This is a genomic window from Aldersonia sp. NBC_00410 (genome assembly GCF_026342035.1).
Classification (GTDB): Bacteria; Actinomycetota; Actinomycetes; order Mycobacteriales; family Mycobacteriaceae; genus Aldersonia.
The window spans coordinates 1-54,131 of record NZ_JAPENM010000018.1 but is presented as its reverse complement, the minus strand read 5'-3'; the positions used below and the strand labels follow the sequence as shown (position 1 = coordinate 54,131).

64 protein-coding genes are annotated in these 54,131 nt (G+C 65.9%); 12 read left to right on the top strand and 52 right to left on the bottom strand.

What is annotated here, in order from left to right:
* From OG921_RS26440 to OG921_RS26430, 3 genes are all read right to left on the bottom strand, one after another.
* Window positions 1-242, bottom strand: a 242-nt coding sequence (locus tag OG921_RS26440; protein WP_266115534.1) for a hypothetical protein, incomplete at its 3' end; no start/stop codon positions are given.
* A gap of 168 nt (window positions 243-410) precedes the next feature.
* Entirely contained in the window at window positions 411-641 is a 231-nt protein-coding gene (locus tag OG921_RS26435) for a hypothetical protein (protein ID WP_266115533.1), read from the bottom strand.
* Between the two features lie 257 nt (window positions 642-898).
* Window positions 899-1,429 carry an Rv3235 family protein gene (locus tag OG921_RS26430; RefSeq protein WP_266115532.1) on the bottom strand — a complete coding sequence of 177 codons (531 nt, stop codon included), beginning with the start codon at window positions 1,427-1,429 and terminating at the stop codon, window positions 899-901.
* A gap of 222 nt (window positions 1,430-1,651) precedes the next feature.
* On the opposite strand from OG921_RS26430, the gene OG921_RS26425 reads away from it, so the two are divergent.
* Both OG921_RS26425 and OG921_RS26420 read left to right on the top strand, forming a co-directional pair.
* Window positions 1,652-1,855, top strand: coding sequence for a hypothetical protein (locus OG921_RS26425; protein ID WP_266115531.1), 204 nt, complete (start codon window positions 1,652-1,654; stop codon window positions 1,853-1,855).
* A 40-nt stretch (window positions 1,856-1,895) separates the two neighbouring features.
* Window positions 1,896-2,543, top strand: a complete 648-nt coding sequence (locus OG921_RS26420) for a hypothetical protein (protein ID WP_266115530.1) — start codon at window positions 1,896-1,898, stop codon at window positions 2,541-2,543.
* 9 nt (window positions 2,544-2,552) lie between these two features.
* On the opposite strand, the gene OG921_RS26415 is transcribed toward OG921_RS26420, so the two are convergent.
* Window positions 2,553-2,720: a hypothetical protein gene (locus OG921_RS26415; protein WP_266115529.1), complete on the bottom strand. Its 168-nt coding sequence runs from the start codon at window positions 2,718-2,720 to the stop codon at window positions 2,553-2,555.
* A gap of 74 nt (window positions 2,721-2,794) precedes the next feature.
* Window positions 2,795-4,912, bottom strand: coding sequence for an ADP-ribosyltransferase (locus OG921_RS26410; protein WP_266115528.1), 2,118 nt, complete (start codon window positions 4,910-4,912; stop codon window positions 2,795-2,797).
* Between the two features lie 271 nt (window positions 4,913-5,183).
* Here OG921_RS26410 and OG921_RS26405 point away from each other — a divergent pair, with 271 nt between their 5' ends.
* The 3 genes from OG921_RS26405 to OG921_RS26395 all read left to right on the top strand — a co-directional run bounded on the left by OG921_RS26405 (window position 5,184) and on the right by OG921_RS26395 (window position 8,393).
* Entirely contained in the window at window positions 5,184-6,239 is a 1,056-nt protein-coding gene (locus tag OG921_RS26405) for an ADP-ribosylglycohydrolase family protein (RefSeq protein WP_266115527.1), read from the top strand.
* A gap of 571 nt (window positions 6,240-6,810) precedes the next feature.
* Window positions 6,811-7,794, top strand: coding sequence for a ParA family protein (locus OG921_RS26400; protein ID WP_266115526.1), 984 nt, complete (start codon window positions 6,811-6,813; stop codon window positions 7,792-7,794).
* Entirely contained in the window at window positions 7,791-8,393 is a 603-nt protein-coding gene (locus tag OG921_RS26395; RefSeq protein ID WP_266115525.1) for a hypothetical protein, read from the top strand. The genes OG921_RS26400 and OG921_RS26395 overlap by 4 nt, the downstream gene beginning before the upstream one ends.
* 506 nt (window positions 8,394-8,899) lie before the next feature.
* Here OG921_RS26395 and OG921_RS26390 read toward each other — a convergent pair.
* A complete protein-coding gene (locus OG921_RS26390; protein WP_266115524.1) occupies window positions 8,900-9,127 on the bottom strand; it encodes a hypothetical protein in 228 nt (75 codons plus the stop codon).
* A gap of 277 nt (window positions 9,128-9,404) precedes the next feature.
* Here OG921_RS26390 and OG921_RS26385 point away from each other — a divergent pair, with 277 nt between their 5' ends.
* Complete coding sequence (locus tag OG921_RS26385) at window positions 9,405-9,743, top strand: hypothetical protein (RefSeq protein WP_266115523.1); 339 nt, start codon at window positions 9,405-9,407, stop codon at window positions 9,741-9,743.
* A gap of 381 nt (window positions 9,744-10,124) precedes the next feature.
* A complete protein-coding gene (locus tag OG921_RS26380; RefSeq protein WP_266115522.1) occupies window positions 10,125-10,562 on the top strand; it encodes a hypothetical protein in 438 nt (145 codons plus the stop codon).
* A 283-nt stretch (window positions 10,563-10,845) separates the two neighbouring features.
* Here the strand turns inward: OG921_RS26380 and OG921_RS26375 are convergent, their stop codons facing one another.
* Window positions 10,846-12,138: a hypothetical protein gene (locus OG921_RS26375; RefSeq protein WP_266115521.1), complete on the bottom strand. Its 1,293-nt coding sequence runs from the start codon at window positions 12,136-12,138 to the stop codon at window positions 10,846-10,848.
* Window positions 12,139-12,502: 364 nt separating this feature from the next.
* Here OG921_RS26375 and OG921_RS26370 point away from each other — a divergent pair, with 364 nt between their 5' ends.
* Window positions 12,503-13,015, top strand: coding sequence for a DUF2510 domain-containing protein (locus OG921_RS26370; protein WP_266115520.1), 513 nt, complete (start codon window positions 12,503-12,505; stop codon window positions 13,013-13,015).
* A 119-nt stretch (window positions 13,016-13,134) separates the two neighbouring features.
* Here OG921_RS26370 and dnaB read toward each other — a convergent pair whose 3' ends face one another.
* From dnaB to OG921_RS26250, 24 genes are all read right to left on the bottom strand, one after another.
* Window positions 13,135-14,517, bottom strand: coding sequence for a replicative DNA helicase (gene dnaB, locus OG921_RS26365; RefSeq protein WP_266115519.1), 1,383 nt, complete (start codon window positions 14,515-14,517; stop codon window positions 13,135-13,137).
* Window positions 14,514-14,807: a hypothetical protein gene (locus OG921_RS26360; RefSeq protein WP_266115518.1), complete on the bottom strand. Its 294-nt coding sequence runs from the start codon at window positions 14,805-14,807 to the stop codon at window positions 14,514-14,516. The genes dnaB and OG921_RS26360 overlap by 4 nt, the downstream gene beginning before the upstream one ends.
* A 12-nt stretch (window positions 14,808-14,819) precedes the next feature.
* Complete coding sequence (gene nrdH, locus OG921_RS26355) at window positions 14,820-15,050, bottom strand: glutaredoxin-like protein NrdH (RefSeq protein ID WP_266115517.1); 231 nt, start codon at window positions 15,048-15,050, stop codon at window positions 14,820-14,822.
* Complete coding sequence (locus tag OG921_RS26350; protein ID WP_266115516.1) at window positions 15,047-16,699, bottom strand: replication protein; 1,653 nt, start codon at window positions 16,697-16,699, stop codon at window positions 15,047-15,049. The genes nrdH and OG921_RS26350 overlap by 4 nt, the downstream gene beginning before the upstream one ends.
* 763 nt (window positions 16,700-17,462) lie before the next feature.
* Complete coding sequence (locus tag OG921_RS26345; RefSeq protein ID WP_266115515.1) at window positions 17,463-17,891, bottom strand: hypothetical protein; 429 nt, start codon at window positions 17,889-17,891, stop codon at window positions 17,463-17,465.
* A gap of 476 nt (window positions 17,892-18,367) precedes the next feature.
* On the bottom strand, window positions 18,368-19,318 hold the full coding sequence (locus OG921_RS26340; protein ID WP_266115514.1) for a DUF5131 family protein: 951 nt from the start codon (window positions 19,316-19,318) through the stop codon (window positions 18,368-18,370).
* A 105-nt stretch (window positions 19,319-19,423) separates the two neighbouring features.
* Window positions 19,424-21,190 carry a DEAD/DEAH box helicase gene (locus OG921_RS26335; RefSeq protein WP_266115513.1) on the bottom strand — a complete coding sequence of 589 codons (1,767 nt, stop codon included), beginning with the start codon at window positions 21,188-21,190 and terminating at the stop codon, window positions 19,424-19,426.
* Complete coding sequence (locus OG921_RS26330) at window positions 21,187-21,708, bottom strand: hypothetical protein (RefSeq protein ID WP_266115512.1); 522 nt, start codon at window positions 21,706-21,708, stop codon at window positions 21,187-21,189. Before OG921_RS26330 ends, OG921_RS26335 begins: the two co-directional genes overlap by 4 nt.
* 21 nt (window positions 21,709-21,729) lie before the next feature.
* A complete protein-coding gene (locus OG921_RS26325; protein WP_266115511.1) occupies window positions 21,730-22,071 on the bottom strand; it encodes a hypothetical protein in 342 nt (113 codons plus the stop codon).
* Window positions 22,068-22,340 (bottom strand): hypothetical protein, encoded by a 273-nt coding sequence (locus tag OG921_RS26320; protein ID WP_266115510.1) that lies wholly within the window; start codon window positions 22,338-22,340, stop codon window positions 22,068-22,070. Before OG921_RS26320 ends, OG921_RS26325 begins: the two co-directional genes overlap by 4 nt.
* Complete coding sequence (locus OG921_RS26315) at window positions 22,337-22,615, bottom strand: hypothetical protein (protein ID WP_266115509.1); 279 nt, start codon at window positions 22,613-22,615, stop codon at window positions 22,337-22,339. The genes OG921_RS26320 and OG921_RS26315 overlap by 4 nt, the downstream gene beginning before the upstream one ends.
* 366 nt (window positions 22,616-22,981) lie before the next feature.
* Window positions 22,982-23,266 (bottom strand): DUF3850 domain-containing protein, encoded by a 285-nt coding sequence (locus tag OG921_RS26310; RefSeq protein ID WP_266115508.1) that lies wholly within the window; start codon window positions 23,264-23,266, stop codon window positions 22,982-22,984.
* Window positions 23,263-23,607 carry a MazG nucleotide pyrophosphohydrolase domain-containing protein gene (locus OG921_RS26305; RefSeq protein WP_266115507.1) on the bottom strand — a complete coding sequence of 115 codons (345 nt, stop codon included), beginning with the start codon at window positions 23,605-23,607 and terminating at the stop codon, window positions 23,263-23,265. The genes OG921_RS26310 and OG921_RS26305 overlap by 4 nt, the downstream gene beginning before the upstream one ends.
* Complete coding sequence (locus OG921_RS26300; protein WP_266115506.1) at window positions 23,604-23,972, bottom strand: hypothetical protein; 369 nt, start codon at window positions 23,970-23,972, stop codon at window positions 23,604-23,606. The genes OG921_RS26305 and OG921_RS26300 overlap by 4 nt, the downstream gene beginning before the upstream one ends.
* 40 nt (window positions 23,973-24,012) lie before the next feature.
* On the bottom strand, window positions 24,013-24,348 hold the full coding sequence (locus OG921_RS26295) for a helicase associated domain-containing protein (protein WP_266115505.1): 336 nt from the start codon (window positions 24,346-24,348) through the stop codon (window positions 24,013-24,015).
* Window positions 24,349-24,350: 2 nt separating this feature from the next.
* A complete protein-coding gene (locus OG921_RS26290) occupies window positions 24,351-27,308 on the bottom strand; it encodes a DEAD/DEAH box helicase (RefSeq protein WP_266115504.1) in 2,958 nt (985 codons plus the stop codon).
* A complete protein-coding gene (locus tag OG921_RS26285; RefSeq protein WP_266115503.1) occupies window positions 27,293-27,613 on the bottom strand; it encodes a hypothetical protein in 321 nt (106 codons plus the stop codon). The genes OG921_RS26290 and OG921_RS26285 overlap by 16 nt, the downstream gene beginning before the upstream one ends.
* Complete coding sequence (locus OG921_RS26280) at window positions 27,601-28,569, bottom strand: hypothetical protein (RefSeq protein WP_266115502.1); 969 nt, start codon at window positions 28,567-28,569, stop codon at window positions 27,601-27,603. The genes OG921_RS26285 and OG921_RS26280 overlap by 13 nt, the downstream gene beginning before the upstream one ends.
* Window positions 28,570-28,646: 77 nt before the next feature.
* The gene (locus tag OG921_RS26275) at window positions 28,647-28,898 is read right to left on the bottom strand and encodes a hypothetical protein (RefSeq protein ID WP_266115501.1); all 252 of its coding nucleotides are present in this window, start codon (window positions 28,896-28,898) and stop codon (window positions 28,647-28,649) included.
* On the bottom strand, window positions 28,895-29,023 hold the full coding sequence (locus OG921_RS26270; protein WP_266115500.1) for a hypothetical protein: 129 nt from the start codon (window positions 29,021-29,023) through the stop codon (window positions 28,895-28,897). The genes OG921_RS26275 and OG921_RS26270 overlap by 4 nt, the downstream gene beginning before the upstream one ends.
* Window positions 29,020-29,409: a WhiB family transcriptional regulator gene (locus OG921_RS26265; RefSeq protein ID WP_323182881.1), complete on the bottom strand. Its 390-nt coding sequence runs from the start codon at window positions 29,407-29,409 to the stop codon at window positions 29,020-29,022. The genes OG921_RS26270 and OG921_RS26265 overlap by 4 nt, the downstream gene beginning before the upstream one ends.
* Window positions 29,406-29,864, bottom strand: a complete 459-nt coding sequence (locus OG921_RS26260) for a hypothetical protein (protein ID WP_266115499.1) — start codon at window positions 29,862-29,864, stop codon at window positions 29,406-29,408. Before OG921_RS26260 ends, OG921_RS26265 begins: the two co-directional genes overlap by 4 nt.
* 192 nt (window positions 29,865-30,056) lie before the next feature.
* The gene (locus OG921_RS26255) at window positions 30,057-30,422 is read right to left on the bottom strand and encodes a hypothetical protein (RefSeq protein WP_266115498.1); all 366 of its coding nucleotides are present in this window, start codon (window positions 30,420-30,422) and stop codon (window positions 30,057-30,059) included.
* A gap of 8 nt (window positions 30,423-30,430) precedes the next feature.
* Window positions 30,431-30,787, bottom strand: a complete 357-nt coding sequence (locus OG921_RS26250) for a hypothetical protein (protein WP_266115497.1) — start codon at window positions 30,785-30,787, stop codon at window positions 30,431-30,433.
* 197 nt (window positions 30,788-30,984) lie between these two features.
* On the opposite strand from OG921_RS26250, the gene OG921_RS26245 reads away from it, so the two are divergent.
* Window positions 30,985-31,323: a GntR family transcriptional regulator gene (locus tag OG921_RS26245; RefSeq protein ID WP_266115496.1), complete on the top strand. Its 339-nt coding sequence runs from the start codon at window positions 30,985-30,987 to the stop codon at window positions 31,321-31,323.
* A 262-nt stretch (window positions 31,324-31,585) separates the two neighbouring features.
* Here OG921_RS26245 and OG921_RS26240 read toward each other — a convergent pair whose 3' ends face one another.
* The 5 genes from OG921_RS26240 to OG921_RS26220 form a co-directional block, all read right to left on the bottom strand.
* Window positions 31,586-32,359 carry a helix-turn-helix domain-containing protein gene (locus OG921_RS26240; protein ID WP_266115495.1) on the bottom strand — a complete coding sequence of 258 codons (774 nt, stop codon included), beginning with the start codon at window positions 32,357-32,359 and terminating at the stop codon, window positions 31,586-31,588.
* 48 nt (window positions 32,360-32,407) lie between these two features.
* Complete coding sequence (locus OG921_RS26235) at window positions 32,408-32,683, bottom strand: hypothetical protein (RefSeq protein WP_266115494.1); 276 nt, start codon at window positions 32,681-32,683, stop codon at window positions 32,408-32,410.
* Window positions 32,684-32,942: 259 nt separating this feature from the next.
* Window positions 32,943-33,950 (bottom strand): GAF domain-containing protein, encoded by a 1,008-nt coding sequence (locus OG921_RS26230; RefSeq protein ID WP_266115493.1) that lies wholly within the window; start codon window positions 33,948-33,950, stop codon window positions 32,943-32,945.
* Between the two features lie 12 nt (window positions 33,951-33,962).
* Window positions 33,963-34,763 (bottom strand): SDR family oxidoreductase, encoded by an 801-nt coding sequence (locus OG921_RS26225; RefSeq protein WP_266115492.1) that lies wholly within the window; start codon window positions 34,761-34,763, stop codon window positions 33,963-33,965.
* Window positions 34,764-35,133: 370 nt separating this feature from the next.
* Entirely contained in the window at window positions 35,134-35,313 is a 180-nt protein-coding gene (locus OG921_RS26220) for a hypothetical protein (protein ID WP_266115491.1), read from the bottom strand.
* A gap of 309 nt (window positions 35,314-35,622) precedes the next feature.
* Here OG921_RS26220 and OG921_RS26215 point away from each other — a divergent pair, with 309 nt between their 5' ends.
* Window positions 35,623-35,889: a hypothetical protein gene (locus tag OG921_RS26215; protein WP_266115490.1), complete on the top strand. Its 267-nt coding sequence runs from the start codon at window positions 35,623-35,625 to the stop codon at window positions 35,887-35,889.
* A 359-nt stretch (window positions 35,890-36,248) separates the two neighbouring features.
* On the opposite strand, the gene OG921_RS26210 is transcribed toward OG921_RS26215, so the two are convergent.
* From OG921_RS26210 to OG921_RS26170, 9 genes are all read right to left on the bottom strand, one after another.
* Window positions 36,249-36,530: a hypothetical protein gene (locus OG921_RS26210; protein ID WP_266115489.1), complete on the bottom strand. Its 282-nt coding sequence runs from the start codon at window positions 36,528-36,530 to the stop codon at window positions 36,249-36,251.
* Complete coding sequence (locus tag OG921_RS26205) at window positions 36,530-37,435, bottom strand: SDR family oxidoreductase (protein WP_266115488.1); 906 nt, start codon at window positions 37,433-37,435, stop codon at window positions 36,530-36,532. The genes OG921_RS26210 and OG921_RS26205 overlap by 1 nt, the downstream gene beginning before the upstream one ends.
* Window positions 37,436-37,766: 331 nt before the next feature.
* Window positions 37,767-38,987 carry an MFS transporter gene (locus tag OG921_RS26200; RefSeq protein WP_266115487.1) on the bottom strand — a complete coding sequence of 407 codons (1,221 nt, stop codon included), beginning with the start codon at window positions 38,985-38,987 and terminating at the stop codon, window positions 37,767-37,769.
* Between the two features lie 72 nt (window positions 38,988-39,059).
* Entirely contained in the window at window positions 39,060-39,641 is a 582-nt protein-coding gene (locus tag OG921_RS26195; RefSeq protein ID WP_266115486.1) for an AAA family ATPase, read from the bottom strand.
* A complete protein-coding gene (locus OG921_RS26190) occupies window positions 39,638-41,035 on the bottom strand; it encodes an MBL fold metallo-hydrolase (protein WP_266115485.1) in 1,398 nt (465 codons plus the stop codon). The genes OG921_RS26195 and OG921_RS26190 overlap by 4 nt, the downstream gene beginning before the upstream one ends.
* Window positions 41,032-42,531, bottom strand: coding sequence for a hypothetical protein (locus OG921_RS26185; RefSeq protein ID WP_323182880.1), 1,500 nt, complete (start codon window positions 42,529-42,531; stop codon window positions 41,032-41,034). The genes OG921_RS26190 and OG921_RS26185 overlap by 4 nt, the downstream gene beginning before the upstream one ends.
* Before the next feature lie 189 nt (window positions 42,532-42,720).
* Window positions 42,721-42,861: a hypothetical protein gene (locus tag OG921_RS26180; RefSeq protein WP_266115484.1), complete on the bottom strand. Its 141-nt coding sequence runs from the start codon at window positions 42,859-42,861 to the stop codon at window positions 42,721-42,723.
* Between the two features lie 499 nt (window positions 42,862-43,360).
* On the bottom strand, window positions 43,361-43,771 hold the full coding sequence (locus OG921_RS26175; protein ID WP_266115483.1) for a DUF6166 domain-containing protein: 411 nt from the start codon (window positions 43,769-43,771) through the stop codon (window positions 43,361-43,363).
* Window positions 43,768-44,436, bottom strand: a complete 669-nt coding sequence (locus tag OG921_RS26170; protein WP_266115482.1) for a hypothetical protein — start codon at window positions 44,434-44,436, stop codon at window positions 43,768-43,770. Before OG921_RS26170 ends, OG921_RS26175 begins: the two co-directional genes overlap by 4 nt.
* A gap of 686 nt (window positions 44,437-45,122) precedes the next feature.
* Between OG921_RS26170 and OG921_RS26165 the strand changes: the two genes are divergently transcribed.
* Window positions 45,123-45,497: a hypothetical protein gene (locus OG921_RS26165; RefSeq protein ID WP_266115481.1), complete on the top strand. Its 375-nt coding sequence runs from the start codon at window positions 45,123-45,125 to the stop codon at window positions 45,495-45,497.
* Between the two features lie 144 nt (window positions 45,498-45,641).
* Here OG921_RS26165 and OG921_RS26160 read toward each other — a convergent pair whose 3' ends face one another.
* The 7 genes from OG921_RS26160 to OG921_RS26130 form a co-directional block, all read right to left on the bottom strand.
* Entirely contained in the window at window positions 45,642-45,896 is a 255-nt protein-coding gene (locus tag OG921_RS26160; protein ID WP_266115480.1) for a hypothetical protein, read from the bottom strand.
* A gap of 25 nt (window positions 45,897-45,921) precedes the next feature.
* Window positions 45,922-46,662: a hypothetical protein gene (locus OG921_RS26155; RefSeq protein WP_266115479.1), complete on the bottom strand. Its 741-nt coding sequence runs from the start codon at window positions 46,660-46,662 to the stop codon at window positions 45,922-45,924.
* A gap of 250 nt (window positions 46,663-46,912) precedes the next feature.
* Window positions 46,913-47,884, bottom strand: a complete 972-nt coding sequence (locus OG921_RS26150) for a C39 family peptidase (RefSeq protein WP_266115478.1) — start codon at window positions 47,882-47,884, stop codon at window positions 46,913-46,915.
* A 61-nt stretch (window positions 47,885-47,945) separates the two neighbouring features.
* Window positions 47,946-48,635, bottom strand: a complete 690-nt coding sequence (locus tag OG921_RS26145) for a hypothetical protein (RefSeq protein ID WP_266115477.1) — start codon at window positions 48,633-48,635, stop codon at window positions 47,946-47,948.
* A gap of 37 nt (window positions 48,636-48,672) precedes the next feature.
* Window positions 48,673-50,550 carry a dynamin family protein gene (locus OG921_RS26140; RefSeq protein ID WP_266115476.1) on the bottom strand — a complete coding sequence of 626 codons (1,878 nt, stop codon included), beginning with the start codon at window positions 50,548-50,550 and terminating at the stop codon, window positions 48,673-48,675.
* A 99-nt stretch (window positions 50,551-50,649) separates the two neighbouring features.
* On the bottom strand, window positions 50,650-51,939 hold the full coding sequence (locus OG921_RS26135) for a hypothetical protein (protein ID WP_266115475.1): 1,290 nt from the start codon (window positions 51,937-51,939) through the stop codon (window positions 50,650-50,652).
* A 56-nt stretch (window positions 51,940-51,995) separates the two neighbouring features.
* Window positions 51,996-53,288: a hypothetical protein gene (locus tag OG921_RS26130; RefSeq protein WP_266115474.1), complete on the bottom strand. Its 1,293-nt coding sequence runs from the start codon at window positions 53,286-53,288 to the stop codon at window positions 51,996-51,998.
* Window positions 53,289-53,654: 366 nt separating this feature from the next.
* On the opposite strand from OG921_RS26130, the gene grpE reads away from it, so the two are divergent.
* On the top strand, window positions 53,655-54,083 hold the full coding sequence (grpE, locus tag OG921_RS26125; RefSeq protein ID WP_266115473.1) for a nucleotide exchange factor GrpE: 429 nt from the start codon (window positions 53,655-53,657) through the stop codon (window positions 54,081-54,083).
* The last annotated feature ends 48 nt before the right edge of the window (window positions 54,084-54,131 follow it).

Below are 54,131 nucleotides of genomic sequence, written 5' to 3'. Positions count from 1 at the left end.
GGGGCGAGCCCCCACCGCCAACCGACACGGCGGGCAAGCCCGCCGCGAAACGCATTGCCCTGCGCCATCTTCCGGTGCCCGCTACGCGGGCGAATGAGCGAAGCGAAATCGCTGCTCGCGCAGCGCTTTCCGAATCGGACCGTTCCGGCTCCGCCGGAACTCAACGGCACCACCTGCGGGTTCACTCCCCCACCCAACACACACCCGCTACGCGGGCGGCGGGTACGGGGTCCGGTTTCCATGTAATCCACAGTACGGCAACCCGTTTCAACGGTCAACGCCGACACGCCCACCAACACACTCCATTGTCCCACAACGCATTACCTCCACCCACCCCACCGTTCCCCAACCGTAACCCACCACACCCCCGGCTACGCCGGCTCCGAGCCGGCCACCAACGCCGGGCACGTTCACAACAACCCCCGCCGAACCAGATCCCGCCGCAACTCCGCCAACGCAGCCTCCACCTCGAGCAACTCCACCCCACGCGAACGCGCCACCTCCCGAGCCAGGAACAACAACTCGAAACCAGACAAGCCCCCGATCAGCCCGCCGTCGAGCCGGGTGAAAACCACAGAACCCCGGATCACCGCAGCTGGACGCCCGAACCGGTACAGCACGAACCCGGCATCGTCATTCACCGGCTCATTCCCCCACCGCAGCACCCCGCCACAGATGCAGGTTTCCGCGCACCAGCACCGGCACCGGATCCAAACACCCCACATGCCTATGAACACCGGCCAGCGGGCCGGAATGACCTTCATTCAGCCGCACGATCTCCACTGACCGATCCGCATCGACTCGCAACCCCTCCACCGGAAATCACCACCTCACCAGAGACGAAAACGCGAGCAAACACCCCGTCCCACGCCACCCCTGCGCACCCGCATTCGCACGCTCACGCGATTTGCAGGGCATCGAACACCAGCCCTGTCTTACCCGTTCCGATACGCCCCGCGACCGCGAACACCCGGCCACCGCCCGCACCGCGCGCGTAATGCCCAAACACCTCCGCAGCCGGAGCAATGACAGCGGGGCGCGACAAGGCGGACCGGATCGCGAAACTATCCACCGGACGCACGTGCACACGCTGCAACCGCGCCGTACCGAGCGACCGCCCCGGAGGGTTCACACTCGCCGCGAGCACTGCCTCGATCAACGATCGCCCGAGAACCGCCCGCAACTGCTGCGGCGGTCGGCGCCGGTCGAGCACTTCGAGCACAAGCCGCAGCGACTGCTCCGCGAACAACCGAACCGCTCGCAACTCGGCCGGATCGAGCTGCGGCTCGGGCAACGGATTCCGCGACTCGACGTCTCGCTGCTGCGACGGCGGCGGCGGCGGGACAGCCTCACCGGTCCGGATAACCGGCGGCTCCGAAAGCGGCGCGCGGCGAAGAAAGCCACCCGAAAACATCGGCGAATCGGCCATAAGAACCACCTCCGGAAAACAGTGGGAGTCGCAGTCCCACAAATGAATTGAATACTTCGAGCCTATCGGCACACACCGACAGATAGCAGCCTCGAACCCACCTAAACACCGCCGACCCAACCGGTGCCGGGGCACTGGTTGGGTGGAAGCCATGACGACGAGAACCGCCCCGCCCCTAAACTTTGCTTCTATCAATAGAGCTAGGTGTCGTGGGAGGTTGTCATGACTGTTGCCAGCATCGGGACGAGGAGTTGCACGGGAGACGCAGGGGGTTACCGGATTGCCGAGATAGTTGCCGCGGCCTGGTTCGACGCCGCGCGAGGTAGCGGTGATATCGACGTCGGAGTTGGCGCCCTTGGCGCGGCAACCCTGATCCGTGTGGACGCGGCGCAAGGCGGCGCGATCGCCGATCACTGGAGGCTCTGATCGCCGTCTCCGGGCCGGCGGCCGCCGCAGGGCGTGCGGGGTGAACACGCCCTCGCGACCGGTGGCCGGCCCTCGCCCTCCCGTGCCGGCAGCGTTGCACAGCGCGCGCAGCCATTCCGGTTTGGTCGTTCCCTACATCACCGCCTGGCACGCGGGCCGACCCATGTGGGGACACGTAGCAGAGCAGGCCCAAGCGCGTGCCATCACCGATGGGCTCTGCCAGGTGTGCGGCCTCGAGCTCGACGACACGCGGATCGTCCTGACGGTCCGCCCGCAGGACATCGCGGCCGCCGTCGCACCCGAGCCCGGTTTGCACCCCGCATGCCTGCGCTACGCCGTTGCGGCGTGCCCGATGCTGTCAGGAACGCGACCGCTCTACCGGCCCGTCGGCCATGGCCCGGGCCCCTGCGACCAGCCGGATTGCGATTGCGCGCTGTGGGCGCCGGCCGACAGCGTGGGGCGCGCCGAACAGCCCGCAGAAGCCTGGTACGAGCTCTGGATATCCCCCGCCGATTACCGTCCCACCGCCTACTCGACGAACGGCAGGCAGCAGATCGGGATCTCTCTGCGCGACGTTCGACCGCGCCGCATGCGCAAGATCCGCGCATCCGAACCCGGCGCATCACACGCCGAGCTGGAGCCGGTCATCGACCTCACCATTGCCACGACAGCACTCTTCTCGAAATAGACGCCTGCTTCAGGGAGTTTCGCCGCGCTGGATCGCATAAGCCGCCGACCGGATGGTGGCGATGTCGCCGAGGTCGAGATCAGCGATCCGCCCGTAGTAGTCGGCCACCGCATCCGGTGTCATGCCCGAGTCGAGGTTGTTCCTGATGTCGTCGAGCTGTTCTCGGGTGAGCTTCATGTGCCGGCACTTCCTTCGTCGATGGTGTTACCACAGGGACGTGACGTCGTACCTGGTCACGGCGTGCTCATCGTTTACGCCGCTGAACTCATCGGCGAGCCTTCGGCCTCGGCGACGAGGTCCTCGGCCACCAGATACACGGTGGGGATGCCGCCGACGCCATGGTGGTCGACTTTCACGCATCGCAGGTCGGTGCCCGGCGGGAGCACGACCTCGTTCTCGCCGGAAAAATGCGAGATCGACTTGACTGGGAGTCCTTGCCTGGTCCGCACGACCATCATGTACGGCGGGTGCCCGGCGAAAGCGCTTGCGGTGCCCGGGTTGGTACTGCAGCTGGTGACCTTGCCGATTTGCACTCGAGACCCAACGGTGAACGCAGCGGAGATGTACTCCGACGTGGTTCCTTTCCAGCCGCTCGGCACGCGCGTGCCCCGCATCAGCGTCATCGGTGTCATGTTCGGATTGTGCTCACCGAACTTGTCGAACGCCGATTCGAGGCCACCTACCACGGTCTTGATATGCGAGGAAGGGTTCGGATTGCGGCCGGTGATCGCGGCGTTGATCTGCTGGTATGTGCCGCCCGTGTAGGTGGTCAGGGCGTTGCGCTCGCTGGCGGTGAGCACGTTCTTGACGAACGCGGTGTTGGAGCCGGTGAGGTCGGTGATGTTCGAGGTCTTCAGTTGGCCGGCGCTGTTGGTGAACCCCCATGCCTTCAGGTTGCCGCCGCGCTGAGCGATGACCGCGTAGTCCCCGGCGGTCTCGTTGCCGAACGCGCGGACGCCGCTGCGCGTCAGGCTCGCGTACTTCTCGGGGCCGAGGCTGCCCGGCGGGATGTCGTGGTCGAAATGCGGGATCACTCCCCCACCGCGCGTCGGTGTCCCGAGTGCACGACGGTGGGCGGCTGCGTATGCGGCGCTGGCTTCGATCTTCGAAGCACCGGTGGCGAGGGCTTCGGTACGGGCCTTCTCCCCCGCAGCCATGGCGGCCTTCTCGCGCAATGCCTTCTTGTGCCGCTTGGTTCCTTCGTAGACGTCCACGCGCATCGGTCCTGCGCCGGCCGAGTCGGCGATCTTGGTGCGCGCCGCTTCGATACCGTCGTCGAGGAGATTCTGTTGCGTGGACGGTGTCGGCGCGACCCCCTCGGCTGCTTTGCCGGCGAGCTCGAGCGCTAGTCCACTCTTGATGCTGTGGGCATGTCGCTGCAGGTCGCTCGCGCCGGCCGGCAACGTCTCCAGGCCCGTGACGATCGGGATCCGGTTGGCCTTGTCCAGGGCATGGCTCTTGCTGTGCGCCTGTGCCACTGGGAAGTAGGCGTCCCCGTTGCGCTGCAGGATGAGAAAGTCGCCGCTGCCGCGCCGGTAGATCGCGGTACCGCCATCGAGTAGCCGGCCTTGCACGTCGTTGATGCCCGATCCGGTCTCCATCGGAATCGTGCCGGAGTGATAGACCGCTTTGTCGCGGGCGACGCTCGACAGCGACAGCGGAGGCCCCTCGTTCAAGGCCGCCACCGCTTCCCCGCCGTGGGTCCTGTTGAGCGAGCGCCCAATCGCGGCGATCTCGTCCTCGGTCAGGTTGGCGTAGTACGCGTCCCGCTCGTCGTCGGTCGCGAGGTCGACGCGCATTCCGTACTTCGCCGCCGCGAGATCGTCCTGGGCGTCGCGCTGGTGTCGCTGCGCGTCGAGATAGGCCTGCTTCGCGTCGTCGAGGAGCTGCTGCTGCTCGACAACCGCTGCGGAGCTTCCAGTGCCGTCTGCGACGGCGTTTTTCGCCTTACGCAGCCGTACCCGCTGCCTGTTGACCGCCTTACGGGCCCCGTCGGCTTCCAGGTCCACCGACTCGACGTGCTCATGGGCCGCGTCGAGTGCGGCCTGCGCCGGGGTTATCTGCGGCCCAGCGAGCTTTTCCCGTTCCGTTTTCGCCTGGGCGATGATCAGCTTGGCCGAGGGAGGATTCGCGTGCGTGCTGGGCATCGGGGTATCGCCGAGGACGGACTGGTCGATCTCGAGGGCCTGCATCAGCTCGGGCAGCATGCTCGGCGGCAGCGATAGCACCGCAGCGGCCGTGTCCACCATGCCCAGCTCGCGCAGATGGTCGACGACCTTCCTGCGCGCATTGCGGCCATAGCGGCGATTCGCGTTCGCCTTGGCCGCGGCCTTGTACGAATCGCAGGAGGGGCACCTACGGCCGCCCACATGTATTGACCGGCACATAGATTCGGGACGTTAGGGCGGTACGTCCACAGACTCCCACTGCAACCGCCGGTCATCGCTACCGCTGGTCAGCGTATGTCTGTAAAACCTCGCGTCGAGGCGAGGCTCCATCACCTCCGTTGGTGTCATGACGTAGTGATATTATTATGTCATGCGGTGACGTGGTGCAGTCGACGGCCCAGGCGCGACGACTTGGCTCGCCTCGGCCGCCGGCTCACCCGCACCCGCCGATGCCCAACCCGGAGGTACCCCGATGACCACACTCCTGGCGCGGTACACGAACGCGCTGACCGGGCTTGCCGCCGGCGACGCGTGGGGCTACCAGGTCGAATTCACCACCTACGACCGCATGAAAGAGCGCCCGGTTCCCCCTCCCCCGGCTCTCTGGCGAATCTCGGACGACACCCAGATGACGATCGCGCTTCACCGTGCCCTCTCCGAATGCGCCGATTTCTCTGACGTCGACGAGACGACGGCGATCATCACGAAACATTTCCTGAACTGGGCGATCGACCCCGACAACAACCGCGCTCCGGGGCGCACCTGCATGACCTCACTGCGCCACCTCCGGGAGGGCGCACACTGGTCCGACCCCGATGGCGCACTCGAATCTGCCGGCTGCGGCGCTGTCATGCGCCTCACCCCAGCAGCCTTCACCTCGGACCGGCATTGGTTGGGCCTGACGGCATTACAAGCACTCATCACGCACAAACACCCCCGTGCTGTGGCCTCGTCACTGCTGGTGGCGGACGCGCTGCGCAACGCTGATAGGCGGCCGGGGCGGTTTCTCGACCATGCCCTCGACGCCGTGGTCGACATCTACGAAGCGACCAGCTGCTGGCTTACCGACCCGTATCTCGCAGAGATCCTCTCCCCCATCACGACCGATCCGACGGGTTATCTGATCGACGGTCTCGATGACGGCATCCTCGACGCACTCCTGCGCGCCGACGACGCTCGGACCGAGCTGCGCATCCTTTCCACAGCCGAATACGGCGACCCTTGCGAAGGAATCGGCGAAGGTTGGGAATGTGCGACCGCGACTGCACTCGCCTTCATGGTCGCCGATATGACGACCTCACCGACGGGGGAGAGGGCACCATTATCCCCTAGGGGCGGGTTGGCCTGGGCGGCAACTAGCAATGGAGATTCCGACTCGATCGCAGCGATCGCAGGCGCCCTTGTCGGTGCCGCCAGTGTCGATCCCCACTTCTGGCGAAAGGCCAGCGTTGCCCCGCGTTTCGAGTCCCGATACGAAGCCGAGCTCGCAGCGTGCTCTGGGAACGCGGTTGTCTCGCTATTCGGATAGACACTTTCAGGCGCTCAATGTGCCTTCTACCAGTTGTTTCGCACCGAATATCGCGTTCATCTTCGCACGTTTTATCGCGTTGTAATACGCCTATGAACTCGCGCCATACATCGGACGATTCTCCGCACGTTGCATCGTGGTCTACATCGTGTTTGTCTCCGCATTGCATCGTGCGTATTCCTTCGCGAGACAGAGTGCGTGACGATGCACTCGCCATACCGCACGTGATCGTGCGTGACCATCACGGTATGCATACGTACAGTGATCACCACTCCTCTCCGCGTATTACTGTGACCTATCATGTGCGTTGATTCAGGCGCAGACACACGCTGCTGAACACGCGTAATCCCTTGCGTTGGATTGCTCGGGTAATCCCGCGCTCATATCCGCAGCGATCATTGCTGTGATTCACGCGTAGCGACACGCCGGGGACGACGTGCACGGCCACGCACCGTGGCTTGCGGTACGGTTCCGCGTGAAAGGACGCGTCGCCGCACGCGTCCCACATCGTCAGCACCGTCGCACCGCTGGGGGAGTTGCTCCAGCGGATTCCGGAAAGGCCCTGAGACTCATGCCATTGGAGAACTCGCTGGCCGTCGCCAACCGAAAGGGAGGGGTCGGCAAGTCCAGTCTTGTCGCCCAGCTCGCAGGAATGTTCGCACTCGCCGGGTATCGCGTTCTCGTCGTAGAGGCCGATCCCCAGAACACCCTCTCCTTCGACTTCGGCGTGCTACCACCCGAGACGAATGAGTTCCTGCTGGCGTTGATGACGGGCTCAGCCCCACCGGTCCTGAAAGATGTTCGCCCAGGCCTCGACCTGATTCAGGCGGGCCTGGATCTCGGCGACATCACCGGCGTGGTACTCACGCGAAGCAAGCGTGGGGGAGGCGGCCTCGCCGACATGCTGACAGCGTCGCTGACTCCCCTCGCCGGGGACTACGACATCATCTTGTTCGACACTCCACCGGGCGACGTCCCTATCATCGACGCAGTTCTGCAGTGCGTTTCGATGGTCTTGATCACAACGAAGACCGACGCGGCCAGCATCAAGGGCCTCGACAAGATCGCCGAAAGATTCGCCCTCGCAAAGCAAGACAACGGATATCTCCGGCTCCTCGGAGTGGTCTTGTTCGGTGCCGGTAGAGCGTCCAAGAAGATCAGCCGCACCACCCGCAACACCATCGAGGCCGCCATTCCCAATACCATCGCGCCGGTCTTCGAAACGCAGATCCGCCACGCGGAGGGAGCTGCGAAAGACGCCCGCGAGCACGGACTCCTCGTTCACGAACTCGAAGATGCCGCCGCCGACTCCGCGAAGAGACGGTTCAAGTTCCTCGCCGAACGTCGAAAGACCAGGAAGGCCCAGCCAGTCGGCGAAACGGAGAACGCTGTCGACGACGACCGAGACTTCAGCTCCCGCAATGCACAAGGGCTCGCAGATGACTACGAAGGGCTCGCGAAGGAGATCCTCAATCGCTGGGCAGCTTTGATCGCGGAACGTGAGGCCGAAGAACACACAGCTCTGACTCCGGAAAGCGAGGATGCTCCCGCATGACATCGGCACGTAAAAGCCTGGCCGAACAATTCGCACCGGCAGAGACCGGCCGGCAGGGCCGCGGCAGCGGCCTCGGTGGCCTTCTCGGTAACCGGCCGCCGCGGCCGACGACGCCGGCGGTGGAGCGACACAACGATGTCCCGGTCGCCGATTCTGCCCCGCAAGCGCCGGCTGACCGCCCGGGGGAGGGGAGTGGCCAGGCCGCTCCCGTCGAGCAGCACAAGGTGGTTGCGCTTTCCCCGCAGCACACCGAGCTGCAATCCGTACCCGCGTATGTCACCCCACAGACCCGTACCGCGCTGAAAACCCGTGCGGGCAAAGAAGGCAAGGCGTTCGCCGAGATTGCCATCGACGCGTTCGCGGCCCTCACCCCGGAAACGCTCAAGGGCCTGTTCGAGACGCGCTACACCACCAACGCCATGGGGATGCCGACGCTGGTCAAACCGGATCTCGTTCACGACGGCGTCGAGGTCCGCTTCCAGCTCCTTCGCGCCCAGGTGGCGTGGATCGAGGAACAGGTCGAAGTGAGCGGCGCCCCCTCCCGCAGCGCGTTGATAGCGGCGGTCCTCAAGCGGTACCTGATCCCATCCGCACCCTGAACGCACCCATCGCGCGCTGTTCCGACGGCACGGGGGAGCCATCTACCGGCGGTGCACGCGGCAATTCACCACCGCCGCAGGGGGGGTGCGGGGTCGACTGGTCCGTGCACAGCGTCGCACCGGCCGGGCGCGCGGGTTGTAAGCGGGTGATACGGGCCTCCAGCGTCGCCGCTGAGGCCCCAGTGCCGCCTTGAAGGTCTGGTTGCCGGAGAGGACCGCCCGCAGCCGGAAATGCCCCCGATTGTGCATCTCATTAGGGGTCGTAGGTGAGAACCGGCATGGGTACCCGAATTGGAAATTGCTGGAGATTTTCTGACTTCAACTCGACCCGGCTCCCGCAAGTTGCGACCCATGGGTCCGGAACGCAGATCTAAGCGCCCGCGTCGGCCCGCCCCAATGTGGTTAGTTCAGTTCGTCGCTGTCGCTGGTGATGCGATCGTCGATGATCCGCCGGACTTCTTCGCCCGTGCCACCGACGGTTCGGCGGTGGTGATGGACGCCGGCAATCAGTCGGCGGGATATCCAGTCGTAGGGTCGATCTGGTGAAGGAAATCGCGGATGTCGCTGATTATCTGCTCATCGGTAAACCGCTCACCGGCTGAATTGGTCACTGAGAACCCGTACCCATGTCGGTGACTCAACCAGTCGAACTGATAGACCCCAGGGCTAGCTACCCTCACCAGCCACCGCTCGCCGTCTACGACGATCTCGGTTCCATCGGTGATCTCGAACATCGTCGCCTTCCCCTTCTTGCCAGCCGGGTGTATGAGCAGACACAGCGCGATCTCAGGCGGATCCCGACCTTAGCTCAGTGCTGGTCACGTTGTGTCGACGTGAGGCGATACCCAGACCATGAAGGTAAGGAAAGCCGCGATAGGCGCCAGCGCTCTTGTCGCGATCGCAACCGCGACCTGCGCCTGCTCGCCCGTAGGTGACAGCGAATCGCGTGATCCGACCGCCTTCGTCCAATCGACACAGTTCGCACCGCCGCCAGCGCCGATCACCGATCTCGTGCCTACCTCCGAGCAGCTGACCAACCTGTACAACGCCACCACCGACTACTCGATACGCGAGGAGGAGCGCGCACGACTCTTCGACGGCCCCAGCGACCAGAACCTGCGACTCGCGAAGACCTGGGGTGCGCAGCCTGCGCCTCAGTACATTCAGTTCACCGCGGCGGAACTCGTCGGCCCAGGAATGATCAGCGCTACGGGGCAGGGCCACCTCGGCGGGATGGCCCCTCACCCTGTGGGCCCAATCCCCTTCGTGCGCTACAACAATGAGTGGAAGCTATCCCGCGACTACGTCTGCGAGATGGTGATTCTCTCCGCAGAGCGGGGCTGCAACTGAGGCTCGCCCGGCGGCTGGTCCCGACTACTACCGACTATTCCGCCAAAACATGACCTACACGCTGTCGCAAACTCAATGCCCACAATGCGACATAAGGCAGAGCAGTCTCACAACGAAACGATTGCCGGACACGGCCTCCGTGCCCCACGTTCAGATCGGAGCCCGACATGGCGAACCTCGAACCGAGGTATCAGGTGCGACGGCTCTGTTAAGTGGTGCTCTATGAGTGAATCGCCGGAGATAGCGAATCCACGGTCGCCCCATACCCGCCTATGGGTAGCGATCCTGGCAGTCACAGTGGCCGGATTACTGCTCATGATCGTCGTCTGGGGCCGATGGTGGCCGTCCGACCGCGACTGGTACTTGCCCGCTGGAGTCGCAGTGGCCCTGGTCATCGCCACAGGCGCAGTCTGGGTAGTCGATTCAATCTACGTCCTGTGGAAACGTCGACGCTGGACCTGGTGGATGCTGGCCTGGCCAGTCGCCACTGCGTTGGGGGTCGCGCTGGCGTTCCTCGTTCAGCCAAAGTTCGATGATGCGCGCCCCGAGTTCGAAAAGGCTGCACAACAGCTACTCAACAAACCTGAACCGGCAACTGTAAACGATTTCGAAATCGGGCGGTTCGAAATCGGCACGGCCTACTCCACACAACAAGGCGACGTGTTCTTCAGCGACAAACGCACATCGGTCTTCAGCACCCAATCCGGCTGGGTCTACTCACCCGACGGCGCACCGGCACGCCCGACCCGCGATGGCACATTCTCCGCCGACCACATCGATGGACCCTGGTACCGATACACGCTCATCACAACGTACTAGATTTGGTATTCGCGCGGGCCCGTGTCCCGATGGCGCTGCCCAACGACGCCTGAATGTGCGCCCTTTCGCGACGGTGAATCTTGGCCGTGTCTCGAAATCGACCAATATCTTTAGTCGTTCGATTTCAAGGTCTTGTGAGCTGCGGGTTCACGATCAAGAGGGTGTCCATGATGCGCTTTTCGGTGGCGACATTCGCTGATTCACCCCGTAGAACTGTGACGAATTCGAGACGATCGAAGGGGCCTGGGGCACGATGTGCCACAGGGGGATCGCGCACCGGACGTCACATTGGGGCCTCCACTGACGGTGGTTTCTCGGCCGGGCGTCGTTGTAACCACGCAATGGCGGCTCCAGAGATCAAGACTGCCGCCACTGTCACTCCGGTTGAGGTCCACTGCCAGGCGCTCGACGACAATGCGGTGCGCGACGGGGTCAGCGGTGTGTACGCCGTCCATCCGAATTGAGTGATCAATGGCACGGTCACAGCAGCGGGTGCCGCCAGGGAGATCGTCGTGGCAGGCGCACTCGAGGGCAAGCACGCCGCGACGGTGAACCCGGCCGCGAAGGGCAACAGCAGCACCGCGCCGCCGATGTGCACAGTGTCCCATGGTTGTTCATCGAACACCGCCGATGCCGCCACCAGCGCGAGGGCGGCGACACCGACGAGAGGGCTGGGCCATCGTCGGCCGAATACCGCCCCCAGCACCACCAGCATCGCTGGTATGAGCAGAGACGGCCACGAATCGCTGGACCATCTGACACCGCCGGAGGCTGCCGCAATGAACGCCAGAGCGGCGAGCAACACCATTCCTTGACGACGAGGAAGCCACAGCGCGCCGGCAACAAATACGGGCGTCACCGCGAGTCCGAACAACCAGCGCTCCTGCGTCACCTCAGTGGTGCTCATCCCCTGAACGGCGCGGACGAGAGACCAGTGGAGGAGCAGGCCGGCCACCGGCACCGCAACACCCACCGCCAGCTCCCGGACCCGCCCATCGGCCCTCGCCGGGTCGGGCACGCCGAAGGCGCCGCGCTGAATCGCTACCAGCAACGCCACCACGGTCAGCGACAGCAGGCTCAGCATGAACGCATCCGGCGCGGCCGAAACATAGTCGGCAGGGAGATAGTCGGCATAGCGGCGAGGGAATGCCGATCGGTACTCGTCGATCGGCTCGCTCAGTAGAAGACCCCCCACTGCGCCAGCGGCCAGAGCGGTTTGGAGCATGGGCCGGTCGCGTGTGTTGCACAGTCCGGCGAGTGCCCCCAAAAGCGCACCCGCACCTACACGCTGGGGGTAGAACTCCCATTGCCAGAAGCCGTGAAACGACGTGACCGCCAGCAGCACGAGTCCTAGGGCGGCTATCGATGCCAAGGTGCGGCGGCGACGAGCGAGGATGACCGTGAATGCCGCGGTGATCGCGCCGAGGGTCGCGCCCGCAGCGGCGCTGTAGACCAAGACATCCACTCGGCTGCTGTCGGTGATTATGGCGAAGTTGCCGGGCATGTTCGACGTCAATGCGATCGTGGCCGTGAAACCACCCAGCAGAAGGGACGCGAGTGCAACCGTGCGGTTCATGTCCTTCAGGATCGCCTACGGAGGTCGGGACCTACCGACTGCATCGGATCCAGTCGAGTTATAAAGTCCCGGACGCGGATCGACAATCAGGGCAGGGGACTCCGGCTGTCCGGCCTGCCACGGAATTCACGGTCCCAGATCACGGGCCGACACGCTTTGGCGGGATCTCACCACGCAACGTGCGCCCCAGACGAGGACGCCCGTGCCGAGCGCGGCTGTGGCCAGTGCAATACGGGAGGTGCCGGCAAGGGCTGCCGCGCACAGTCTGGCGACTTCAGTCACCGGGATGTCGTATCGGTCCGGTGGTGTGAGCTGACGGTAGAGTCAAGTCGGGATTGCAGGTGTTCGTTTCGAGGGGCTCAAGATGACTGCATCGCCGGGGTGGTATTCCGATCCGTGGGTCCAAGCGGAGCTGCGTTGGTGGGACGGACTGCAATGGACCAGCTGGATTCACCCCTCGCCTACGCCGGCCGGCGTCACAGGGGCACCTGCTTGGGGTGGCCCGGGCCAGGAGGTAGTTGCTGCGACAGAACCGAACATCGTCGTGGCACTGCGCTTGAGCCCGGACGGCACGGCCACCTTCATAGAGCTGGTTCACGACGATACGTTCAGTCGTGAGCTCCGCAGCCAAATCGGATGCGATCATGCCGATTATCGCCATGTGGTGCTGGAAAGCGGAAACAAGCTAACAGCATTCTTTGACGACGAGGGCCTACTCAACGACCTGCCGGTCAATCCAGTTGCCGCGCGAATCCTGGGATACGGCGCCGCCATCCACGGCACGGTGGTATTCGTCGAAGCAGCAGGCTACTTCGGGGAGACCGCCTCTTTGTCGGACGAGTCGGTACGGCTGATCCGAAACCGGATGAGCGTCTGACCGTGCGGTGAGCGGCCGCCTGTTCAGTGAATCCGTCTCTAACGACACACTTGTCAGCACGTGCTCTACTTGATTCGTCGTCCTCGGCGCGTACCTGGGGGACGTGCCATTTAGGCTGGTCAGTGACGTGCCATGTCCGCGAACTGGGCCACGTGCAACCTGTGACAGACAGTGAAAACGCCCGGGGGGCCACCTCTATGCTTCGCCAAAATGAGGTCTGCTTCGCCGGCGCGCGGGTCGTCTCGATCGTAGGCGTCGGGACGGTGGACGAGGATCACCAGGTCACTATCCTGTTCGATGCTGCCGGACTCGCGTAGATCCGACACCATGGGCCGGCGATCCGTGCGCTGCTCTGGGCCCCGGTTGAGCTGGCTGACTGCGACGACGGGCACCTCCAGTTCCTTGGCGAGCAGCTTGAGCTGCCGTGAGAACTCCGATACCTCCTGCTGGCGCGACTCGACCTTCTTCCCCGAGGTCATCAGCTGTAGGTAGTCGATGACGACGAGCCGAATGTTGTGCTGCTGCTTTAGCCGACGGGCCTTCGCCCGGATCTCGGTCATCGTCAGATTGGGGGAGTCATCGATGTAGAGCGGCGCGTCGTTGATCTTGCCGACGGTGCGCGCGAGTCGCGCCCAGTCGTCGTCGCTCATTCGCCCGGCGCGCATATCGGCCAATTTGACGTTCGATTCCGCGGACAGCAGCCGCATCACGATCTCGCTGCGGCTCATCTCCAAGGAAAACAAGACGCTGCCCATCCCGTGCTTGATGGAGCATGAACGCATGAAATCGGTTGCTAGCGTGGATTTCCCCATGCCAGGCCTGCCTGCCACGGTGATGAGCTGGCCTGCTTTCAGGCCTGTGGTGACGTGGTCGAGGTCGGCGAACCCAGTCGGTACACCGCCGGCGAGACCACCGTTGCCCTGGACTGCTTCGAGCTCGTCGATCGCGGGCTGCAGCAGCTCGGCCAGCGACAGCGTATCCCCGGATGTGCGGTCGGCGCCGACGTCGAAGATCTCGGCCTGCGCCCGGTCGACGACGTCGTCGACGTCCTGACCGTCACCGCCGGCGTACCCGTACTGGACGATCCGTGTGCCGGCCTCGACGAGGCGCCGGAGTACGGCCTTCTCCGCGACGATGCCGGCGTAGTAGCCGGCGTTGGCGGCTGTCGGGACGGTCTGGACCAGCGTGATCAGGTACGCGGCCCCGCCCACCCTGGTCAACGCGCCGCGGCGGTCCAGCTCGGCGGCCACGGTCACCGGATCTGCCGGCTCACCACGCCCGTAGAGGTCCAGGACGGCATCGAATACGGTCTGGTGCGCGGGACGGTAGAAGTCGGTGGACCGGAGTTCTTCGACGACGTCGGCGATCGCGTCCTTCGACAACAGCATCCCGCCGAGTACCGACTGCTCGGCGACCAGGTCTTGCGGCGGCTGCCGGCCCCACTGGCCGTCGTCGTCGGCTTCCGGCGCGGTTCGCGGAGTACGCCTCTCCGTTGTGGTCATGTCTCGGCCCACCGAACCTGGAGGTAGTGGACCGGCGCGGGCCCCGCGCTGCCGACGGTGACCTGCATGTTTGGGTACATCACGACGGCACCTCCGCGTAGCCGGCGGACTCTCGAACGACGATCGTTCGCGCGGAGTGTGCGTTGAGGAGCCGCGGCATGCGGGGTGCCTTCACCGGTGGTGACAACCTCGTAGCCACGTGCGAGGCCGGCTTGGACGTAACCTTTGTGCAGGCGGTCGTCGAGAGTCGAGAACGCAACCTGGTCACCGGGTTTGATGGTGATGTTCATCGTCGCGTCCTCTCACGCTGCCGTATTCGCAAGCGTAGAAATCCGGTCCGGCCGGAAGCCCGACCAGTGCACGTCCCCGGCAACCACTACGGGGGCCTGCAGGTATCCGAGGGCCATCACGCGGTCGCGAGCCACGGGGTCCTCGGAGATGTCGATCGACTCGTAGTCGATGCCGGCCTTGTTCAGCGCGGTGAAGGTCGCCGTGCACTGGACGCAGGCGGGCCTGGTGTAAACGGTGATCATTGGGATTCCTTCCGGGAGGGGGAAACAGGACGGGACTGGCGAACCGAGAGCGGTGTGGGACCTCTACCGACCAGGTAGCGGCCGGTCGGTGGGTGTGCCCGGCGGTACTCCTCGCAGATCCGTCGGACGTGTTCGGCAGTGGCCGGCGGTGGTGCGGCCGCACGGGCCGCGGCCTCCATGGCCTGCTGTTCGGCTCGTTTCTGGGCGGTGAGCTCCGCGGCTTCACTGGGGGACAGACGATTCCAGTCGATGCGTGCGAGGCGCCAACGCAGAAACGGAACGGGGGCGCTGACCTTCTTCGGCCATACCCAGCCTCGGCTCACGGTGTCGCGCGTAAGTTCCGCGGCGATTTCACGTCCGGACCAACGGCCGTCGTCGAGCCCGAATTCGGCCAGGAGATCGCAGACGGCGCCGATATGCAGTCGGGGATTGTCCAAGGTGGGGCAGTGCCGGAGCAGCTCGGCAGCGGCTTTCTGGCAGCCGATCGATCGTGTGCTGTCCGGGGATGTAACTTTGCCCGCGCGTTCGCGCGTGGGTGAGGACAGATCAAAAGAAGAAGACCGACCAAACAAGCTCGAAGAGCTTAGGGGGTCAGCACGGCGTTTCCCCTGGCCGCGGGCAGCACCGGCGATCCGGGAGACGGAACGAACCCGGCCGCGCGAGGCCGATCGTCGCGGACGCGACACGGGCGCAACAGCGGTCGCGGCGACAACAGGTCCGGGGCTGGTCAGGTGCCACACGCTGCCTACGGCGATCTGGCGGCCGCCGTGGTGGGCCTCCGCGGCCTGACGCTCGATCGTGGACAGCCAGCCGCCGATCACCATCTCGACGGCCATCCCGATCGCCCGCAGCACCCGCCGTGCCCGCTTGGCGGTGGCCTTGCTGACCGCGGCCTTCCCCGCGATCGTTTCGACCGCCGCCGTAACACCTCTGCCAGTGCGGGTTTGCGCGCAGGCAGCCATCGCGTCGGCGACGAGCAGGCAGCGCCGCGCGCTCAGCTGCTGCGCGCCCAGCGCACGTATCCCGGCGTCGGTGCCGAGCACCGTGCGGACCTGCTCCAACCAGGCTGTGCGCCCGGTCCAGACGGGTACGGCCGATTGTGCGGCCGGATCGACGGGCCGAGCCCACGAGGCGCCACGCTGGGCCTCGTTGAGTTCCTCGATCTTCTCGACCGCGGCGGCCGCGGCCGAGACCATGCTGTCCCAGTGGGCATCCGGATCGGCATGCTCCGGGCCGGGGACCGGAGGAGTATCGGCCGCCACCGGGATCGAGGTGTCGTTGCGCGCCAGGGGCTCGACGCCGGCGAGGTGTCGTTCGTGAATCGCGAGGCCGACGCAGGATCGCCGGTACTGCGCCGCAGGGAAGCACACCAGGAGCTCGGCGCGGTGCAAACTGTCGAGAGCGGCCCGCACGGCCTGCTCGTCGACGGCATAGCCACCGCCGCGGCACAACTCGATCAGCTGGCGAACACTGATCCTGTCGTCGCGGACGCGGTGATATCCGCACAACATGCGCAATACCGCTGCAAGGACAGCACGCGGCGTTTCGGACAGGTCCTTGGGGACATCGGCACGAACCCGCTGCTCAACGCCCCGAGAATCGGCAAAGCGGATCCGGATCCGCCGATTCAACGGACCCGGCGGCCGCATCCTAGCCCCAACAGTGGGACCACCGTCGCAAGCGATCCCCGATTGTGATGTCCGGGTGATCCCCTCGACTGGATTTGAATTGAAGCGCGAACTACCCTGAGACGCGCGCATGCGGTGCGCCGTCCTTTCATGGTGAGGACACGGAAAACCCCGGTTCGGGGGACTGCCATCCCCCGAACGCAACGCGAGCGGAACCTCGTAGCCTGCAAGAGGCCGAAAAAGATCCACGCGAAACCACCTGCCAGTGGTTTCGTGCTGCCCAGACCGTGTCGGTCGGTTATTGAGTTGGCTGTCGAGCGCCGGCTGGTGGCCTAGCGCAGTGCGGCATCACCATTCCTCGAATCGACGGGTCCCGTCACCGGTGTCGGCGAGGGAAAACTGTTGGGCAAAAGCAACTTCCGGCCACAGCAAATGGCGGGCACGCCGACGGCGCTCAACGTGTGGACGCGTCGGCCGGCCCGCTGGACCGTTCGATGTGACTCGAAATGCGCGCGCGCCGGGGGAGGGGTGACACCGCGTGCGTCGCTGTCGCCAGGCATGCCAGTGAACCCAGGAAGGGGGACGTGTCGTCGTCGCAGGTCATCGGGGGGCGCCGAACGCGGCAGCGACATCGTGAACTGACTCGGCGCGTATCGGCGCGGCTCTACCGCAATTCCCCGTATTACCCCTACACTGGGCATCGGATTCAATCCTCCTGCTGGGTATTGGACTCCACGGAACACCCCCCGGGCCGCCAAGCTGAGGGGGTGTTCGTTTGTCTGGACTAACCTGTCGCCGCGTATTCCGACCGATCGGCAGAGGGCTGCGTGTCCCCGCCGACGGTCAGATCCAGCTCCGCCTGATCCAACGGACGATTCTTGCGCCGCAGCAACCGCGTATGCGGATCCGCCCGCAAGCCGTAGTGCAGCAGCTCGATAAGCCGATCCGTACGGCTCGGTGCCGCGGGATCGGCGTCGTCGACCGGCTCTAGCACCGCCTTCGCCAGATCCTCCGGAATTTCCACGCAGTAGTACTCGAGCCGACCCGTGTACATCGAACGGATCCGCCGCCACTGCATGGGATCTCGCTCCGCCAGCGAGGCCTCGTACTCCACCCCGGCTTCGAGAAGGCTGATGATGCGCGTCGTCTTCCACCGAAAGGCCTTGCCTTTGCCGACCGGTGCGTTCACAAGGTCGGCCAGGCGCTTGGGCACCTTCCCACCCACGGGCCGATACTCGCCTACGCGAGCAGGCCGCCCAGGTCCTCGGGATTCGGTCTCGGTCGTCATACCCGTTGATGTTTCCTCGAGTTTGGCCAATTTTGGTGCTGACACGCCCATTAGATTTGGCCAAACTCGAGACGGCGCACCGAGTCATCATTCTCCTCCGTTCAGGTACCGCGTTCCGGACACCCACGCCCGCAACCGGCTCGGATCACCGACTTCGCGTGGCAGCGCTGCCCTGATATCGCGCTGGATCGCCCAGGGCAAACGCTTCCAGCACGGACTGCACGAAAACTGCGTCGCCGGCACCGCGGACCCGCAGCCACCGGGGCAGCGGTGCAACCGATCTCGAGTCCAACGCGCGGCGAGCACGTTCACCGCCTGGTCGTCGCGGCGCAACATCGGCGACACGCGAGCGGCACGATCAACGTGATTTCCGCAGTGCCCCAACCGCTCGTCGGCAACCTTCATGCCATCACCCGAGGCCGCTCGTCCCAGACTCGTCCGTCGAGGAGTCTTCCCGCCGCGCAGGCTCGTGCGACGCGACGCATGGACCATGCGCCTGCCCTCGGTACTTCCCGCACCTCCAGATGGTGTGAGTCCCAACTGGCCGGCACACTCCCGTCGAGATTCACCACGCACCCCTTCCCGCCGACGTCGAGGGCGTCGGGATCCCAATCCGCTTCGCTTTCACCGGCTCCGTACACCGGTGCATCGGCGACGAACATGCCGTTCTGCTTGTGGTGCAGCGGCACCGAGAACTCCACGCAATGATCACGGATCGCGCGAAACCAATCCGGATGCGCCGCAGCGGCGCCGGGGCCGCTCTCACCGCCCGTGATGACCCAATCCAATCCGCCGCTCAACCAGGGACGCAGATCCAGCCCACCGACCAGCGGCTCGCAGCTGGCGAACCTCACCGCGGCCGGCAGCGACGCCAACACCGGAAGGCGTTCCTCGGCCCGCTCCGCATCCTCCACCGACGTCCCCAGCCACACGTTCGAAGGCCACTGCCGCCCCCACGGCACCAACGCGGCCGCATTCTCGATGCGCTTGCTCAACAACATCCAGATCAGGAACGGCGTGGAATCGATCAAGTCCCACAGCCGAGCCCGCGCGCCATCGAGGAGCCCGTTCACCTCCTCCCTCGGATGGATCTCGAACACGTCGGCCATCGACGCGGCGAACACGGTCGCGGGCACACCCGCCCGTTCCGCCGCCCGGTTCCACGCGAGCGGCCTCTTCCAGTACGATTCCGACATAAGCTTCCGCGGGCCCTGGCGTTGCCACAGGTCGAAACCCCAACGGTTCGAAAGTGTTGCAGCATAACAATGTTGACATCCCCGGGACGTTCTGCTGCAGCCCCACCAGGGATTGAACGTGTGCGAGCACCAGCTGATCGCCGTTGTGTCACCCATCAGTGTTGTCTCCCCGCCGTATTGAGCGGGCACGCTCCGCATGCCGCCTCGACTCGCCCCGTTGCCGATCGCGCACGCAGGCGTTCGAACCTGTCCGGATCGTTGTCATGCGACGCCCTCGGTGTCGGTGCGTCGGTCCAGGACCGCGCGGGCGAGAAGTTTGACGCGCTCGGTGTTGGTGACCGGATTCAGCGTCGTATCCCGCACGGCGTCGACGATGGCGTCGGTTTCCATGGCCTTGAGATTCAGGACATCGATCATCACGGGATCCGCGCCGGCGTCCGTGCAGCAGAAGTAGGCCGAAACGCCTCTGGTTTGTCCGGGACGCGCGACGCGACCGATGCACTGACGGTGCACTCCGTGGGACCAGTCGAGTTCTCCGAACACCACCGTCGACGTGGCCCCTTGAAGACCGTCGATCCCGGCGCCCGAACGCAGCGACATGATCAGGACCCGGCACTCACCGCCGGTGAACTCGTCGATCGCGCGTTGCTTGGCCGCAGGGGACTCGGTGCCGGTGAACAGCCGCGGCCCGAACCCGGCCAGCCTCTCCAGCCACAGGTCGTACACCGCACGGTGCCAGCCGAACAGCAGTATCCGTTGCTCGGTCTCGAGCAGCAGTTTCACGAAGTCGGCGACGAACGGGGCCTTCGCGATCCCGGTGCCCTGCCGCATCCGCCAGTCCAGGTCGCCGGCCGCCTGCCACCGCTGCTGGTGGTTCGCCGTCTGATCGAGAATCAGCCGCGCCATCTCGACCGCGTCACCGTCGATGCGTTCGAGAACGCTTGCATCCGACGGCACGTACTGCTCGATCGTCTCGATCGGCGGCAGATGAACCCCGACGTCGGCCCGGGTCCGGCGCAACATCAGCCCTTGCGCTCGAAGATGGGTACGGAACGCGTCCGGATCGGCGATCCGCGTCTTCTGATCCAGGCCGAAGCTGAGCTTGCACCACTCCCGCGCGAACTCGTCACGGCTGCCGAGCGAACCCGGCCGCAACACGTCCAGGATGTTGTACAGCTCGCCACCGAAGTTGTAGCACGGCGTCCCCGTCAAACCAGCTGTGTAGTCGGCCTTCCCGGCGATGTGCGCGGCTGCACGGTACTTCTCGCTGTCGAAGCGCCGCAACTCCTGAGCCTCGTCGAAGATCACCGTACGTACCCGCCCGGCCAGGTGATGCTGCCACTTCTGCAGCTTCGCGTAATTCATCACATACAGGTCCGCATCGGGCAGCTGTGGTGCACCGTCAACTTCGAACAACCCATCCTGACCGGGGCCCGAACCGTCCGCGGGTAGCGGTGTGCGTGTGGTGATCTCGAACCCGGACAAGTCGGGGTAGAACTTCGCCAGCTCCCGCAACCACTGCTTCGGCAGCGCCGTCAACGTGACCGCCAACGCCGGGCGAGCAGCAGGATCCTCTAGCACCGACAGCCCCGACGCAGTCTTGCCCAGGCCCAGGTCATCGACGATCAACGCTCCACGCGTCGCATGCACAAGATCCCGCGCCTGCAACTGATACGGCCGCAACTGGACCGCCGAACGCACCCACCCCTCCGTGCCGCGCGTGCGTGCCTGGCCATCGAGGACAGCCAGCACCGCAGCCTCCCGCCGGCGGTGCTGCTCACATCCCTTCCGCAGCCGGTTGAGATCGGCGCGCGAGGCCTTCAGCCGCCACCGCGACATCACCCATTCCAGGTCACGTGCGACCTCGTCGGTCGCCGCGATGCGGAACGCGCCGGAACGAGTCCCCTGTACCCGCGGGAAGACCCGCTTCAATCGGACCATCACGTCCGGCTCCGCATCGACCTGCCACCAGCCAGGATCCGACCCGACCCACCGCAGCGTGCCCGCCAGCCGCGCCGCGGGGCTCACAGCACACCACCCGGCAATACAACCCCGACAACGGGTTTACCCGCCAGCACGCGGGGCAGACCGGCCACCAGCGCGATCCGGGTAGATGCGAGCACCACTGCGGCAACGCGGCCGTGGCCGGCGTAACGCTGCAGCTGGCGAACGACACGAAGCTGCTTTCCGGCGGTCTTCACCTCGACCGCAATGGCTCCCGAAACCAGGAAGTCGACCCGGTCCGTCGCAGACAACCGCACCTCCCGCTCGAACCGCACACCCTGCGCGTGAAGCGCCCGCTGCACCGATTCCTGGATCGCGTACTCGTCCGCCCCCCGATGAGCGAATCCGCACAGCACCGCGACAAGCGCATCGAGCTCGGTGGCCACCGGGGGAGTAGGCACGCCGACCGTCGATACCGGCACGCCCGGCAATGGTGCCGCGGCGAGTTCCACATCCGTCCGGGCAACCTCCACGCCCCGGGAGTCCGGGCCGAACCCCCACTGGTCGCCGAAGTTGGTTGCTCGGGAATCGAATCCGCTCATACCAAGCCCTTTCGTTCGCCGCTAGTCGAATCCGAACCCGGTGACATCGGCCGCCCGAAACGTCGCCATCCCGGTACCGTCCGCGTCGTCGCGTCGAACGGTCCAACCCGCGCGCTGAAGCGCCTCGCGGTCACCCTTGCGCGGCTCGAAGGAACGCCACACGTTCTCTACGCTGTCCCACCCGTTCACTCGGTAGGCGTGGTAGCCGTCGATGTCACCGTCGGGACCGATCAGCAGCCACACCGGCGTACCGCGCTCGGCCGCGCAAACAGCGGCCACCGCCTCGTCGCGGCTGCCACGAACCGCGTATTTGCGGTCGATGCGCGCCTTGTGCGCAGCGAGCTCGTCGGCGACGCCGGTCACGGTCGCGCCTCCGGGTCCTGTGGTGACCCGCCACGAACTGCGGCGGCAGCGCTCACATCGCCGAGCAGGTCGGTGTGGCCGCGTTTGTCGGGCGTGAGGATCAGACCGGTGCGCGCCGCGCGGGTGGAGCGTGCACTGCGGGTCTGTGCCGGAGTGCGACGCCGCGCCATCAGGCGCTTACGCGTGGAGAACGCCAGCACTATCGATGCGACGACCGCGTCAGCAGCAATTTCGGTGAGGCCGCGGCCGACAGCAAGGGCGGTGCTCATGACACCGATCCCGTCGTCGTCGCCGGTTCGGGCTCGGTGAGCAGGTCCCGGATGCGCTGCGCCGCTTCCCGGCTCATCTGCCTCGCTCGGTGCAACAGCTCCGGTGTGGCCTGTGCGGCCAGCAGGTTCCGTTCGATATCGGCAAGCGTGGACGCCACTGATTTCAGCGTTGTGGTCTGTTGCGTGGCCCGGTGCTGCCACAGTGCGGCATCGGCCCGTGCATCGGCTAGATCGAGGAGCAATCCCCGATCTCCGCGCACACATCTGCGTCTCATAATCTGTTCCTTCCGTGCTTGGCCCTGCCGAAACGCAGCGAAGACAGTTGGGGAACCGTCAACGACCACGGACGATTCGACGGATCCGAACTCCAGCTGATGCACTGCTGCGCCGGCCGTGTCCAACGCAGTCACGCTCGGGACTGTGACCCGCAACCGGCGTGCGATGTACGCGGCGCCCCAACCCTCCCGCCCGCTCCGCCCCACGCTCGCACTCACCGCCCGAACCGTGCCGCACCGCGAACACCGCCCAATTCGGTTGCACCACCGCACCGTTTCGGGCGCGGCGCGCATAGTAGGAATCCACGATCCGACCCCAGTCGGCAGCCGACTTCGGGCGCCGGTTCGGCGCCGCCGACCGGACTTTCACCGCGCACGCTCCGCCGCCACGCCGATCGACAGCGCCACCCAGCCGGGCGCGATACCGTCCGTTCCACGCACGATGTGCGTCACCACCCGCCGGCATTCACGGCCGGTGTAGACACCGCGGCAACTCCACTCCCGCAGCAGCAGAACATCGCCCACGTTGTATCCCGCGTCCCAACGCAACTCGACACTTCTACCGCCGGTGTCGACCGACCGGAACTCCTCGGGCCGCACCCGCAGATCGTGCACTGTCCCCGCCACGGCCGGTGGTGTCGCGGTGCTCATCGCGTCGACACCACCTTCCACCGGTCGGCGACCACGTCGGAGGGTCGCAGCCCCAGCTGATCGGCCGCGGCGAGCGCAGCGAGAAACACATCGCCGAGTTCTGAACGGACGTCCTCGAACTCGGCCCGCCCCTCCTGCAGCTTGATAAGCGCGCCCACGACCTCCCCGGCTTCCTCGGCGACCTTGGTCACCCGGATCCAATCGACTCGCGCCACCCGCAGGTGGTCGAGGTGCTTCCCCGCAGCGACGGACAGGGGATCCAGAGCCCGCAGAGTGGTTGCCGTGTCCGGCACATCGTCGGTCACCTCTGCGGTCACCGTGTCCCGAATTGTTGTGGTCACACCCGCGCTCCTTCCGCTGCCGACACCTGTCCTGGATTTGCGTCGCGCCCGCTGCGGATCCGCCCATCGCCGCCGCCGGCGAAACGCGAACCACGCGGCCTGACACCGCAGCACGGACACGCGCGAGACGCACCGCCCTGCCGCTTCAACTGCCTCTCCCGCCCGCGCGACCCCGTCCAGGTCCGCGCGAGCTCCCAGCCGATCCCCGCCTCCGTGATCACGGCCATCAAACGCGCGCCGCGACCGCTTCCGTGCTCGTCCATCCGTGCCGCCAGATCGTTGGTGAAGCCGAGGTAGTGCCGCGCGTGCTTGTAGGGCCTGTCGAAATGGATCAGGTACACCACTCCAGCGCTTTTCGCGGCCATCACGCCTGCCCGCCCGCATACTCGCCACGCTGCGCCGCGGTCATGCCGCGCTCCGCCGAACCGGCAGGCCGGTGTCAACAACGGCTTGGCGCCACACGAACCCCGGTAGCGCTTCGAGGAGTGCGACCCGGGCTGCGGACAGCGCGACGACCGCGTGCGCGGTGTGCTGGTTATCGAGCCGTTTGCCCAGCGCGTCACCGGCAACCGCGCGATATCGGCGCGGTAACTGGTAGTGGCCGTGCTCGGCGTGGTACCCGGTCATCCAGCGCGCAACGCGCACCTTCCACACCTGCTGCCGATGCGCGCGCAGCGCGTGTGCCGAGATCTGTGGGGCGGTGCTGCTGCTCACCGCGGCACCGGCGCTGGGGTTCGACATGACTAGGCGACCTCCTCGTCGCGTTCGCCGAGTGCGGCGAGGATCTCGTTCAGGGGCGGCGTCGCCCGGCGACCTGACCGGGGCGGGGGAGTGAGGTCACCGAGGCGCGCCGCCAGCTCCGCGACACGCGTGGCATTGCCCGCGGTGACCTGCCCGTGGCTCATCTGTAGACCCGTGCCGTGGCCAAGTTCGTGCGCGATCCACGACTTCGGCCAGCCACGCCCGATCATGTCGTCGAGCAGCACCCACGTCGGGCCCGCGTCGACGTAGGTGCCGGGCTCGGCTGCGGCGCGCACGTCCGCCATCGTCAGCGCACAGACACGTTCCTCGGTCTCGGGATGGATCCGCATCGTCGTCCCCGACAACAAGCCCTGAATGGTCTTGACGTTCACCCCAGCTGCCCGGGCCAGGACCTTCTGCTGCGCGCCTTGGCCCGCCATGACCCGCAGCCGGCCCCGTGCGCGCCGTGCGTCGACCCAGTCCGTGGAGTGCACACCAGCCGCGGCCCGCGCCGCACGTTCGGCTGCCTCCTGCGTGTTGGCCTTCGTGCACTCATCGCAGCGGCACCCCTTCACATACCCCGTCCGCGAGCCGTGGCGGGCGTCACCGATATCGAGCAGCACCCGCGGCGCGGGCTGCCGTTCCCACTGCCACCCGCGGACCGCGGCGACCATCCGTGCCCGCACCTCGATGAGCTGCCCATGCCGATACAGATGACGCTGACGGGTGCACCACGCGTACAGCTGCACAGTCGTGTCGACAAGTTCTTCGTCGTGCTGGCAGGGCACCCGCGAATGCCCTTCACGGGACGCGAACTGCCGCAGCGCCTCCAGGCCGAGCAGCCACAGCGTCTCCCCGCGGTACCACTGCAACGCGCCGGCACCGCTGGACGGGCACACGAGGGTGATCTCGTCGAGCAGCGGCTGGGGCAGTCGGTCCGTCGCGCGTTGTCTGCGCACCTCATTGAGCCAGCGACCCAACGCGATATCGTCCTCGACGAAATCCGCCGGTGGATTCGCGTGTCCCTTCCACGCGACGTATTCGCCGAGCAGGTCGACCGCAGCCGCGTCCCCGGCCGGGCCAATGCGCCACCGCCACCCGGGGATTTCCTCGAGCTTGGTCCGTCGCCACTGGTCCAGATCATTGTGCCGCGCCAGTTGACGCTGCCAAGCGCACCAGCGTCCGACGGTGCTCACGGTGCAGCGGGGCTCCCTGGGCACCAGCGCGGTGGCCGCGAAGTCGGGGTCGGTGAGCCGCAATCCGCCGGCGCGGACCGCCTGGGTGTGCACCTGACTCCACTGCTCGACCCAACGCTGCTCGGACAGATCCCACGCCCACCCCGGCAGGGACCGCAACGCCCGCGCATGGTCGTCGGGCAGCATGCGCCGCTGATACGCGCTTCGCTGACGCGCGCACCACATACCCAGTGCCGTGCCCGCCGGCGGCCGCGCATGCCCGTGCCCGGTAACGAAAGACACCAGCTCCGAGAACTTCGAATCCCAACTAGCAGAGGTGAAATCGACCATCCGCGCAACCAGCCGATCGACCGCCACGGCGTCGACGTCGAACCGGATGCGCGGCGGCCGCGACCCGTCACGGGTCCCGCGCCGTGACGGGTCGCGCGCGAAGGCCTTCAAACCGGTGGTGAGGCGAGGATCGGCCGAGCGTAGACCCCGCAAGATCCGCCACACCGCGGCGAACGACCCGGTCGACAACGCGGTGTCCTCGTCGAGCTCGGGCGGAATGCAGACCGGGATCATCACGACACCGTCCCGTTTACCCACAGCAGTACGTAGCGCCCGCCCCACCGACTGCACGATGTCGACATCGGAGCCTTTCGGATCCGCGAACAGCACCCCGTCCACGGCGGGAATGTCGATCCCCTCCGACAGGCACCGCGCGCTGGCCACCACCACGAGCTCGTCCGGATCCGCCGTGGTCAGCAACGCCAGCGCCTGCGTGCGCGCGGCCGACTTGTCGGTGCCCGCCACCGCCCGCGCCACGACCCGCCGCCCATCGGGCAGCCGAACCCCGTCGACCGAGGCCGCGAACTCGCGCGCCTTCGATACCCGGCCGTGGAAGCTCAACACCCGATGCAGGCCTTCTCTCGCCGCGGCCGACAACGCCGACACCGCATCGGGCGCGAAACCCTCACCGGTGGCTTCGAATACGACGACCTGGTAGTCCGACAGCAGGCCCATGTCGATCGCCGAACCAAGGTCCAGTCGGTAAGCCACCGGCCCGAACATCGTGCGGTCGTCCATCGACAACGGCGCCGACCGATCATCGACATCCGCGCCGTCGGCGGCCGCCGACGCAGTCACCGGGGTGGCTGTCATGAACACGCGCTTGCGCGCGGCGAACCCTTCGTCGAGCACACACCGAAATGTCTTGTTCGGCCGGCCCGCCAGGTGGTGTGCCTCATCGGCGATGATGAGATCGACGACAACACCTGCAGACCGCACCGCGGACGCGACGACATGCGCCGAGTGGTAGGTCGAGAAGATCACCAGCGGCCGATCGGGGGAGTGGCCGGCCAACCGCTGCGCCACCACGCCGGAGCTCGTGGTCACACGGGCACGGTGCGCAGCCCAGAACGGCACCGGCACATCCGCGCCGTCCGCGCCGGCCCGTTCGCGTTCGCCCTCGGCGGTGGCGGGATCCGAGCACGTGATCAGCGCCTCGAAGAACCAGTCGCCGGTCGACTTCCACTCCTGCAGCGTCTGCGCCACCAACCCGAGGGTCGGCATCACGACGACGGTGACCGCCGCACGAGACTGCTCGGCGAACCAGCGCCCGATCAGGGTCTTCCCGGATCCGCACGGCATGACCAGCTGCGCCCGGCGCGTCGAATCGGTCAGGGTTGTGCGCAACGCATCCAGTGCTGCCACCTGGTGGTGGCGCGGCGCTAACACTTCCCCGCTTCTGTCACGTGACGAATTGGTCAGTAGGGCAGGCATACCCAGCCACCCCCCAAATCGGGACGCTGCTCCGCCCGGATCACGGCATCGAGGACATTCAGATCCAGACGCCGCGCCCACTCCGTCAACAACGCCCACATCCCGGGAAGCGGGGGAGACCCCCACAACGCCTGACCCTGCGCCGCGACGATCTCCGCGATCGTCATCGCAACCACCGCACCACCCGGACTCAGCACGCGCCCCGGCAACAACGTCGAAATCCAGCCGCCCGACGAGACCGCCACAGCGCCATGCCACGTCGACTCACCACGCAGAACACCGGGGGTATCGCTCAAAACGGCCATGGCGCCACCTCCCGTACCGGATCAGCCCCAGACGCCACGCGCTCAACCGGCAAACCGGGAACAGCCCGCCCGGCCGCCACATCGATCCGCGCTAGCAACGCGCTCGCCACAACGCGGACCTGCTCCACCCCCGCGGTCTCCGGATCCGACGCCACCAGGTCCGCGACATCACGCAACGACTCCACGCCCCCAACACCCGCCGGGGCTCCCGGATCCGAATCCAACCGATCCCACCATCGCCGCACCCACTCGGCGTCCCCGAAAGCCGTGTGCCGCAAGGACGTCGGAGGAGGCTGCACACCCACCGCTCGCGACAAGGCCTCCGCGTCGTTCAGGTCCCGCGGAAACGCCGACCCCGTCGCCCAGCACACCCCGCGAAGCCACCCATCGGTTTTCACGGCCACGTCGACAGGCTGAAAATGCCACTCCGGCTCCAACCCATGCCGGCGCAGCATCGCCGCCAGGCACTCGGTGTCGAAGCTGGGGACCACCCCGACGATCCGCGCGCCCCGCGTCCACTCGAGCACCAGCCGCGCCGCCTCGTCCTCCGCGACGAGCAGCTCCACGACCCCGCCACCGATCGGCGCGGCAACAGCCGTCCATCGAGTGAATTCGCTCGACTTCCGATATTGCGGGTGGCGCTCGAAGAACCGCGACACCGCAAGCCCTGTCGGCTGCGCCAACGCCAGATCCGGATCTTTCACGGTGATCACCGTCGATCGCTCACCATCGCCATCGCGACGGATGATCGCGATCTCCCAGGGCCGGCGACGCTCATGCGTCCCATCGGTCTCGGTATCGACGAAGCACGTCACAGAATTGCCCATCAAAGAATCCCTTTCATACGAAAGCCGCTGCGTCACAAACCGATCTGGCCCCAACACACGAACCAGTAAGCGGCCGCGATCAGTAACAGCACCGTCCACACGACCACCAACCGCCGGCTCGGCGGCCACCCCGCCCGCGTCTCGTCCATCGAGGACTCCTCCTCGACCTCCCGGCGAACCAGATACGAATCCACCGTCTCGGCCCGTCAACTCGCACGCTCACCGGTCAGCGACAACACCGCCGGCGGCACCGCCGCACGCGCACGCGACGGCTCACGCAACCGACGCAGCAGCCGCGAATACGTACCGTCCACAGCCTCACTGAGCCACACCGGCGAACCAGTCCACGCATCCAGCGCCGCCGACGCCGCGCTCAACACGCACACGCACACCGCCAACGACACCGTCCGGGCCACCCGCCCGCCGCGCCAACCAGCGACCGCCACTGAGTGAGTCATGAGGACACCACCACGACGGCCACGAGTGCGGCGATCACGAGCAGCGCCACGATCAGCGCCGCGACGACCTCGCTCCGCACGACCAGCGGCCGCCCAACCTCCGAGACAACCTTCCCGGTGATCACGCCGCCACCCCCCGCTGCAGCCGGCGACGCTCACGTTCGGAAAGGCCACCCCAAATACCGTGCCGCACACCGTTGTCCAGCGCATACGCCAAGCACGCCTCGCGGACCGGGCACAACCGGCAGATCGCCTTCGCCTCTCGCGTCGACCCACCCTTCTCGGGAAAGAACGCGTCCGGATCGGTCTGCGGGCAGATCGCGTGATCGACCCACTCCTCACCGATGGCGATCGGGAATCCCGGGTCCTCGTCATCGATCGGGTGCCTCGCGACCAGGCCGTCGCCGCCGCCGGCCTGGTCCAAACCGTCGTCCTCGTCCGGATCGGCGAAATTCAGGTCCACGTCAGTCAGGTCCACCTCATCGACGTCGCAGAACGCGTCGACACTCATGCCGACACCCCCGCGGCCGCCGACGCCCGAAGCTCCCGCAACGCCGAAACACCGGCCTCCACCAGCGCCAGCAATTCGGCTGCCGCGATCGCGACACCGTCGAACCGCACACTCGGCCGCACCGGATCCGGCTCGAACGCGACGTCATGACCACCCGCGACCCAATGCTCACAGCCCGTCGGATCAACCGAATCCGGACCATGCGAAGACACCAGATCAACACCCGAGGTCACGATCGCACCCACCAGGGGATCCGCCCCCACTCGCCACGACTCACGCCGACTGTCCGACACCAAGGCCCAATCACGCTGAGCTCCAGGCAATCCGACAGCCTGCTCACGCAGCACCTGTCCAACCGCGTCCCGCGCCCGCAACACAGCGATTCCATCCGACACACCCGCCACCGAAACGCCGCACAGTGGAACGGGAACCGAGTCCCCGGCTATGATCGACATCGCCTGGCTCCTTCCAGGAAGTGTTACTCGAAGCCCCGTCGGACCGAACCCGGCGGGGTTTTCTTCTGCACCAACAACCCCTCTCCCCGCACGGCCAACCGCGCCCTCGCGAGTCGAGAAATCTCTACAGAGGGATATAGGGTCCGAAAACAGCCGATTCCGTCACCGAGACCCGAAAAAGTTTCACCGAAATCACCGCGGCACCCCCGCAGCCCCCAACGCCTCCTGCAGCACGCGCAGCAGCCCACGCGCCCCCGCGGCGTCCAATTCGCAATCACCAGCACCGGTATCGACCACGAAACTCACCGCATCCCGCGCGACACCATCAGGGCCCGGATACTCCGCGGCCACCACCATCACGCTCCCGCGCACGGTCCCCGGGATCGCCAACGTCAACTGGTGAATACGCACCAGATCACCCGACCCCGCGCCACCCTCGGCCCAGCCATGCCCCTCCGGCAGCTCACACCACCCAGGACACCGCCCCGACGACGCCACGGCACCGAAGCCGTCCACCGAATCCTCACCACCGTGAACCAGCCGAAGAGCATGAAGCATGCGCCTGATCACCGCCCTTCACTCCTGCCGGAAGCCGGCACAACGGCCGACCCGGCGCCACCGAGCTCGCCCGCACCGAACAACGACTCGAGCCCGGCCCGGTAAACACCGCGCGGCACATTCCTGCCCGACTCCCACCGCTTCCAGCTACGAACGACCACCTCGTCGCCCGATGGCCACGCCCCGGACGCCACATGACCCCGCAACCGACGAACCGCCTCCGCCTGACTCCACCTACGCGCCGTACGCACACCGCGCAGCCGAGCACCGAAGTCGGAATCCGGCCGCGACCGATGCGGCACCACCGAATGAACGAGCGCCGTCAGATCCGCGACCTCGCGCCGAAGATCCTCGATCGCGCTCATCGCCACAACTCGAAATTGAGGCCCAGCACGGGGAACGCACCGAGCAGCTCCCCGCGCCGGACGACTGAGGTGGGGGATCCGGCCTTGGTGTCACTCCAATTTGTCCCCATAACGCTGAGTCAATCACAGTAACCGCAGTGAATCAATAGTGGCCTGAGTGAGCGTGAGTAACCGCCCCACCACTTACCCTTGGAGACGTGCAGCGGAGCGAGCGGGCAATGCCCAAATACCAGGTCATCGTCGACGCTCTACGAGCACGCATCACGACCGGCGCGCTCCCTGCCGGTACACAACTGCCGACCAAAGCAGCCCTCATGACTGAATTCGGCGTGGCCGTGAACACAGTCGAGCGCGCGCTAACGGCGCTTCGCGAGCAAGGACTAATCGAAAGTTTTCAAGGCTCGGGCACCTTCGTACGGGCCGCGACCGAGAACGTTGCACCGACCATCGAATCCCTCGCCGCCCAGGTCGCCGATCTCAGTACTCGAGTCGAAGCGCTGGAGCAGCAGCGGACCATCGCGATCGACCAAGGTTGAAGCTTCGGCGCTCGCCGGGCGGCTCCGCCAAGTGTCAATTCTTCGGGGACGTGACGTACCCGCTGGTCAGAGGGCTTCTTGGTGATTGGAGCCAGTGCATCCGCTGCTGCAGGACAGTGCCGCGGAGCGAGTTGGGCAGTTACACATGTGACCGACGTTGTGACAAGCAGAAATGGACAGGATGACCGCTGTCTCTAAGTAGGCAGGCGTATGCCGGGATGTCATTCGCGGATCGTGGCGGGGGACGTGACGTATGCCCTGGTCAGAGGGTGTTTGTGTGGTGCGTTCCGATGTGGATTTGGACGGTGCGTCGGGCGCGTGTGGTGAAGATCTGAGTGTTGATGACCGAGATCTGGCTGGTATGCAGGTCGCGCAGCCGGATGTAGGGCTGGGGGCGGTCGAAGACGACCGCGCCCTTGCGCCATATTGCGCGGAACCCGGGGTCTATGGAGAGTTCGGCGAGCAGGCCCCTGTGCCGATCGGGGTTGGGATGCTGTCCCATGAGAGCGCGCACCGCGGCGACGGCGAACTCGGCCTCGGCGCGCCATTCGGCGAGGACCTGCCGCGCATCGGGCCGCAAGATGGTCCAGCGCAGCATGTTGCCGTCGGCGACGAGGCCGGGGAAGCGTTTGTCGTGGGCGGAGTTCGCGTACAGCACGTTCCATTGCTCGTCGAGGTAGCACGCGAGACTCGGATTCAGGGCGTCAGCCGCGCGTCGTACGTCCGGACCGATCGTCGCAGCGCTCGGTGGGCGTGAGTGCCGGGGCCGGGCCAGGTTGTTCAGGTGGCGCGCCTGGTCTGGGGAAAGCCGCAGCGCTCGGGCGAGCGCGATCAAGGTAGCGGGTGTCGGCGCGGTGCGTTCGCCGTGCTCGAGTTGGGTCAGGTAGCTGATGCTCAGGCAGGCGATAGCGGCCAGTTCGGGTCGTGTGTATCCGTGCGGGTGTCCGGCCGCCGGCCGGCCCCGCAGCTCGCGCAGGTAGTCGCCGAAAGCGGGTGGGAAAACTTCCGAGACGTCGGCGGCGTTGTCGAGGGACATGTCATGAGGGCTGTTCAGGGCGTTGACCAGCCACCGTTCACGCCGGTTTCAGTGCGCGCTCGCCGAGGCGGCCGCGGTCAACGCTGCGGCCCCGAGGTGGGCTGACAGTACCGCCACGATCTGGGTTGCGGCCGCAGTGTCGAAAGGGTCGTCGAGCAGGTCCTGGGCCAGGATCCGGACGCGACGCGCGACGGCGCGATCGGCGGAATCGTAAACCGTGGCAGCGACGTGCGCGGTGGTGACCGGTGGGACTGCACGTCCGTCGCGGTGCGCAAGCTTCGAGAACGGGGGCGGGGGAGTGGCGGACGTAATACCTTCCGCCACTACCGGATCGGTCGATCGTAGACGGTGGCTCATAGAAGTTTCCTCCCCGGGGCGTGCCCGGCCATCCCCATGCCGGGTCCGAATGCGCTACAGGCCGATGGACATATTCCGCGGGTCGGCAGGAGTCCCCTGGGAGAGGTGCGCAATGGGCTCACTGTAGAGCAGGTGTAAATCACCCGCAACGCTCGCCGGAAATTGCGAATTCAACTAGGCCGCAAGCGTAATACGGACGAAAGCGTTTCAAATTCAATCGGTACTTCTACGCATCCGTCGCGGCCCGGACCGTGACCAACGCGGCGGTGGTGTGCTGATCGAGCGCCATCAGAGCCGCCCGCACCTCGACCCACATCCATCCGCCGTCCAGGCCCCGGATCCTCAGCCGGCCGTGCGTACGGCCGGTCGCAAGACCGCTCGACATCGACAACGCGACATCGAGATCGTCCGGATGGATCTGGGGTTCGGGCTCGCCGGCCAGCCGTTCCCACGCAACACCCGGCATAGGCGGACCCATCCAGCGCAGCAGCTGAAGCGACCGCAAATTCATGATCGCCCGGTACTCACCGTCATCGGCCGAGGCCTCGATGACGGAATACTCGAGGACCACCGGTGGCGGCGCTGCCGGCGTCGTAATGGCTTCGCCGATGTCGTGAGTGATTCCGCGCAAAAGGATTTCAGGCTCGCCTTCGTCGTTGATCTCTTCGAGCATCCGGCACGAGAAGTGCGCAGCACGCAACGCGCCGTCGTCACGACGCACCGTCCACACGGCTTGATGCTCGGTCCCCGGCCGCGACCGCACGATCTTCGCCAGCGCCTCACTCTCGTCCCGGTTGGTGACCAGCCGCGTGAACGCGCCCGCGATGGCATGTTCGGCCGCCCAGTTCTCCCGCGGAACACCGTAGAGATCGAGTAGATCACCGCTGCGCGTCGACGTGCTTGTCGTCAGATTGAACTGCCATGCGCCTGCACGATCACGAACCGGCGGCACCGTATTTCGCCGACCGATCCACACATGCACGCCGTGACTGCGCCCGGAACCGATCACAAGCGGCACCGCGATGACCCGGGCACGCCCGTCCCCGGCCGCGCGGTCAACACGCTGCAACGTCTCGGTGCTCTCAGCGACGGCACCGGTCACCTCACGCAGAGTCGCGCCGTTACGGAGCAGGTTGCCGAGCGGAACGTACTTCTTCGGCGCCGAGCCCAGACCTATCACGCTCGGCGGCGCACCCCCGAACGTCTCGACCAAAATCCAACTGGCATCCCCCATGCCGAGCCGATATTACCGGCCGGTGAACAAACCGGTGGCCTTCTCGTAACTCGCTCCACACACCCGTGCCGCGACGTCGGCCAGCCGCGCATCGGCACCGATCAGCACCTTCGGTTTGCGGCGCTGAACGCCGGCCAGAATGACGCGCGCAGCCTTCTCTGGCGACGTCCGGGCGACCCTCTGCTCGAAACGCTCGATCGCTCGATCCCCATCTACGCCAGCGGCATGCAACGCAGACCGGGCGATCGTCGTGCGCACCCCGCCGGGAAACACACACGTCACTGCCACATTCGGATGTACCCGCATCTCCGACCGCAGCGACTCGGTGAATCCGCGGATCGCGAACTTCGACGAGTTGTACGGCGCATAATTACCCACGCCGATCAGACCGAATGCCGATGACAGATTCACGACATGGCCACGGTCCGACTCGACAATGAACGGTAGAAACGCTTTGGTGCCGTTGACAACTCCACCGAAATTCGTGCGCATCACCTGTTCGAACTCGGCATGCGAAGAGATCTCGACACCACCGACATGCAGTACACCGGCGTTGTTGATCACCGCGTCGACGCCCCCATATCTGGCCACCGTCTCGGCCGCGAACCGAGCCATATCCGGAGGGCTCGTCACATCGGCGACCACAGCCAAACTGTGCTTGCCGCACAGGTGCGCGGTCTCGTCGAGGCCGGCGGCGTCCACATCGGCCAACGCCAAGCGGGCACCCCGGCGAGAGAGCTCGACGGCGAGCTGCTTCCCGATCCCTGCTGCGGCACCGGTCAACGCGAACACGCGGCCTTCGAAGTAGCTCACGACTGGAAAGCTACCGGGCGCTGTGGCCGAATATGCGGGCGAACTACCTCGACGGAATGATGTGGACGGCCGCTTCGGTGTCGCGTTGAGGAACAACGAGAGATGGCGGGCTGGGGGGCGTGGACCGGGCTCTGGCCGAAGACATCCTGGGTTCACGCAGAACGCAACAGGAGCGATCCGCCGACCGAGAGCGTGCTGCGACCAGGGCTGCGTGCTGCTTTCTCCCGATTGTCCGATCGCGAGGTTGCCAAGCCGGGATCTAGCCCGGCGCCGACATATCGCGCTTGTCCACCAGGAACACTGAACACCACGCGGGCCCGGCCGGGGGAGGCCACCCCGACCGGTCCGCTCGCCGTCGCGGCGGGTACCGCTACTCGTCGTCCTGCACCATCACGTGCTGGCCCTCCACACCCAGATCGACCGTCAACTCGTGGTAGCCGTGGTGGAAGTAGTTGTCCGGGGCAGCTTGCGCCAGTCCGGCGCCTGCCAGGGCGATGCTGCCGACGGCGGCAGCGGCGAACACGCCTCGGACGAAGATCGAACGCTTCATTACTATTGTCTCCCTTGATCAATGATGCTGGACACCGCCTGGGCGCGCGGTGGAGGCGGGCGAATACGGTTCGCACCGCTCTCGATAGGTTGGAGGCGTCGGGCGCTGCGAAGGTTCCCGCCGCAATTCATGAGCGCGGTCACACATCGCGAGGGCGGTGTAGTCGGGCACGGCGTGCCTCCCGCATTCGCGAACCCGGCAGGGAACATTCGTCGGTCCGGCCGCATCCAACACAGTGTTGAAACCAAACACGACTGGTGACCACACCTGCGTGGTCACCGACGTTCGCGCAACAAGGGAGACGGACGCATGAAGCGCACGCACATTGTTCAAGGTCTGCTCACCGCAGCGGTCACGGTCGGCATCGCCTCCGGACTGGCCGCCGGCATCGCATCCGCGGAGCCGATGACCGGGTTCATTCCCAAGGCCGACTGTGAGGCCAAGGCAGCCGAACTGCGGGCACAGCACACTCCGCCGCCCGAGCAGACCTCCGCCGGCGGCTACGGCTACCGATGCATCGCCTCTGCCGCGCAGCCAGGCAAGTACCTCGTCGAGCGCTACCACTACAACATCTGAACTCACAGGACTGGCAGGGCCGAGCCGGTCATCACGCCGCCTGCGTGGCCGTGGCGTTGCGCTCGAACCGGATGCGCTCAAGGTGGAAGCTCTGCGCATCGGTTGGGGCGGGGGTGGGGCCAGAGAGCTGGCGAGACAATGCGATTGACCTCAAACAAGGGAAAGACCCATTGGGCTCCAGTCGCGTCTCGGGTCGGAAGCTCTGGAGCGGTGGGCCTGGCGTAAACGAGTGAAGGACTTGGCCAATCGCGCAACGGTGCGTTGCACAATTCTCCGGGTGGCTTGCATAAACGGTCAGCGCAATACTGCCGTCCACGTCATCGCACGCGCCGAGCAGCATGTAGTCGACCACGATGACGTCAGTGGTTGAGCGCGCGCGTAGGCGATGACGTCGTCGCCGATTCGGGTGTCGGTGAGGGTGGCGGCCAGTCGCCTATGCCGCCGAGGCTGGTTGTGGTTGCACGCGGGTTCCAGGGGCGGGCGGTGGTGTAGGGCTCGACGTGACGGTCGATCGCGTCGGCGTGGGTGGGGTGGGTCATCACGGTGACGGTGTGACCGTGGGCGGTGAGCGCGTCGGCGATACCGAGCATCGCGGGTATTTTCCTTCCGTCGTCGAAGGTCGCAAGGAGGTAGCTGGTCATCACCGTGTCCGGGGGTAGGGGATAGGACCGTCGTTGACCGCCAGGTCCAACGCAGCCTGAAGTGGGAGCGGCGTGATGTGCGCGAACGGTTTGGCGCGTGTGGGGTCGACGACGTAGTCGAAGCGATTGATGCTGGCGAGGTGCCGGCTGAAGTGGAACGAGTCGTCGGTAAATCGAGAGGTGAGGAACGCGTCGAGAGTGGGCGTGCTCCAAGGCATCCGCACGATAGGTTTGTGATTGTTGAGGGTGTCCATGATGGCACGGACGAGCTGTTCGTGGGTCGGTTCGCCCGATGCTGGGACGTCGACGGTTCGACCGACTGGGGCGGGGTTGGTTCCGGCATACACCAGACATGCAGTGGTGGTGGTGATGTCGACGACTGCCATACGGTGTCGGCGCCACGGCCCCATCGGGATCACCGGTGCGCGTCGGATGAGTTGCAGGTAGGGCCGCATTCCTCGCGATTGGTCGCCGAGAACCATTCCGGCTCGGACGGCGGTCATCCCGGGAATGCCGGCGAGGAGTTCGTGTTCGACGGTGAGCCGGTTGCGTTGGTAGAGCGGCGTAGTTGTGCAGTCGGGGGCGCGGAGGGTGGTGAAGAACACGCCGCGCGGCAGCGCGGACGCGGTCGCTGCGGACACGAAGTGGCGGGCTGCGGCCAGGTCACGGTCGTCTTGATCGGGGGAGTCCAGGGAATGGACGAAATAGTAGGCGACATCTATGTCGGTCAGCGCTTCAGGCAGGCCGGCTCCGGTCGTGACGTCTCCGACGACCACGTCGTGTAATCCGGCTGGGGCTCGTCGAGGATCGCGGACGAACCCTCGCACCCAATGACCTTGCTCTACCAGTTGAGCGGCCACGCGGCTGCCGTTGTAGCCGCTCGCTCCGACGATCAGGATTTTCATGATGATGCGCTCCGGGTGATGGTGCTTGAGTGGAGGGGAGAATCAGCGGTGGTGGCCGTATCGCCAGGGGCGGGTGCCGCCCGAGCACCACGACCGCCACACCGGACGGGTGTCTGGGCATTGCCAGCAGCAGCGGTAACGGGTCGAAGAATGCGTACCGCTCTGAGGCCTTTCTATCGCGCAGAAACAGGCGGTCCACACACGCCCACTCGATCTGTCGTGCACCTCAGCTCGCGTGCAGTCGCAGCTCGACGAACACCACCTCGGCGTCGCCATGCCAGCGCACTGATCGTCTACCACGTGGACATCCCGCTCGGCTCGTCGCCGGGCTCTATCTCGGGACTACCGATGCCTCTGCCTCGGCGTCGCGGAAGGTGATGACGCCGGCGACCGGTAGAACGGCAATCACCGATACCACCAGTACTCCCGCGGCGACCCATGCCGCGCTGGAGATTCCGACGGTGGCGATAAGCCATCCAGCGATGATGAGCCCGACAGGGCTCAATCCGGTGGCCGTCAGCTGATCCATCGCGAACACGCGCCCCAATTGTTCGGGTGCGACGTGGTTCTGCAGGGCCGTCGTCCACAGCACCGCGAACGCCGCTAAGCCGACACCCGCGAGCCCGGAGAATGCGACGATGACCGCGGGGTGCGCCTGGAGTGCGATCGCGACGAGTTGCGGTGTTTGGCACAGCAACGCGAGCATCGCGACTGCACCGGGGCGACGAGGCGTGCGCGATGCGCTCACCGTCGCACCGAGCATGGCGCCGACTGCCTCGACCGATACAGCGAGCCCGTACCAGATCCCCTGTTTCCCCACCAGCAGCAGCGGCAAGCAGATCGACACCGGGCCGGCGACGACGGCGATCTGGACCATTCCCTGCAGCATGACTGCGAGAATCCATCGCCGCTCGATGATGTAGCCGAATCCAGCGGCGACGTCATGAGCGAGTGATCGACGAATGTCGCTGCGTGGCATTACATCACTGACACCGATGAGCGTCACGACACTGACCGCGAAGGTGATCAGGTCGAGGACGAGGATCGTCCGCGGAGTGAACCAGATGGACAGTACCCCCGCCGCAAGGCCGCCGAGGATCATCGAGAACCGCCCGGTCAGCGTGCGTAATGCGTTGACGCCGGGCAGTGCCTCCGTCGGCACGAGCGTTGGGAGCATCGCCATGTAGGCGGGCCGGTAGAGGCCACTGCCAATGCCGAGGACCGCCGCGCATGCGGTGAGCGCGAACTGTGGCGCCTCCGGCCCGAGGACGATGATCGTAGCCAATGCGCCCGCGCGGATGAGGTCGGAGACAATGATCAGCCGGCTGCGGCGGTGGCGATCGGCGAGCGCCCCGGCGAACAGCAATGACACGATCCCGCCGAGCGCGCTCGCCGCGAGCACGAGCCCTATCGTGGATGCGGCGTCGGGGCGTGGCACCAGGTAGAGCGCGATCGCGATCGCGAAGATCGCGTCGCCGATGATGTTGACGAGCTGCCCCAGCCACACTCGTCGAAATGCGCTGTGCCGTAGCGGGAGAAGGATCGCCTGCACCGTTCCACCCCCGTCCGCGTTAGTTGTGATGCGAAATTTGCCCGGCCGCAGACCCATGCTCACACATCGGCCTTACTCGGGTGCTGAAGGATCGCAGACAGTGCCCCACTCCGGCGATCTGGTATCGATAACCATATCGCATGCCGGTCGGATGGCGTTGGCTGCGTGTACGAGCCGAGCGGTCAGCTTGATTCCATCGGCATCCAACCAGTCTGCGACAGTGGCATCGAACTGGGCACGCTCTCGCAGGCGTTCGACCAGTACTGCGGTGACTTCCGCCGCAGGTGTGCGCTCATCACCTGGTAGGCAGAGAACGGTGCAGTCTGCACCGCGCAGATGGTGCTGTAGCTGCGCTCGGGACGCGGGAGTTCGTTGCCACAGCAAACCACCGCCGGTGTCGATCACTGCCCGTCCCTCGTATTCGGAAAGAGCGGTCAGCGCACGCAGTTCGAACGGTGATTCGTAAGCATGCAGCGCCGGCGCTCCTCCGCGGCTGAACACGGTGTCCGCATCGTTTTGACGGTATTCGGGGCCGTAGAGAATGCCGCGGTCAGCATCGACCGAGATCAGTGTCATACCCAGCTCGGCGGACAGCGCGGCGGCGAACGTGCTCTTGCCTGCTCCTGGTGGTCCGACGACGATGACTCGATTCAACCCGCGGTATCCTCGCGATACAGCTGGCGAGCAAGGTCTGGACGCAACTGTTCGCTGAGGTACCCGTACAAGAACGCGACCGGCGAGGCCGTCGCGTCTCCCACATACCACTGACGCATTCGGCTGACGGCCAGCTCCCAAATATGGATCTTTCCGCACAGGACGGCGGCGAGATCGCAAGCCCAGACATCGATTCCGGATGGGATTGCGAATAGAGCGTCCCGTAGGCCGCCCTCGATATCTTCGAACCGAGCGGTGTTGAAATTGAGTGCGACGAGCCGTTCGGTGTCACCTCTCAGGTGGATCGCGAATCGGTGTGCACCGGTGGGGTTGCCGAGGTACTCGCTCACCTCGATCAGCCCGCGCCCGAGCGCGGACAGCATCAGGTGTGGCGCCGCCTGATGTAGTTCGCGATCGATCAATTCGCTGTCACCCTCCTCGGGGGCGAACAGTGGACTGAAGTCTTCGGCAAGGTCGGGTTCGGCTGTGTCGTCCTTGTCCGAGGCCGTCGGCGGGGCAGCCAAGGTACGGGCCGTGATCCAATCGGCTGTGCCACACCCCGACTGAGGTCCCGTCGTGAACGATTCGCCTGGGCGGAGCCCGATTACGGTCCCCTCGATGGACAGGGTGTTCGCCGCGTCGGCCAGCTCCTTGTAGTCGTCCCACAGGAATCGACCGTGTTTCGGCGGGTTCTGTGTGTATCCGCCGCCGCTGAACAGGATGTATCGCGTCCCGGAGACTCGCGAGGTGCTATCTGCGAGCAGTTGCCGCAGGATCTCCAGTCCGGTCGTGCGATGCCCGTAGCCCGACGGTATCGGCAGGAGGTTGTCGAATGCGCCGAGGTGGCCCGCCGGCGGGATCTGTGCATTGTGAGTGACCACCAGGGCGTCGGGCCTCAGGTGGGCGACGGCGTCCCCGAGTTCGGTGTCCGATTGGATCAGCACCCCATCACGGTCCAGCCCTGCAGGACCGAGCCATACGCTGTGGACGCGGCTTTCCCAAACCGGCACAGTGCCTGCTCCTGCCAGGAACCGCAGGTGCCCTTCGCCGATGGCGTAGTTCTCGTTCGGCTTCAGTAGAACGACATCAGTACCGATCGCTTCGACTGCATCGACGCAGACGGTGGGCGTCGATGCGGGCAAGATCACCGGGGCGCGATTGCCGAGCAACCGCAGCGACGGAAGGTGCAGGTGGTCGAGATGCTCGTTGGTGACGACCACCGCATCCAGGCGGGGGATCCTCGCGAGGTCGACGCTGCGAGGTGGATAGATCTCGAAACGCAGCCGCTCGGAGTTGCCGAACGAATCGGTGAGAACGGGATCGACCAACACCGTGGCGCCGGCGGACTGCAGCAGCCACGACTGTTGACCGATAAAAGTCAGCGTAGAACTCAATTGACCAGATCCCTCTTCGCTGCGATCGATGCGAGCTGGGCGTGGTACGCCTTGCAGGCAATGTCGGGCCGGATTTGCTCACCGTAGGCGGCGTACATTACCGCGACCGGAGACTCGAAGGACGGGCCCTCGTACCACGACCACATCGCCACGCCGACAATATCCCAGATCTGCAGATCACCTCGAAGTACCCCCGCGAAATCGGTTGCGTGCACAAGTATTCCGAAATCATGCTCCCGGACCGCATCGCCGATAGGCAGATCGGCTACCTCGACGAACCGACCACTGCAAACGTCGAGCGCGAGACTCACATCGGTGCGTTCGGAGCACAGCAGCTTGAGCACGAACGGATGCGTGGGCGAGCCATCCTGACTGAGCGTCAGCAACGCGGTGCCCAGTGGGGCAAGAAGGATCGCTTTCGCCAAGTAGTCGAGATTCTCGACAATGAGTGCGATTGCCGCCGTTTCTGATCCGGGTGTCGTCGCGCTGATCAAGTGCTTCATCGGGATCGGCTCACCCGACAGGAGGAACGACGCACGACGATCCTGCAACTCGTTGAAGCGCTCGTAATCGGTGCCAAGCCATTCGAGGCGCCCGACCACGGCGATGCCGTGAACCGTCGCGTCGATGAGATCACCGGGTTCCGGCCCGACGACGGTCATCTTGCGCACCAACGTTTGGGCGGCCGCCGCAACCTGTTTCTGTTCAGAGAACGGGAACGGTCCCATCTGCTCGTAGTCCTTGAGGAACCCCCCGCCGCAGATGAGGAAATGGCTATCCGCGAAACCTTCTGCGCTACGCAAGGTCCCATCCAGCAGCTCGTACACGATGTCGAGCCCGGCGAAAGGTGAGTAGCCCAGCGCCTTAGGGCGCGCTTTGTCGCGGACGTAGAACTCTTTGAGATTGCCCAGCGAACCGAGCACGCCCGGCGGAGTGACCTGCGCATTGTTGCTGACCGCAACGGCCGCCGGGGGTGGTACAAGTCCCTGGTCCAGGTCGTCGATGAAGGTGTCCGACACGAGTGCGTCGATGCCGAGGAACAGTCCGGACGCGTCGGGATCCGCCGCATCCCGGGCATAGACCTGGCTGACGCGGCTCTCCCAAAGGACGGTGCCTCGCCCAGGCGGATACAGCGTGATAAGGACGTCGCCGAACACGGCCGGTTGCCCGAAGGGCACCCGCACGACCTCGAACCCGAGCGATTCGACGCAGTCGACCACAGTCTGAATCATCGTCGGCCCCACGACGATAGGCACGTTGCGAGGTAGCAGATCGAGCGACGGAAGATGGAAGTGATCAGAATGCTCGTGGGAGATCACTACTGCGGCGGGAGTGGGTACCGAAGCCCTGTCTATCCAGCGGGGCGGATAGATCTCCACCGGACTGGAGGTGTATTCCTCACCGTAGCGCGGGAACAGGATCGCATCGATCAGGACCGGTGAATCCTGGTCTCCGAGAGCGAAGCCATTGTGACCGAGAAAGCTGAACCTCACCAATCTCCAATTGAATTCCAGGTCCGCAGCAGTGCGAGGCCCCCGTCCTCCGATACGATGCGCGAGGGGGATAACCTGCAGCGAAGCAACTTACGTGGACTGCTGAATGGGCACGGCGCCGGTCCGGCGGGTGGACGCGCGGCGCCCTAAAGTGCCGTACGCCCACCCCGAACCGTCAAGGCTCACGCTCGATCAGCGTACGTAGTACGCCGGCACGCTGAACCCCGGTCCTGTAGCGCCGATCCGTTTGGCGGCACCCTGTTTCTTCATCGCCTTCACAGCAGCACGCAGCGCGGCCACATCGGCGGAACCTAGCTTGGATTTCGAATCCATAGTCGTTCACCCCCCCTCCGCTCATCTCCCCATGAGCTGAAATGCACTATCCCCGTTGTGTATCCGACTGTCAACTCCACCGAGCCCGGCCCGCCAACAGTGGTCCGGGCATCGAGTAACATGGGATCGCTTCGCCCGTGAGGATGCGACCATCGTCTGCAATTCCCATCGTTGACGACCGGATGCAGCTGAGACCAGGGCGAGCGAAATCGGCTCCGGCACTGCGTTGCTCAACTCGGCCCCAAAAGGCGCATCCACCTGTCACGGTTGAGAACGGCACCACCGGCTGGAACAACCGAACCGGTGTCATCTAGCACCTAGACCGCCACTGGCCCGCGAGAAGCCTAGGAACGGGACTGCACATCCATAACGCCATTCGGACAACGGGAATGGAATGACCTACCGCACAGCCGCAATCGAACACCGCAGGCCCCTTGGGCCCGATCGATCGAGACCGCGTCCAGGCAGCATCTGAGTGGGACGAAAGGGATGGCGGCAGTTACACAGTCGCGTCCGGGGCGTGGCGCGCCTCGCGCCAACGGCAGATTTCCTCGCGGGTGAGACTCCATTGCGGGCCCAGACCAGAGACGACCTCGGCTTCGAACGCGGCCTCTTCTGTTACGGCGAGTGTGTAACCGCCGCGACAGGATCGGCATTCTGCCTGTCCACCCCGGCCGTGGCATGCGCTGCAGGTCAACAGATCACCGGTGGCGTCGATGAGCAGAGACCGCGCTAGATCACGCGGCCCCTGGCCGCGAAAGCCCCACTGCATCCCGGTCGGGGAACTCCAGAGCTGATGGCGTAGCACACCCTGCACGACGCCGTCGTCGGCGACCTCAACCACCACCCCACCGACTCCGCCGGAGGTGCGAGCGCTGCGATAGGTCCGCACGGTCGGGCGGGAAGTCACCAAGCTCCGTCAGCACTACCGTCGTGGTCGATCTGGACATCCTGATGGGCGAAGCCGGCGTCGATGCCGCCGAAATCGCCGAGGGTTCCGTGACCACCGACGCCGACTTCCGGGATCCCGCCGTCCACGGGGCTGATGTCGAGATTGAAGTCACCGGAACCGTAAACACCGCCATATCCGGAGACTCCACCCTGATCCTGCTCGACGCTCAACGTCATCGACCCGTCCTGAGGGGTGCCGGGTTCATCGGCAGTCGGATTGTCCGTCTGTGCCTCAACGTCCTGGTACCCAGCTTCAGCCTCGAACTGACCCTGCGACAAGAAATGCCCGTCACCCTCGACACTGAGCTCGGGGACGCCCCCGGGAGCGCTGATGGAGACCTCGACACCGCCGCCTACCTCCGAGGCTGTGTCCGCGCCGACTCCGACCTGGATGGTGTGCGACGAATAGTCGCTCTCGCCAGGACTGTTGAGGATGTCGCCGAGGTCGGGAATGCCGACCACCTCGGGGAGCTGGATGCCGCCGATGTGATGACCACCATCACCGCCCGGCGCCGGGTGCGCCGGCTCCGGCTGCTGCGGTCCACCGTGCTGCGGTCCGGCGTGCTGCTCCGGCTGCTGCGGTCCGCCGTGCTGCGGTCCGCCCTGCTCGTTCTGGTTCGACATGATGTTCATCTCCTCCTAGTGCGTGGTACCCCATCGGGGCCGTCAAGCGTTCGATGCGACCACCACACCGAATGTTCCCGAGTAGCCAAATCCCTCTCCGCGGTTTCGCTCGGCCCCTCGTGGTAGCGAGACGGCGATCGGAGAGAATATCTACGTGCGCTCGGCGGAAGACTCAGACAGTGGGATAGGAGCATTGACATGCGCCACCCTCGTCACACGTCCGTTTCGCCGCGTGGCCCAGATCTTCTGCCGAAGCGTGGCAGCTCGCATCGCATCCCCCCGGAAAGTTCCCCAGGCCAGACAATACCGCCGACTCGGCTCGCGACGCGAGGCGGTTCCCATCAGACACGCGCTGAAAGGTTCCCGGGGTGTCCCATGCAGCGCCCTTACCGGACCTTTCCTTCACCGTCGAGCCAGGCGCGAAGATCGCTGAGCTCTCCGAGTGTGGAGCCTGGTGTGGTCGACAGCAGTGGTTGATTCGACTACCCGACCTACCGCGACGCTGGCGACAACTGACGCCCGGCACTGTGCCCGGCCTTGGGACCTCGCTCCGGTCGACCACGAAGGACGCCCAATATGCTCAAATCGGGTCGCGCCGAATCGATGCTGGGCAACGCCTGAAGTCGGTCCCCAAACCCGTGCCGGTTCGGTGCACGGTGGGTCAGTTACGCTGTGGCGAGTGTGATTTGACCTATGAATCACTACTTGAGAAGTCCGTCTATCAGGGGGAAGTTATGTCTAACCGAGTGAATGTTCGCCGGGTGGTAGGTGGCTTGATCGCCGCCACGTTCGTGATCGCCGGTAGTGGTTTCGCTGCCGGCACCGCAGCGGCTGAGGGTGCTGCTGAAGGCGCCCGCGATACAGCAAGTCTGGAACAGGCCGAGCAGAACCTCAACGAGAAGCACCGGACAAGTCTGGAACAGGCCGAGCAGAACCTCAACAAGGAGCACCGGACCCCACTTGACGGGTCGGGCAACGGCCCGCGCGCGATATCGCCGTCGGGCAACGGCATTCCGAATGGCCCGGGCCCGGATGGCGCACAAGCTCACAGCCGCGGCTAAACGAGGGGTTGCGGGGCCGGGACCTCGCTCATAGCGTTCGAGGGGTTGCCGGGCAGGGCCTGCCTGCCCGGTTTTCCCGACACTCGGGGCGGCCCGCGGCGCATGATCGACGAGGTCAGCGGCGATCACGGCCATGGGCTTCGATCAACGCTGCGCGCGCGGGACTCGGCGGCAGTCTTGGTGGCTGTAGAGCACGTGCAGAACCCGGCGGGCGCGCAGGGCCCGCTCGATCCGGGTGTCGAAGAGAGCGAGTTTCTCCATGGCGAGGAGTCGGTCGATCGCGGCGGCGAGGTCTGTGTCGGTGAGGCGCTGGACCGTCTCGTCGATGAGCGTCGCCGCTTCTTCGTCGAGGAGTGCGAGGAGATCGTCGGTGAGTGCTCGGATCTCGTCGTCGGTCATGTCTCGTTCCTGTGCGATCGGTGCGTCAGCGAAGCGCTATGCCGGCGACGACCGCGAGGATCGCGCAGACCAGGCCGACGGGCGCCAGTTTCTCTCTACGCCGGAACGCGGTGATCGAGTAGATGACCGGGACGATTCCGATGATCCCGAAGTCGAGTATCAGATCGAGCAGGATGTAGACGATCGCCGCGAGGCTCGCTGTCAACGATACCCAGTTCGCTGTCCACAGCCGCGCAATGGGTTTGGCTTCCGGCGTGTGGTCGGGCAGTGGCGGTTGGGTTGTGGTGGTCCACTGGGGCTGTGCCGGAGGGTAGCCCGGTTGCTGCCACGAGTTCCCTGACGGCGGCTGACCAATCGACCCGCCCCATTGGGCGGGCGCGGCGTACGGCTGCTGCCCCCACGTGCCGTTGTGGTTGGCCGCGGTGGGCACTTCCCATTGGCCGGCTGTCGGATATGGCTGCTGAGATGTCGGGTAGTTCCACGGGTTGCCCTGTACCGGCTGCCCGGCGGCGGGCGGGCCCTGATGGGTCGCGGGTCCGCTGTAGCGAGGTACGGCTGGCGTGTTCGGGTCCGGGTACGCGGCCTCGGTGGGGCACGGGTTTCCGGTGGTGGGTGTGACCCGGTCCGGGCCGGTCGGCCATTGTGGTGTGGCCCCAGCGGCAGGGGCGGGGTAGTTGCCGTGGGGGGCGTACTCGTTTCCTGGGCTTGACCCGTTGTGCTGCTGGTCGTTTCCGTAACGGGGGTATCCGTGGCCCGGTGTGGTCATGGCCGATTCTTCCTTTCGATTAAGGCGTGTGGCACGCGAGTGACTCCGCGTCGGTTCGGGTATCGTGGCGCATGCCCGGTAACGGCCGCCCCCCGGATCGTTGCCCGGCTTCCCCCCGGAGACTTCGGCCCCCCGCCGAAGTCCGGGACGCCCCTGATGAACCTTCCCCGAGGTGTCAGGCGCGATGTAGCCCCGGTCCGAAGCTCCCCCGCTTCGGCCGGGGCTTTTCGCGTCGAAGGCGACGCCTGTCTCAGGATGCGCCGGCGCGGTGGGCGAGGTCGACGATCGACCAGGGGTAGTGGTCGACCGCGGTGACAGCCTGGTCGACGGGAGGAGCGGCGGCGAGGTTGGGATCCGGGTTGTCGGCCACGAGCAGTCGGTGGCCGGAGTCGGCCCAGGCGTTTTCGAACTGGTCGATCGGCACGGTTTCCTCGTTGCCGTCGGGCTTGCCGGTGTCGGAGAGCACGACGACACCGCGGTCGGTGTCGATCGAGGTGACCACGAGGACGTGGTCGGGTTGCCCGTCTTCACCGTTTTCGGATGCGGGATCCCAGATTTCACCGGAGTCGACCATCGCGATGACTCCGTAGCCCTGGTCGAGCAGGTGTTCGAGGTCGTCGAGGGAGCTGGATTCGGTGTGGCAGGGAACGCCCTGATCGTCGAGGAGAACTTCGAGGTTGGACAGCGTCATCCCCTGGGACGGGTCGCCGTTGCACCAGAGTCCGAGTTCGGTTGCGCGGCTGGCCAACTGCTCGGGGTCCTTGATGTCGAGCCCGGTGTACTCGGACACGATCTGTGCTGCGCTCGACGGCCCGCAGTAGCCGTTGACGACTTGGTAGAACCAATTGTCGGCGTAGGTGTCTGCATCGCCATGGACGGTGTTCTCGGGTGCGGGCGGCGATGCAGCGGGATCATCCTGGGGTGCAGGCGCGGGGTCCGGTTCCGGTTCCGGCGCTGGAAGCGGCGCGGGTTCCGGGTCGGGTGCGGGCGGCGGTGGTGTCGCCGCGGAATGTGGTGCGAGGTCGGGAATGTCGGGGATGTGGGCACCGTCGAAGGAGGTCGAGAAGTCGATCGCGGGTGCGATCAACTGTGGGTCGATCCCACCGCCACCGGCGAAATCGTTGTCGGTGAAATCTATCGACGCTGCGATCGGGTGTGGATCGATATCGACAGCGGTGTCCTCGCCGGCCGGGCCGAACGGGTCGATGTCAAACGAATGCATGTTCGCTACTTTCCGTTCTCGTTGGCCTGGTTCGGCCCGGGCCGGGCAAGGGGGAGGCGGGTCAGACGTCGTGCGGGTCGATCCCGTGGACCTGATCGTCGACGGGTGCCCAGTTGCCCTCGGCGGTGTGGACCAGGTGCTCGTCGGCGTATCCGTCGCCGTTGGTGTCGATGCCCATCACGTCGAAGGTGCCGTCGTCGTTGACGTCGGAGAGCACGGTGTCGATCACGCCGTCACCGTTGGTGTCGGTGTCGAGTTCGTCGTAGAGCCCGTCGTGGTTGGTGTCGATCATCGCGGTGTCGAGCGTCCCGTCACCGTTGGTGTCGGTGTATTTGAAGTCGGCGAGTGCATCGTGGTTGGTGTCGACTTCCACCTGGTCGAAGCGGCCGTCGTCCTGGGTGGAGGTTTCGGTCCTGTCCGCGTTTCCGTCACCGTCGGTGTCGCGGATGACCTCGTCGTCGCGACCGTCGTGGTCGAGGTCCACATGCTGAACGTCGCGCACGCCGTCACCGTTGGTGTCCTCGTCGGAGATGTAGGGGGCGGTGCTGGCCGGCTCGCTCGGGGTTGGGGCGGTCGTGGGCGGCGCGACGGGCGGGTTGGGCGCAATCGCGGGGTCGGCGGTGGGGGTATCGGTGCCGGTGTAGAGGCCGCCTTCGACGGTGGGGGACTGGGCCGGGCTGTCACCGAAGTGCGCGTTGTCCGGGTCGCCGGTGATGTCGGCGAGGTCGGGGATGTCGGCGGGGTGGGTCATGGGTGGGTCCTTTCGGTGCGGTGGTCTTGCGCGGTTGTTACGTCAGATGCGCGGCGGGAACCGAATGTTCCGGATGCGGGGAAGAAGTTTCGCGCGACGGCGGGATTGCGGTGAGTTCGGTGATCAGGGTGTGGATTTCACTGATCCGTGCGTCGACGACGCGCTGGTTCCCGGTCAGTTTCTTGAGGGACTGCTCGCGGGTGGCGGCGTCGAGACGGGCGGCTTCCTTCACGTCGATCATCTGCTTTTGCACCTGTTCCATGCTGGTGCGCAGGTGCTCGCGGTAGCGGATGACGATTTCGGGGCGGGCGGTGGTCAGTGCCGCTTCGAGCATGCGGGCGGTGCTGCCGCGGGCGGTGCCCAGGGTTTCGCGCAGCCAGGTCAGCAGATTCTGCTTGCCGGCGCGCATTGCTCGGTAGCCGAGGTTGACACCGATCCACACCACGCCAGCGATTGCGCCGATGCCGAGCAGCGCGCCGAGCATCGAGGTGCCCATCATGCCCATGGACAGCACGGTGGGGTCGATGAGTCCCTGGCGTTTGCTGGCGACATTGCCGGTCTGCAGAGTGTCGGTCTGCAGTGATGCCATGATCTGCTGCTGGATCTCGTCCCACACCGCCGGTGAGTCGAACAGCGGGCCGATGATGGCGTGTAGTTCGTCGAGGAACTTCTGAACCGCCGCCCCCATCGCCGCGATGAGGTCGGTCTCGATTTCTGCGGTGAACACCTGAGGGTTTTTGCGGAGTACTTCCAGGCCGTTCTTGTTGATGCGGGTGGTCCATTTGGTTTTCAACTCGTCGAGTTGCTCGTCGAGCACACTGACGGCGGACTGGCGCGCCAGCGTCAGGTCACGGCCCAGGTGCAGCTCCCATTGCCCGCTGTGGTTTTTCAGCTCGGTCAGCCGGTTCTGCTCCTGTGTGAGGTCGGCGACCACGGCGGGACTGTCGGTCAGCGCCGCGATATCGGTGCGCAGTTTGTCCGCGACCAGGCGCAGCCCTTCCCATGAGGTGCGCAGCGCGTTGACCGCCGGAAGCCGCGCCCCGAGGTCGAGTTTGGCTTCGATGACGGCCCGCAGCTCGACGATCCCGGTGGAGGCGAGCCCCTGATCGCGTCGCGGCCCGGCGGGCAGTTCGTCGGCGGCGTGCGCCCGCACGCAGGACACCGCGATCACCGGGATGTCGCGGCCGGTGTGTTCGCGGATGAGGCGCTTGTTCTCCGCGACGATCGGCCGGTAGCGGCGCAGGTTCTTGTCGGTCTTGGTCACCGCCACGATCACCGAATCCACCGACGCCGAAGCCGCCCGCAGAAACGCCATCTCGGGGGCGGTGATCGGGGTCGAGGAGTCGCACACCACAACCAGCACACAGGCCTGCTGCGCGGACATCGTCGCAAGCTGCGCGTGCGACTGGTCGAGCCCACCGGTGCCGGGGGTGTCCATGACCACGATGTCGTGCTCGGCGAGCCAACGGCTTTCGACCGGCAGCACGGCCCGTGTCGGTAGCGACTCCACCCCGGGGTCACGCACGTAGCGCCCGGTCGCGGTCACCCATTCGGGCAGCTCAGTCGCCGGGATCCTGGTCGCGGTGCCGGGAAAGATCAGGTCGGCGGTGCCGTCGGGGTGACGTTCGGAGGCGGCCACGACGTGCACGGTCGCCGACGTGGTCACATCGACATCGACCGGTGAGGCCTCTCGCCGCGAAACCAGGGCGTTGACCAGGGCGCTCTTGCCGCGTTTCACCTCACCGACCACCACCACGGCCCGCTGCTGGTTGCTGGTGCCGGCTTGGCGTTCGGCCAGATCGGCGGTGTCGCCGAATTTGTAGGCGCGCAGAATCTTTCCGGCCGAGTCGAGCACCGAATCGACGCGGCCGGGCGCTGTCTCGGTCGGGGCGGTTGGCAAGGCAGGCGCGGTCATCGGAGAACGCCGGCCGCGCGGAAGGCCGGGGACGTTGGGGTGTGTACGGCCGCAGCGCCGGCGACGGCAGCGACCGTCGCCGGCACTCGCCGCACTGTCCTACGCGGTGCCGGCGCCATCGAGTACCAGGTACTGCGCGGTGATCTTCTGCAGGGTGTCTGTCTCTCCCGCGCCGCTGGCCTCACCGACATAGTTGCCCCGCTGCACCAGGCAGTAGACGTAGGGGTCGGAACCGGGGTAGGAACTCTTCTGCTCGACGCATTTGGCGTTGGGCACCCCGGCCGGGCCGGCGATCTCGGTCCACGGCTCTTCGAGCGGATCACTCGGCGGGGCAAGTGTTTCGGTGATGAACCGGGAGAACAACTCGTTCGCGCCCTGCTCGCTGTCGGAGCGGTAGACCTGGGTGCCGTCGACGGCCTGCAGTGTGGTGCCGGTTTCTTCGAAGTCCTTGACGTTCTGCTCGGGGTTGTCCGCGGTGTGCGCGGCGCCGCGACCCGCATACACGGCCAGATCGTTGGTCGTGCGGTTCCCGTCGAGCGGGGGAACGGTGTAGATGAGGACGTGGTCGACGTCGATCGGCAGGTTCGGCATGTCCGCGACCGGGGTGGCGGGGAACTTGTCGATCAGCGGGCCCTGCAGGCTGACGGACTTGGCGATCGCCTTCGCCTGCCAATCCTTGTCCGCGGCAGCGGATTCGGTCGTGTCGTAGAACACGAAGTCACCGTGCGCGGTGTACGCGTACGTCGTGACCTTGTCGTCGGGTCCGGGCCCGGACGAGACCACCACCTGCGTGTTGGGCAGAACGTCGATCGTCGTCGCGGCCGCGGTGGGAGGGTTCTCGATCGGTTTGCCGTTCAGCGTGGGCGGCAGCAGAGTCGTTCGCGCATATTCGTCGGCGGCCTTCTTCGCGGCGGCGGCGTCGGGGAAGCGGAACACCGCGTGCATGAACCGCTTGACCTCGGTGGCGTTGCCCGGTTCGCTGCGGGCGGTCTTGAACCCCATCACCATGCCGTTGTCGACCGACACCTTCACCAGAGCTTCGGTGCTCAGCGTGCTCCCGCTCGAGTCGGCGTTCTTGATGACGTTGCCCATGCCCCCGCCCTCGGAGAGGATCGGGTCGACCTCGTAGGGGAGGGTGACGAATTCCGCCATCCGCTGACCCTCGATGATGCGGCCCTTTTCGTCGCTGCCGGCGACGTCGAAGGCCGGTTGCGGTGCGGTGGCGTACTTGCCGGGGTCGGGTTCACCCTCGGGTGCGGGGATGGTGGTGGCGAGCTGGTCGCCACCACTGGCGGCCGCGGTGTCCGCGCTGTCCTTGCCGCAGCCGGTGACGAGCACGGCAACCGCGGCGCCTGCAGCTGCCAGTGAGACGATCGTGCGTCTACTCATGTCGAAACTCCTTGTTGGTCAACGGGTCCGCAGGGCGGGCCGAGAGGTTGAGCGTGCTATTGGGTGTCGGCGCCATCGAGGACCATGTATTGCGCGGTGATGCGCTGCAGGACGTCCTTCTCGTCCATGCCGCTGGTTTCACCGAGATAGTTGCCGCGCTGCACCAGGCAGTAGGAATACGCGTGACCGGCCCCGTCTGCGTCCTGCTTGGTCATGCATTTGGCGTTGGGAACACCGGCCGGGCCGGTGATCTCGGTCCACGGCTCTTCGAGCGGATCGCTGGGCGGGGTGAGGAACTCCCCGGCGAACAGGGTCAGGAGCTTGTTTGCGCCCGCCTCGGTGTCGGAGCGATACACGTTGGTGGCGTCGACCGCTTGCAGTGTGGTGCCGGTCTCGGCGAAGTCCTTGACGTTCTGCTCGGGGTTGTTCGCACCGTGCGCGGCGCCGCGCGAGCCGTAGACCGCCAGATCGTTGGTCATGCGGTCCCCGTGGAGCGGGGGAACGGTGTAGATGAGGACGTGGTCGACGTCCATCGGCAGGTTCGGCATGTCCGCGACCGGGGTGGCAGGGAACTTGTCGATCAGCGGGCCCTGCAGGCTGACGGCCTTCGCGATCGCCTTGGCTTGCCAATCCTTGTCCGCGACCGCTACTTCGGTCCAGTCGTAGAACACGAAGTCGCCGTGCGCCGTGAACGCGTTCGTGGTGATCTTGTCCTCGGGCCCAGGTCCGGCGGCGGTCACGACCCTCGTGTTGGGCGCGACGTCGATCGTGGTGGCGGTCGCGGTGGGCGGGTTTTCGATCGGCTTGCCGTCGAAGCCGGTCGGGGGCAGCAGGTCGGCCTTGGCGTATTCGTCGGCGGCCTTTTTCGCGGCCGCGGCGTCGGGGAAGCGGAACACTGCGTGCAGGAACCGCTTGTTGCCGGTGCTGTTGCCCGGTTCGTTGCGGGAGGTGGTGAAGCCCATCACCATGCCGTTGTTGACCGAGACCTTGACCAGATCCTCACCGAGGATGTTGGCGCTGGCGTCGGCGTTCTTCAGAACACCACCGAGTCCGCGGCCTTCGGTGAGGGCCGGGTCGACCTCGTAGGGCAAGGTGACGAACTCGGCCATCCGCTGGCCTTCGACGATGCGGCCCTTGCTGTCGCTGCCGGCAACATCGAACGCCGGTTGCGGCGCGGTGGCGTACTTGCCGGGGTCGAGTTCACCCGGCGCGGCAGGGATGCTGGTGGCGAGCTGGTCGCCACCACTGCCTGCCGGCGTGTCGTCACCGTCGCTGCCGCCGCAACCGGTGGCAAGAACGGTGACCGCGGCGCACGCGGCGGTCAGTGAGACGAGCGTGCGTCTACTCATATCGAAGCTCCTAGTGCTCAACGGGTTCGCCGCGCAGGGAGCATCAACTCCGACGGAACGATCCGCCGAACCGATACACGTGCGCGAAAGCGATGCTGTTGATGGCTTCGATGCGCCACGGTGGGGAAAGGTTCCCCCACGCCCCCCAAAGGCTTGCCAGACGATAACCGACGTGTAGCTGAAAGTCGGTCGTCGGGTAGGGTACACACCCGGCGGCCTGGCCGTCCCCGGATGCGCGACGCGAATCGCCGCCACCCGGGATTATGGGGCTACCGGGGGTTTTCGTTCGATGAGCACGCATGTGCGGTGGAATGCCGCTGCGCTGGGCACGGTCGTGCCCGGACGCCGCGACGGCCGGGAAACGCCGTGAACGTGGCGATCATCACACTGCTGGTGGTAGTTGCTGTCCTGGCCGGTACCGCGGTGGGCTGGTGGCTGCACGGCCGCCGCGAGACGGTCCCCGCGCCCGTTCCAGCAGCGGGCGCCGACGGGGTGGCCCGCAGACTCGTCGAGCAGTTGATCCTGCTGCACGACCAAGGCGACGCCCCCGACACCCGTGCCCGCATCACCGACCTCCTCGCCACGGCCGATGTCACCCCAGTGGCGGCCACTGCAGGCGCAGTGTTCGACCCGAACCACCACCGCGCCATCGATTCCCGTCCCGCAGCAACACCATGCGAGGCCGACACCATCGCCGCGCTCGTGCGCCCCGGCTGGATTGCTCCCACCGGTGTGCTGCGCCCCGCCGAGGTCGTCGTCCTGACCCGTCCCGCGCCAATCGGTGGCCAGGTGTGACAGAGCTTCACCCCGATTCCCGATCGCCGCAGCCCGCGCCGCCACTGG

Coding starts and splice junctions, on each gene's coding strand:
- OG921_RS26220 (WP_266115491.1), bottom strand. CDS start 35,313: ATGAAGCGTTCGATCTTCGTCCGAGGCGTGTTCGCCGCTGCCGCCGTC.
- nrdH (WP_266115517.1), bottom strand. CDS start 15,050: ATGATCACCGTTTACACCAGGCCCGCCTGCGTCCAGTGCACGGCGACC.
- OG921_RS26155 (WP_266115479.1), bottom strand. CDS start 46,662: ATGACCACACCGGGCCACGGATACCCCCGTTACGGAAACGACCAGCAG.
- OG921_RS26330 (WP_266115512.1), bottom strand. CDS start 21,708: ATGAGCGGATTCGATTCCCGAGCAACCAACTTCGGCGACCAGTGGGGG.
- OG921_RS26405 (WP_266115527.1), top strand. CDS start 5,184: ATGACCACACTCCTGGCGCGGTACACGAACGCGCTGACCGGGCTTGCC.
- OG921_RS26210 (WP_266115489.1), bottom strand. CDS start 36,530: ATGACCAGCTACCTCCTTGCGACCTTCGACGACGGAAGGAAAATACCC.
- OG921_RS26255 (WP_266115498.1), bottom strand. CDS start 30,422: ATGCTTCATGCTCTTCGGCTGGTTCACGGTGGTGAGGATTCGGTGGAC.
- OG921_RS26425 (WP_266115531.1), top strand. CDS start 1,652: ATGACTGTTGCCAGCATCGGGACGAGGAGTTGCACGGGAGACGCAGGG.
- OG921_RS26265 (WP_323182881.1), bottom strand. CDS start 29,409: ATGAGTGTCGACGCGTTCTGCGACGTCGATGAGGTGGACCTGACTGAC.
- OG921_RS26390 (WP_266115524.1), bottom strand. CDS start 9,127: ATGTTCGAGATCACCGATGGAACCGAGATCGTCGTAGACGGCGAGCGG.
- OG921_RS26275 (WP_266115501.1), bottom strand. CDS start 28,898: ATGACTCACTCAGTGGCGGTCGCTGGTTGGCGCGGCGGGCGGGTGGCC.
- OG921_RS26375 (WP_266115521.1), bottom strand. CDS start 12,138: ATGAACCGCACGGTTGCACTCGCGTCCCTTCTGCTGGGTGGTTTCACG.
- dnaB (WP_266115519.1), bottom strand. CDS start 14,517: ATGACCACAACGGAGAGGCGTACTCCGCGAACCGCGCCGGAAGCCGAC.
- OG921_RS26180 (WP_266115484.1), bottom strand. CDS start 42,861: ATGGATTCGAAATCCAAGCTAGGTTCCGCCGATGTGGCCGCGCTGCGT.
- OG921_RS26350 (WP_266115516.1), bottom strand. CDS start 16,699: ATGCGGCCGCCGGGTCCGTTGAATCGGCGGATCCGGATCCGCTTTGCC.
- OG921_RS26260 (WP_266115499.1), bottom strand. CDS start 29,864: ATGTCGATCATAGCCGGGGACTCGGTTCCCGTTCCACTGTGCGGCGTT.
- OG921_RS26415 (WP_266115529.1), bottom strand. CDS start 2,720: ATGAAGCTCACCCGAGAACAGCTCGACGACATCAGGAACAACCTCGAC.
- OG921_RS26140 (WP_266115476.1), bottom strand. CDS start 50,550: ATGACCGCGCCTGCCTTGCCAACCGCCCCGACCGAGACAGCGCCCGGC.
- OG921_RS26170 (WP_266115482.1), bottom strand. CDS start 44,436: ATGTCGAACCAGAACGAGCAGGGCGGACCGCAGCACGGCGGACCGCAG.
- OG921_RS26285 (WP_266115503.1), bottom strand. CDS start 27,613: ATGGCCGTTTTGAGCGATACCCCCGGTGTTCTGCGTGGTGAGTCGACG.
- OG921_RS26315 (WP_266115509.1), bottom strand. CDS start 22,615: ATGAGACGCAGATGTGTGCGCGGAGATCGGGGATTGCTCCTCGATCTA.
- OG921_RS26310 (WP_266115508.1), bottom strand. CDS start 23,266: ATGAGCACCGCGACACCACCGGCCGTGGCGGGGACAGTGCACGATCTG.
- OG921_RS26320 (WP_266115510.1), bottom strand. CDS start 22,340: ATGAGCACCGCCCTTGCTGTCGGCCGCGGCCTCACCGAAATTGCTGCT.
- OG921_RS26230 (WP_266115493.1), bottom strand. CDS start 33,950: ATGGGGGATGCCAGTTGGATTTTGGTCGAGACGTTCGGGGGTGCGCCG.
- OG921_RS26395 (WP_266115525.1), top strand. CDS start 7,791: ATGACATCGGCACGTAAAAGCCTGGCCGAACAATTCGCACCGGCAGAG.
- OG921_RS26300 (WP_266115506.1), bottom strand. CDS start 23,972: ATGGCCGCGAAAAGCGCTGGAGTGGTGTACCTGATCCATTTCGACAGG.
- OG921_RS26145 (WP_266115477.1), bottom strand. CDS start 48,635: ATGACCCACCCCGCCGACATCCCCGACCTCGCCGACATCACCGGCGAC.
- OG921_RS26400 (WP_266115526.1), top strand. CDS start 6,811: ATGCCATTGGAGAACTCGCTGGCCGTCGCCAACCGAAAGGGAGGGGTC.
- OG921_RS26215 (WP_266115490.1), top strand. CDS start 35,623: ATGAAGCGCACGCACATTGTTCAAGGTCTGCTCACCGCAGCGGTCACG.
- OG921_RS26340 (WP_266115514.1), bottom strand. CDS start 19,318: ATGGGTGACACAACGGCGATCAGCTGGTGCTCGCACACGTTCAATCCC.
- OG921_RS26370 (WP_266115520.1), top strand. CDS start 12,503: ATGACTGCATCGCCGGGGTGGTATTCCGATCCGTGGGTCCAAGCGGAG.
- OG921_RS26250 (WP_266115497.1), bottom strand. CDS start 30,787: ATGAGCGCGATCGAGGATCTTCGGCGCGAGGTCGCGGATCTGACGGCG.
- OG921_RS26290 (WP_266115504.1), bottom strand. CDS start 27,308: ATGCCTGCCCTACTGACCAATTCGTCACGTGACAGAAGCGGGGAAGTG.
- OG921_RS26295 (WP_266115505.1), bottom strand. CDS start 24,348: ATGTCGAACCCCAGCGCCGGTGCCGCGGTGAGCAGCAGCACCGCCCCA.
- OG921_RS26430 (WP_266115532.1), bottom strand. CDS start 1,429: ATGGCCGATTCGCCGATGTTTTCGGGTGGCTTTCTTCGCCGCGCGCCG.
- OG921_RS26360 (WP_266115518.1), bottom strand. CDS start 14,807: ATGAACATCACCATCAAACCCGGTGACCAGGTTGCGTTCTCGACTCTC.
- OG921_RS26205 (WP_266115488.1), bottom strand. CDS start 37,435: ATGAAAATCCTGATCGTCGGAGCGAGCGGCTACAACGGCAGCCGCGTG.
- OG921_RS26160 (WP_266115480.1), bottom strand. CDS start 45,896: ATGACCGACGACGAGATCCGAGCACTCACCGACGATCTCCTCGCACTC.
- OG921_RS26150 (WP_266115478.1), bottom strand. CDS start 47,884: ATGCATTCGTTTGACATCGACCCGTTCGGCCCGGCCGGCGAGGACACC.
- OG921_RS26130 (WP_266115474.1), bottom strand. CDS start 53,288: ATGAGTAGACGCACGCTCGTCTCACTGACCGCCGCGTGCGCCGCGGTC.
- OG921_RS26240 (WP_266115495.1), bottom strand. CDS start 32,359: ATGTCCCTCGACAACGCCGCCGACGTCTCGGAAGTTTTCCCACCCGCT.
- OG921_RS26135 (WP_266115475.1), bottom strand. CDS start 51,939: ATGAGTAGACGCACGATCGTCTCACTGGCAGCTGCAGGCGCCGCGGTT.